Here is a 57,671-nt window from a genome sequence, read left to right as displayed (position 1 = left end):
CCTCGCCCAAGGGCTTGGCGCGCAATTCGTCGATGACGCCGGCCGCGTGCGCCAGGCCGCTGGCCTCAATCAACAAGCGGTCGGGGCGTTCGCGGCGCAACAGGGTCGCCACCGTGGCGGTCATCTGCGGACCGGCCACGCAGCACAGGCAGCCGCCGGCGATTTCCGCCACCGCCAGTTCGTCCTGGCTCAGGGCCGCGCCGTCTATGCCGACCTCGCCGAACTCGTTGACGATGATCGCCCACTTCTCATGCGCGGGACGATGCTCGATCAAATGGCGCAACGCCGTGGTCTTGCCCACCCCGAGGAAACCGGTGAACAAGTTGACTATGGTTTTTTTCATGGATTAGGGAATTCGTGGATTCAGGCGCTGCAGGACTGGCAACGCCCCGTCAACACCAGGTTTTGCGGGCACAAGGAAAAGGCCGCCGCCTGCGCGGCCAAGCGCAACGCGCTCAAGGCCGGCGCGGCGTCGATTTCCTGTACCTGGCCGCAGTCGCCGCAGACAAGGATCAGCCCTTCATGCTGGCATTCGAAGTGATCGCAGACGATGAAGCCGTTCAAGGCGTCCACCTTGTGCAGCAGGCCGTGTTCCACCAGGAAATCCAGCGCGCGATACACGGTGGGCGGCGCGGCGGCGCCGCGCTCCTGCTGCAGATCCGCCAGGACCTGATAAGCCTTGACCACCCCGCTGTAACGCAGCACCAGCTCCAGCACCTGACGGCGCAACGCGGTCAGCTTGCTGCCGCGCCGTTCACAATGCCGCTCCGCCGCGGCCAGATAGGCTTGATGGTCCATGCCGGACACCCGCTTGTTTAATCAGAGCACAATGTTACTGTATAACATCTCAAATTCACAAGGTTTAATCATTCATCGGTTTATCGTGCCCGCCAATCATGGTAGCTTTGTGCCCCAGAATGCCCATGATAGGCTTATGGCTTACCACCCATTGCTCATAATAAGGAAATGACATGAAAAAGCTGTTGATGCTCGCCCTTGCCACCACTCTCGCCGGCCAGGCCTTTGCCGCCGATCCGATTGCTCAGCGCAAAGACGTCTTCAAGCAATACAAACCGGTGGTTGGCGGCATGGGCAAGATGGTGAAGGGCGAAACACCCTATAACAAGGATGAGTTCGCCAAGCTGGCCGGTGAGCTGGAAGCTCTGTCCCAAAAACCGTGGCAGCATTTCCCGGCGGGCAGCGGGACCGGCAAGACCGACGCCAAGCCGGAAATCTGGAGCAAGCCCGCCGAATGGCAAAAAGCCATCGACAACCACAAAGCCGCCACCGCCAAACTGAAGCAAGTAGCCGCCGGCGGCGATCTGGGCGCAATCAAGGTACAGTTCGGCGCCACCCAGAAGACCTGTAAGGCCTGTCACGACGCCTTCCGCAAGGACTAAATCCTTCGCGTCGGTCCCCGCAGCCCGCTCGCCAGCGGGCTGTTTGCTTGCCTATCCGCAGTCAGACTCCACCTCGAAGACCCCGGAATGAAAAAACTGCTGACCGTATTGCTGTTGGGCGCCATCGCGGCGCCGCTGGCGCTGGCCGACACGCCGGCCGAAACACGCACCAAATCCTTCAAGAAAGTATTGCTGGCCTTCGAACCCATGGGCGCGGTGGTGCGTGGGCGCGATCCGTACCAGAAAGACGCCTTCATCCGTCAGGCGGACGCCTTGAATCTGATCGCGGCCGAGCCCTTCAATCACTTCCCCGCCAACAGCATCAGCGGCAAAAGCCGAGCCAAGCCGGAAATCTGGAGCCAGCCCGCCAAGTTCCAGGCCGACAAGGACGCCTTCCTCAAAGCCGTGGCCGACCTGAGACAGGCCGCCCGAGGCGGCGACCTCGCCGCCATCAAGAAAAACTACGGCGCGGTGGCGCAAAGCTGCAAGTCCTGTCACGACGCCTTCCGCGGCCCGGAGAAATAAATCGCGCCCACGAAAAAAGGGCGGTGTTGACCGCCCTTTTTCTTGCCTGCCTACGCGACGCGGACAGCGCTCCGCGCCTTGCGCTCACAAACGCGTCAACAGCACATAAATACCGCCGCTGGACACCAGCAAGGCCACCAGCGCGATGATGGCCGGCGCGAACTCCAGACGCGGCACATCGCCGGCGATGGCTTTGTTGCCGGTGATCATCGCCTTCACCAGATTGTTCTTCTTGAACAAGCGGTAAGCGATGATGGCCAGCAAGTGCAGGCCGACCAGCCCCAGGATCACATTGAAGAAGCCCTTGTGGAACGAGGTGGCGGCTTCGGCCGCATCGCCGCTCAGCAGCTTGGCCAACGGGCCGTCGTACAGATAGCTGTCGACATCGGCGGCGAACAGGCCGGTGCTCACCTGAGCCAGCAAGGCCAACAACATCGCCAACACCATCAGGCCGCCCAAAGGGTTGTGGCCCGGCTGCTCGTTCTCGGTCAGCTCGCCGCGCAAATAGCGGACAATGCTGCGCGGCCCCTTGATGAAATTGTCGAAACGCGCGGTCTGGCTCCCTATCACGCCCCAGATCAAACGAAACAGCAGCAGGCTGGCGAGGGCGGAACCGCACCAGATATGGTATTGCAGCCAATCTCCGCCCTGCTCGCCGCTATACCACATGCCGCAGAACAGAATCACCAGCGCCCAGTGAAACAAGCGAGTGGGAACATCCCACACTTTTACCAATTGCGTCATCGCGCCTTCACTCCGTGTATCCAAAATCCGTCCGCCCAAGCATTACCTGAGTTAGTGCATTGCAACATGATATTACCGTGCCGGACTGACAAACCCTAACCCAAATGGGGTTTTACCCGAATTCTACCGACAAAAAGGGGGCAAAAACCACTGGTTTTCGGTTAATATCCTTGATTGGGCTCGCTTGGCGAGTCCGGCTACGCCGCCCGCCAACGGGCGGCCTAACTTTTTGCGGCGGCGCCCTCATCCCGCCATTGCCGCGCATCACCTTGTTGGAGACCCGATAAATGAACCATGCCCCCCTGATTCAGGATCTGCAGGCCCGCGGCCTGATTGCGCAAACCACGGACGCCGTTGCGCTGGAAGAACTTCTGAGCAAGGAGCAGGTGACCCTTTATTGCGGCTTCGACCCTACCGCCGACAGCTTGCACTTGGGCCATCTGGTGCCGGTGCTGATGCTGCGTCGCTTCCAGCAGGCCGGCCATCGCCCGGTAGCGCTGGTGGGCGGCGCAACCGGCATGATAGGCGACCCCAGCTTCAAAGCCGCCGAGCGCAAACTGAACACGCCGGACGTGATCCAGGGCTGGGTGGAGAAGATCCGCGGCCAAGTCGAGCCCTTCCTCAGTTTCGAAGGCGACAACGCCGCCTTGATGGCCAATAACTACGACTGGTTCGGCCAAATGAACACGCTGGATTTCCTGCGCGACATCGGCAAACATTTCTCGGTCAACGCAATGATCAAGAAAGAATCGGTGCAGCAACGCATCAACCGCGAAGACCAGGGCATCTCCTTCACCGAGTTCTCGTACAGCCTGCTGCAAGGCTATGACTTCGCCGAGTTGAACCGCCGCTTCGGCTGCAAGCTGCAGATCGGCGGCTCCGACCAGTGGGGCAATATCACCGCCGGCATCGACCTCACCCGCCGCCTGCAACAACAGCAGGTATTCGGCCTGACTGTGCCGCTGGTGACGAAATCCGACGGCACAAAGTTCGGCAAGACCGAATCCGGCACCATCTGGCTGGACGCCAAAAAGACATCGCCGTACGCCTTCTATCAGTTCTGGCTGGGCACCGCCGACGCCGACGTGTACAAATTCCTGCGCTACTTCACCTTCCTGTCGCTGGAAGAAATCGCCGCGATCGAAGCCGCCGACCAGGCGCGCGACGGCAAGCCGGAAGCGCAACGCATCCTGGGCGAACAGATGACGGCCATGGTGCACGGCGCCGCAGCGCTGGAGGCGGCACAGCGCATCACTCAAAGTCTGTTCAACAATGACCTGAGCAGCCTCACCGCCGACGATTTCGCTCAACTGGCTCAGGACGGCCTGCCCAGCATCCTGCTTGAACGCGACGCCGACAGCCTGATCGACGCGCTGGCCGCCGGCGGCCTAGCCAAATCCAAGAGCGAGGCGCGCACCTTCATCCAGAGCGGCGCGGTCAGCGTCAACGGCGACAAAGCCGACAGCCTGGAGCAGCGCTTCAGCGACGCGGAACGCCTGTTTGGCCGCTACACTCTGCTCAAGCGCGGCAAGAAGAATTACGCGCTGGTGGAATGGCGCTGAGCGCAGCACTCGCATCAAACGAAAGCGGCCATGACGGCCGCTTTTTTATCGTCGGAACCTTATTTTTCCACCTCGAAAGCCTCCCCGGTCGCAAAAAAAGCGCCGCCGGCAATATAGTGCAAGCTGCGCTTGGCGTCGTCGTCGAAGCGCCAATGGCCATCGGCGAACACCTCCGCGTCCGCCTCCGCCGCCACCACTTCTCCGATGAACAGATCATAGCGGGACTGATTTTCCGGTTCGCTGATTACTCTGCACTCCAGATAGGCGATGCAGCCATCCACGCGCGGCGCGCCCACCCGCAGCGAAGGAAGCCGGCTCAGGCCGCTGTGCGCAAACTTGTCCACCCGCCTGCCGTCGGCGCCGCCGGCGCGCAGCACCTCCGCGGCCTGAGCGCGGCAAGGCACGTTGAGCACAAACTCGCCCGAAGCCTCGATCAGCTCCCGAGAGTAAGTTGCCTTGTCGATGACGACCGCCACCTTGGGCGGATCAAAATCCAGCGGCATGGCCCAGGCCGCCGCCATCACATTGCTGCGCTCCCCGGCCGCGCAGGACACCAAGACAGTGGGACCATGGTTCAATAAACGATAGGATTTCGCCAGATCGACTGCGAGCAAACGAGACATGGGCATACTCGAGAAAACATGAAGCGGCTATTCTAGCCGAAGGTGCCGTTAGCCATCCGACGCGGATAAAAAAAGCCCGGCGCTCGCCGGGCGTACAGATTGCTAATTTCAACAAAGGAGAAGTCATCGAGATGACTATCCAGATATAGGACGCTTTATATTGCGTTGCAAGAATCCCGCAAATCCTTACTAAAACAGGAACATCGGCCCGCTGCCTAGCGGATTGCTCTTTCCTTCCAGGCCGATATACACGTTGCGGCCGTAAAAGAAGGGCAAACCCCAGTCAAAGTAGCTGCCAAGAAAACCGCTGGCCGGCATGCCTACCGCCGGCAGCGCGGAATAACCTTGCGACAACAGCGTTCCTGCATTGCCCAGATTGAAGGCCACCGCGCTGCTGTTGCCGCCGCCGCTCAAGCTGGCGTTGAGGTTCAAGATGCCGCCGGGGCAGAACCAGGTACCGCTCCCCACCACGCAGGTGGCGATCGTGGCATCGGGGAAAAACAGCCCATTGGAGCCGCTATCCAGAAAGCTGCTGTAGCTGAGCGATTTATAGCTGGTCGTGATCGCGTCCACGCCATTGCCGTCCAGCGTGGTGGGGAAGGCCTTGGCCGACCCCAAAGCGTTGTTGCTCTGGGTTCCCACGCCGAAATACAGCGTCCCGGTGGCGCTGGGGGCGCCGCTGATCGCCACCGCCGGCAATTGCAGCATCACTCCGTTATTGTCGCTGGCGAAACCAGCCACGGGATGGGATACCTGTAAAGCGGCGGCCGCCTGGGCCGGCTGACAAGTCAAGGCAGTGGGGCAGGCGTAGTAATAGCCGTTATTGCTACTGCTAGCGCAGTTGCTGCCGCAATCCTGCTGCCTCAGGCCGACACCGAGAATACCGTTGGCTCCCAACGCCGACAGGCTGCCCAAATTGTTCCCCACCCCGCTGCAGGCGCCGGGGATGGAACCATAGGCCGGATCGCCGATGATCTGGACAGGCAAGGAAGGGGCCGTCTTACCCCCCATTTTAACGTCGGCGTAGCGGACGCTGCCCCAGGTGAAACCGCTAGCGAATTGCATGCACTCTGCCAATTGCCGGCTATTCGTCGTTACCCCGGGCAGGCTGCCCAATGTCGATCCGCTCATTGCGCTGGCCAACAAACGCAAACCGCTGGAGCCGGTATCCACCAACACCCGGCTAATCGTCTGGCATTGACCGCCACCAGGGGCGCACACCGTCACCGAGACATAAGGGATATTGATCTGATAGACATTGGGCACCGGGCCGCTGTCTATCGTCATCGTCACCGAATTGGCCGTTGACCCGCCATTGTCCGGCGGCGCGATGCCGCCAACCCCGCCGCCGCCACCTCCGCACGCCGTCAACAGCAGCGCACACATCATCCCCAGCCACAAGATAGCCTGTTTCATCTCGCCCCCGCCCCAATTACTTGAGTTGATCGATGTCGAGTCCCACCGGCACCAGCGCGGGGACATAAGCCAGACCAAAGAAAGCGCGAGCGCGCCCGCCGGAGATCACCGTCAGCCCCGCCTTTCGCCCCTCCAAGCGATTAAGCCCCGCCCGATTGGACTGTTGAGAGGAAACATAACTGGAAAAGTAGTCGCCAAGCAGCTGCCTCATGTCCGGCAGCAACGCGCCCTGCCACGTCACCGCGAACACCACGCCGTCCGCCTGCCGAACAAACTCGCGGATGAGGCGGCCGGCCTCGTCCCGGCTCTGCGCCACGGAATAGAGCGCCGACGACCCAGCCTTCAAGGCTAGCGCTTGCGGAGCGGCAGCCGCGCGCCCCGCCGGCAAGGGTTGCCCCAAAGTGGCCAAGGCGGGGCCGGAGAACAGGCTAAGGCCAAGCAACAAGGCTGGCCCCGCCATGAAAGACGTCTGCATGAATACCCCCCATCAAATGGAAACTACAGCCGCCCCCGGATGCTTTGTCCGGGACTTCAGAATATGCGCGGCGTCAACGCCGCCATCAAAATATAGCACCTGAGCATGAAAGAGCAGCCCGATCGAGCTGCGGAGAGGAGTCGCCGAGAATAAAAAAAGGGGGGCGAAAGCCCCCCAGCGTCCTCAAAATTCAACCAGCTGCCCCGCCAGTCAAATCCTGGATTTCTCAATCAATACGCCAGCGAATCGTCATGCCGGGTCGTCACCAGCTTGCCCGCGCCCAAGGACAGCATCAGCAAGGCGACGCGTTCGTGAACGATCACCGTGTGGGTATTGCCGGAAAACTGCATGTAACGGCGCAAGTCCTCACGCACTTTGCGCGAGCCGGTCACGTCGATGATGATGTCGATGCTGCTGCCCTGCTCTGCCAACTCGATGAAATTATCCGTGACGGAAATGCCGCGTTGCTGGGCCAGCAGAATGCCCGGCGAATCCAGGTTCAAGTCCGCCACGCCCACCATTACGACAAACGACGCGTCCAACAACTGCCGCAACAGCGGCGTTCCGGTTTCACCCGCGCCTATCATGCCAACTTTGATCTGTTCCATGCGGCCACCCAAATATGACTATCAAATAAACACCGCACTGTAACAGCTTTCGCCCCGGTCGCTATTTGAGCCAAATCAAGCGGAGCAGCGGGGGGCGCCACAATGCAACAGGCCCGGACATCGCCGGGCCTGTTAGCATGACGCTTCGGATGAACTCAATGCAGATTCTGCTGTGAAAGGAAACGCAAATAACCAATGCCTTCCAGCCAAAAGCCGCCATCGGCCAGCGGCGTCGCCTCCTCTAGATCCGCCACGGTCAACACCAACTCCTGGCCATCCAGATTGGCTTCCAGCACCACATCGTCGTCATCGGAAAACTCTTCGGAAGCCGTGTGGAAATCCGGTTTCACGAACTGATTGTTAACCTGAATATAGTCGGACTCATTCAGCAGACGCAGGATGTTCATGGCGACCTCCTAATGATGCGGTGAGAGACAAGGTCCAACAAGACAGCAAACGCGGCACCGGTTCCAGACGCCACGAGCGCTGCCCGCAACGTCTCAACGCCTACAGCCAGCCGCGTTCGGCAAAGGATTCCGCCCGCGCGCCGGTCACGACGAAGTGATCCAGCAACCTTATATCGACCAACTGCAGCGCAGCTTTTAATGTATTGGTTAGAGAATGATCGGCGGCGGATGGTTCGCATACGCCGGATGGATGGTTATGAGCAATGATCACCCCCGCCGCGTTATTGGCCAGGGCCCGCCGCACCAGTTCGCGCGGATAGACCCTGGTTTCGGTCAGGGTGCCTCGAAACAACTCTTCTACCGCTATCACACGATTCTGCACAGTCAGGAATACGGCGACGAACACCTCCACGTCCTTGTCCGCAATCGCCAGCCTCAGGAAGTCGCGCACCTGTCGAGGATTGCGCAAGGCGTCCGTCAGGCTCATGTCCTCGGCCAAAGCCCGCTGCGCCAACTCCTTGCAAGCCATCAACTGCGCGTACTTGGCGGCGCCCAAACCCCGGCGAGCCCGAAACTCGTCAAAACTGGCGTTGAGCAAGCCGGACAGCGAGCCAAAGTCCAGCATCAACTGTCTGGCCATCTCCACCGCGCTCAGGCCCCGCATGCCGGTACGCAAAAAGATGGCGAGCAATTCCGAGTCCGACAGCGCGGCCGCCCCCTGGGCCAACAGCTTTTCACGGGGACGCTCGGCCTCCGGCCAATGGGCGATAGACATCTGCACGCTCCTCCTCTGGCTATAGCACTGTTTTCGGGGTCAGACCAAACGCGATGAAGCATGGCCTACCATATCATCGAAGCCACATGCCGGCCAGCGCGCTCAGTCCGTGGAAATCCGCTAAAATTGGACATTTACCGCCTGTTGCGACAAGCCCATGACAAGCAAGAAAATTCTGCTAGGCATTACCGGCGGCGTCGCCGCCTACAAGGCGGCGGAGTTGACCCGCCTTCTCGTCAAAGCCGGCCACAGCGTGGAAGTGGTGATGACGGCGTCGGCCACGCGCTTCGTGACCCCGGCCACATTCCAGGCCTTGTCCGGCCACGCGGTGTACACCGACCTCTGGGACGAACGGCCCAGCAACGCAATGGCCCATATCGATCTATCGCGCCGCGCCGATGTTTTCCTGATTGCGCCGGCCACCGCCAACACCTTGTTCAAGCTGGCCCATGGTGCCTGCGACGACCTGCTGTCCACGCTGGCCGCCGCCCGCGCTTGTCCGCTGATCGTGGCGCCGGCGATGAACCGGCAAATGTGGGACAATCCGCCCAATCAGCGCAATATGGCGCAGTTGCGCGCCGACGGCGTCGCTGTCTTCGGACCAGCCAACGGCGCCCAGGCCTGCGGCGAAACCGGCGAAGGTCGCATGCTGGAGCCGGAAGAGATCGCGGAATTGCTGGAAGGGTTTTTCTGCGCCAAGGTGCTGGCCGGGAAGAAGGTTCTGCTCACCGCCGGCCCCAGCTACGAGGCCATAGACACGGTGCGCGGCATCACCAACATCAGCTCTGGCAAGATGGGCTACGCGCTGGCGCGCGCCTGCCGCGACGCCGGCGCCGAAGTCACCCTGATCTCCGGTCCCACCGGCATGGAGGCCCCGCTGGGCATGCGTCGCGTCGATGCGGCCAGCGCCCGGCAAATGCACGATGCGGTGATGGCCGAAGTGGGCCAAAGCGATATTTTCATTTCCGTGGCGGCGGTGGCCGATTACCGGGTCAAGAACCCGTCGGCCCACAAGATCAAGAAAGGCGCCACGCCGCCTACCCTGGAGCTGGAGGAAAACCCGGACATTCTCGCCACCGTCGCTTCCCTGCCCGCCGCCCCGTTCTGCGTTGGCTTCGCGGCGGAAAGCCAGAACCTGCTGGAGTTCGCCGAAGCCAAGCGCCAGCGCAAGAAACTGCCGCTGCTGGTGGCCAACTTGGCGCAGCAAGCCATGGGCGCCGACGACAATCAGGTGGTGCTGCTGGACCGGGACGGCCCTCACTCCCTGCCCAGCATGCCCAAGCCGGACGTGGCCAGAGCCATTGTCGAACACCTGGCCAAGCTGTTGCCGCAAAACCGATAAGCAATCGACACCGCGGCTGCCTCGCGCAGCCGACACGAAAGGACTCTCATGAAAAAACCCGTCATCGACGTCAAGATTTTGGACCCGCGTCTGAAACAAAACCTGCCCAACTACGCGACGCCGGGTTCGGCCGGGCTTGACCTGCGCGCAGCCATCGAGCAGGACATCACCATTGCTCCGGGCGAAACCCAGTTGATCCCCACCGGCATGGCCATCCATATCGCCAACCCCAACCTGGCCGCCATGCTGCTACCGCGCTCCGGTCTTGGCCACAAACACGGCATCGTGTTGGGCAACCTGGTGGTTATGCGCAATTAAAATACCTGTCTCAAATGCCTCAAATAGGCTGAATCAAAGCATAAATTCAATCCTTTCTCGTTTATTAACGCAGCCATGAGAACTGTCTCAGCTGTATCAGTAAACGATTAGCCTCGAGCCTAAACGCAATGCTCGAGAACGCCATCTCGATGACAGACAAGCAGAAATAGTTTATTGTGACCAATATGGTAACCATGCTTGCTGTACGCATCCCCCTCTCCACATTCGAATACTTGCTAAACACCTGGGCAGCCGGTAGCTGACGAATTCTCTGAGCCAGGCGGCATAACCAGGTAGCGCTCAAAAATTGGCCCGCGGTTGATGCGTATCGACATATATCTGCGCAAGCCATTAGATTAGCCGCGTCATTTTTGCAACAAATCACTTTGCAAATAATATATTTCACGCTATACACAGCGGGAAAATTTCAAAAACAGCGCCGCATCACTCCACTTTCTGTTCGCAGTGCTTTAGATTGTGAGACAAATCTTCTGAAAGAGATGTCTCATCATGCGGCCGAACTTACATTTTTTAGAGTCAAAACTATTCGATACGCTTCCCAAGCGGGAGCGTGACGAGTATCTAAAAATACAAAGAAATCTGGGCATACCGGATGGCCATCCTTTTTTTCTCGACGACGACTTCAATTACGATGAACACTTAAACGGATTCTGCCGATATCTAATTGCTCCACGAAGAGATAGCCCGAATACGTGGAAAAGCTACGCCTACACTGCCGCTGAATATCTGGACTTCTCAGATGCTCGCTCTATTCCGTGGCTAAATGCGAGCAGTGAACATTTAAATGATTACTACAGAATAAAAACGCTAGGCACTACCACACTAAAAAAGGTGGAAGATAACACATGGAATCGCATTCAGATTGTTCTGGTACATATGTATGAATATGCGCTAAAACAGAAGCTTATATCCGAGCTGCCTTTTTCATATCGAATTTCGCATTCTCGTCACCACGGAGAGAAAAATAAAGTCAGCGACTTATTGATAAAGTTCACACCCAAGCCAATTAATTTCATAAGCATTAATCAATTCAAACACCATTGGCGTCCCTTTCTTGCTATAAAAGAACACTCTCAGCGTAACATTGCGCTTATTGAATTACTTATCTGCAGCGGATTTCGTATTTCCGAGGCATTAGGCCTAACTATCTACACAATTCCCGACCCTGACTCATCTATATATGTCGGACGGAATGTCGTCCCAGTTACTGTCGTTGGTAAAGGTAAGAAGAAGCGAACAGTACCAATACCGAAGCGTATCGTCCGGTCCATCCAATTTTATATGGAAGAAGACCGAGAGGCTGCTGTTGAAAAAAGTGTGAAGAAGCACGGCTCAAAGATGGTTCCGACGAAGGTGTTTCTATCCGAGAGCGGAAGTCCTCTAACCAAACGTATGGTTGAAGACATCTTCCAAGAAGCATCCAAGGCAACAGGAATCAAATTGACACCACATGGCTGCCGCCACATCTACTCGACCATCATGCTTTCTGCACTCATCGAGATTGTGCAGATGAGGAAGCCAAGTATTGAAGGCTCTGGAGCTGATAAGTACGAAATGCTCATCGGCGACCCTCTTCACACCCTTCAAAAGCTCCTTGGTCACAAATCCATCGAAACAGTTTTCACATACCTAGAGTTCACACCCGAATCACGAGAAATGGTCGAAGAAGCCCTGACAAATTGGACAAAAATGATGACCTAATCTGCTAATACAAATAACCAGTCTACAGCAGACTTACCCGTCAACTGACAGTAGCAACTCAAAACACAATCAAAATAATAGCTCTGACTGAAATTTTGAAAATGGGAAAAGAATCTAAATTTAAGAACCTCCCTTCTATAAATAACAACGTCAAAATCCTAGGGAGTTTGATTTTCAACCACCCAGATTTGCAGGGGCCTGGAGCAAAACTTGACTTGAAAGAGTTCAAAAAAAATCCTGACTTGGCTCGTGATTTAATTGCCTCACTGTATAAACACGTCAATTTAGCCAATATTTCTGAGGCGCGAAGTCTCGGGGCGTACTTTGCGGGAATACGAGATTTTCTTAAATATTGCGAGGAAAACAACTTCCCCTCGGATATGCGGATGAAAGACATTGATGAAAAATTCCTCCGAAGATACAAGTCCTATCTCGTTGATTCGACACTGCATCGAAAATCAGAGAGAAGACGACGTCGATATGGTGACATTGCAAGGCTATTGGAAGCGGGAAAAACCATTGGTTTATGGGGCATAAAAAACACACCCCCGCGAAATTTCAAATGCATTTCGGATGGCGACAAAACTCAACCATACATGGCGTCAGAGTTATTAGACCTCGAAGCGGTCTGCCGTAATTCTATAAATGAAATTTGCTCTCGAATCGAGCGGGGAAAAAACCTCGTCACCCAAGGAAAAAACCCAAGGGAGGTACACTTAGGCCGCAACTATATTAACGGTAGGATTTTAAAAGTAGATGATAAACTACGCCCTTGGAACCAGCTCCCCAATCTACTTTGGTATGTTCAGAACATTCTCGACGGTCAGTATATAAAAAATGATGAATTAAGAAACGGCCATTCCTCGCTTGTAAAATCAGCAAATGGAGGCTTTGGCGGGGAATATCGTATGACCGATATATATGGGCATCTCTATCCGTTAAACCATGACATGCTTCCGTTCCTAAATTTGCTGGGAAAAAGATTGGGAATAAACGAAACGTCGCTTGTCGAGCTGAAAAGAAATTGTCTTAGACCATTAGATGCTGGCTACATCCTAGACTACGAAAAAAGAAGAAGCTCAAAACGTCGATTGCAAAACACATTGTACGACGATGGCCCTTATTCTGCCGTTTCCATCATAAAGACCTTGTTGCGCATAACCGAACCACTGGTACGGTTTGCCGATTATTCACATAAAGATTATTTGTTTTTGTGCTTGACAGTAGGCGCACGTGGAACCCCCGTAAAACCAATAGATGCCTGCTATGCAAAGTATCTAATGAATCACACCGGAGGTTGGGCTGAGCAGCGAGGACTGAAAAATCAGCACGGAGAGACCCTGAAACTCCATAGCCGAGCGCTGCGCGTATCTAAGCTTAGCAACGGTTACCAAAAAACTGGAAGCTACAAAAAAACGATGAGACAGGCAGCTCATGCCTTGGCCAACACAACTATCAATCATTATATAGATAACGATAGCACAAAAACAATCCACGACCTCGCTGTCGCCGATGGAATTAACTCATTAAAATCGATTAGCCTACCAACAGTTATTCCAGAAGATAAAATTTCGGAAGCGACAAAAATCCTTACATCCGATGAAGAAAAAGCGAAAAAAGTGCTTAGCGGAGAACAAGATGTATTTATTGCATCATGCCGAGACTTCTTAAATCGACCAGGTGGAGAGCCTAACACGCCATGCGATGAACCATGGGGCTGCCTTTATTGTAAAAATGCAATTATAACTCGCCATGTACTTCCTCGCCTAATTGCTTTTCGTGATTTTATCGTCAACGAAAAACTCACGCTATCTACAGAGGAATGGCTGGAAAAATTCGGGAACGCACTTGACATTATCACTCGCGAAATACTTCCCAAGTTTCGAGCTGAAGTAACAAAAGAAGCGGAGCGACTTGCAGCAAACATGGACTTTTACATTCCATTATATTTCAAAACACGATAATGAACACATTACTATCATCCATCACCGAAGAGAAAATCGAATGCGGCTCTGCCCTTGGGCCTAGCAAGATTTATCAACCTTACACGCGAGTGTCAAAAGCCTCGATATTTTCCAACTCAAAATGGTTTATGACTGAGTATGTTGAGCTCCCAGGGTTAGGACCAAGGTGTGACTCATGGAATTTTGAATCTCTCCCAGGGTTTCCATCTGGTTTCGCTTTAGCTGGTGCCGAGCTCGCTTACGCGATGTTAAAGGACCCCGTTGATTCAGAAAATAATCTAGCCTGGCTGAGTATTATTCAAATTTTGTACTCGCTCAGGGATTTTTCTGAATTTGCAGCATCAATGGACTGTTATCGCTTTTCAGATGTAAGCCAAGAGCTACTATTGCAATACCTTAATGTGCTTATGTATGGAAACGAAGAACGGGAAGCAAAATCAAACAACCGAATAAAAACACTTATCAGCATGCTTTACAAGGTTTGGGTTTACTCCCCAAGACTTAGTGAGCCGCTCCCCGAGCAACCGTTTGAGCGCAGCAAAGACGAAATGCTATCAGATATACCTAGAAATGGTAATTCTCACGAGAACAAGACGCCTCCTATTCCGGAATATATTTATGCCCCACTAATGGCTGCATGCCTAGGCTATGTCTTGGAACACAGCGCTACGATTTTGACGGCCTGGAAAGACCTCCAAGTCAAATGGAACACGGAAATTCGAAATGAAACTATTGGACCTAGTGGAAAAGGAAAACGCCTTACGAAAGCAGCAGCAATTATTCTAAAAAAATATCCATCACCTTGGCGAAGAAGCGCATGGAAAGGCAGAAGCGATTTGTACGTTGAACTATATCGCCTTCGTATTGCTTGCATTTTAGTTGTTTTAGCTTACTCCGGCGTTCGTGCTTCCGAGTTATTCTCGATTGAAGAAAATTGCTGGGTAGTGGATGAGACCAAAGATGAAAAGAAAATAATCTACTTAAACACCGTATTGCGCAAACATCGCCATAAAGGCTCGAAGGATACGTGGGTAATAATTGAAGAGGTAGTCACAGCAATAAGCATTCTCGAACAAATCACCAAGCACGCCAGAAAGGCTCTTGGGACGAAACGATTACTTCTGAGCAGAGATGACAATCAATTTTTTAACGTTCAAACTATCGAAGATACTGATGGTTTTGTCGAATTAAACTCTTCGACGCTGTTAGAGAGCATTGAGCAGTTTCGACAACATGTGAATGAAAATCTCAACTTCTCACCCATTCCACTTTGGACTGACCAAGATGGTGTTGAAAAACCTTGGAAATTTAATACTCGACAGTTTCGAAGAACGTTAGCGCGCTACATTGCACGGCAACCCTTCGGGGTTATCGCAGGGATGCGCCAGTACAAACACGTTCAAGTAGCGATTTTTGAAGGCTACGCTGGCGTCGACACTGAATGGTTAGACATGGTCGGTGAAGAACGAGGGCTCGCTCAGTTCGACTTCATCGATGAAATTGCGATTTCATTGTCCTCAGGAGCTGTCGCTGGAGAGGCAGGAGTTCAGATTAAGCAAGCCTTCGAGACTGAGTTCAAAGGTCGTGCGGAGGATTTCTCCCCATCGACAATTGCCAAATGGTTAGCTAGCACAAACAAAACTCTTTTTATCGGCAATCTCAACCTTTGCTATTTCGAACCAACGAAAGCTCGCTGCCTTCGAAACTCTGAAATTAAGGATGCCCCAATTCTCAACAGGTGTGAACCTGAAAATTGCAAGAACGCCTGTGTGACCAAAAGGCATCTTCCATTGTGGACGGCCCAGCTCAAGCAAGTTGAGGAGGCAATTCGCCATCCCAAAGCATCAGTAATCGCGAAGCAGCTTCTGTCCAACGAGGCTTCGAAAATTAGAAAGATTGTGGAGGACGTACAAGGTGAAACAGAGTAGTTACGATGCCATTGATGCCGCCATAGAGCGGCACGCAAACGGAACAGCCAAACTAACCGACGGGAAGATTACTCATGTGAACATCGCGAAGGAGGCGAAAGTTGGCCGTGCGACGGTCTATCGATGCTTCGACGAGCACGCCGCCCTTAAAGAAAAGTTTGAAAAGCTGAAGAAGAATGGCCTCAATCAGACCCAGGAGCCCCCACAAACATTGCACGAGGCGTTCCTGGCGGCGAAAAAAGAAATCAAACAACTGAGGGACAACCTGAAAGAGGAAAAGCAGCGCTCGGAACATAAGGAAAAGCTGAGCGCCAACATGATATTCATCCTTAAAAGGGAGATTCAGCGCTTGGAAACTGAGAATAAGAATTTGAGGAAGCTACTGCCAGCACCATCAATCATTCATCTACCGCAACAATTAGGATGAGTCAAGGCGAGTATCAACACCGCAGATTCCTGCCACCACCAAAGTGATTCCAACGACTACCTTGCTCACGTTGAGCAAAATCGGCCACTGCTCAATTTGGGAAGTCTCGTTCCAGGCGATGTTGCAGTAGCGCTCAATTTTGGCCCACATCGCCTTCAACTGCGCTTCGGTCCAACGTACCAACACGCCCTTGCTCGTTGGCTCAGGTCCAAGCCCTAGCTCACCAGGCTTCTTACCCAGCAACCCGACTCTAGCAGCCAAGCTACCTCACTAACCAGCCAAGCCTGGGTAGCTTGCACCAGTCCTGACATACCTTCCTTGGCACTTCCCCATATTTTATTCAACTCACGTGGTAGCTGTAGCCCCCACTCCTGAATGTAGCCCAGGGTAGACACCGGAACAGGGTTGTAGATGGGCGTGGGCACAGGTTGGCTTCGAGATTGAGATTCTGCGCGCATCTCACCCGGGTTAGCGCTGGGCCGCTCGAATCGCTGCCAATGCCTGCTCCAACGCATCGAAGCCGCCCTCCTTCGAACCAAGGAAACGAATATCCAAACCGTCCGGCGTCGAGAGGTTGAACTGACTGTAGGCACAAATGGGCAGTTGGCGGTTGTTCTTGAAGCGCTTGTCGGGGCCACCCTTCTTGTTCACGTACTGCCATGTCTGGTCGATGATGCGGGCATCGCCCGGGACCGACTCGCTCTCGATGTACCGCACGAATTCGCTGACACCGTGGAGGCGTGCATAGTCGATGGCACCTACGGACTTCCCTTGAAAAGCTAGGACACGGTCAGGAAAGAACGCCAACGTGGTCCGCTCTGCGGTCAGAACGGGGACAGGGATGTTCGCGACGACCCCTGGAGCTTGGCCCAAGGTCAGGCTAGCGGCACCAAACTTCAGACCTTGGCTCGCTCCCGCCGAATACTTCGTATCGGCGTAGCGTGACGTGGTGGTGATGGACTTGAGCTTGCGCGCCGCCGCGGCATGGGAGACGGCACCGGACAGCCGCTCGAACAAGTCGCTAGTTGCCTGGTCCGGCTCATAAAAGAGCACGGTCAGCTTGCGCATCTGGTCGCGCCAATACACCCAACCAATCAACCCTACGCCAATGACGAAGGCCGTCGGTCGAATGAAAGACGGCCATGTCTCGCTGGCGGGATAGAGCATGTAGAACAGCAGCAAGACCGCAACCGCGGCCATGGGCCACAGTGGAAGCTTGGCACGCTGCTCGTTCATTGACTGCAGCAGTGCATCGCTGGTGGAGTCACGCAATTCGAGGACGCTCTTCGTCCCATGTTCGACGGTGGCGACAATGTTAGCGTCGGCGACAACTTGCACGTCCTGTGGGCGCCCAGGCATCACAACAGGCTGTGCCCCAGCAGGTTGCCGAGCATTCAAGCTCTTGCGATAGCGGAAACCACCTACTCCCCCGCTGATGTACGCGCCACGCGGCCCGGTACCGATACGAAGGCCCGGGACGCCAACCGACATGCCAATGCCGGAACCGGAGAAGTTGAAGCGCACAGCACCAAACTTCACACTGCGAGAAAAGCTGAGACCCATACGTCCTCCTTGATGACTGTTGCACCCTTCTGTCGAGCTGCTTCAACGATATTGAGTTGATTGAAGTTCTACTTAGCGGCCGCGATGGCTGCTTCCAAAGCGTCAGCTGCCGTGTCGTTCACAGCGTTCTCGGACTGCCGAGCTCTCCACGTACGAGTTTCGACGAGAGACGGGATTCGCTCGATAGCACCAATCGGCTCGATACCCATTGCGGCCAGACGGTCGAGCAAGTCCCGAAGCACCTCGTCCTTGCGAAGCGACCAGGTCGAAGCAAAGCAGCGCCAGAACGTCCAACCAGCCCGCTCAAGGACTCGTTGCCTGCTCATATCCGCAGCCCAGCGGTCGGGACCATGGAATTCGTCTCCATCGCACTCGATGGCAAGTCGACTATCGTCGGCACCCTCCACCACCATATCGATTCGGAATGAACCGGCTTTGACTTGCGGCACAACACGGTAGCCCCGGCTGAATAGCGCTGTGTAGACCTCTTTCTCAAAGCCAGATTCGCAATCGTCGATGAGACTCTTGGTCTCGTTAACGCTTCCATCTAGTGGCTTGGTAAAGTGCTCCAGCATCCCTCGACGCAAATCCACATGAGAGAGGTCTTTCAGCTGGACAGAGCGGACGAGATACATGCGGTCCCGAGCCCTGCTGGCCGCAACGTTAAATCGCTGCTCGAAGGTATTGCCCGACAAGGCCTTGCAATTTGCTGGGTCAACGACCATGGACAGGAACATGATGTCCCGCTCGCTGCCTTGAAACAGGCGAGCATCCCCACACTCGAACTTGCGGTGCAGCAGCTCCATGGCACTCACGCGGGAGCGAACCAACGTATCAATGTACTTCGCCTGGTCCAGGCCCAGCAGTGACACCACACCAAGCGTCCGCCCCACGAACTTCGGGTCAGCGACTAGGGTGGCAATCTCCTCAGCTATGGCCTGGGCCTCAAGACGGTTCTCATCTTTGACACCACGCTTGCCACCTTCGACGTAGATGTCAATCAGCGGTGGGTCGAGGCGTTCGGATGCCTTGGGAATACGCAGAGGCTGGATGAACCCATCGTAGAACCTATTGCTGTAGGCAATGATGGGCGGCACACACCGGAAGTGCTCTCGCAGCATCACCTTCTGTGCTGCGAACACTGTCGAGGCAACATCGTAGAGTGACTTCTCGGGCGTCAGGACGGGGGCGAACGGCTGGTCAGACAGGAAGCGGTCCTTGAGCTCCTGGATGCGAACCGCGGACATGAAGCTTCCATCCGGCGAGACCTGCTTGTCGTCGCCAACGACCAAAATCTTCTTCCCACGCAACACGGCAGGCAGCGCCCACAGGTCTGATTGGCTGGCCTCGTCCACGATGACTAGGTCAAAGCTCCCGAGCTGAGATGGCAGCGTTTCTGAGACCTTGGCATGACTCATGACCCAGCACGGGACAGCACCCTGCGCATTGCTCATCGCCTTCTGAGCATCCCGACGGTGCCTGGTCGCATTGGGGCCGGTACCCATACCGATGCGTCGGACAGCCGTACGGTAGGTCTCCAGTGCTGACAGCACCTTTGGAGAGGCACCCAGCTTTGTGGATAGCCAGGCCGACTTGGAAACGAGGTCCTCATACAGGCGCGCCAAGCCTACTTCCAGGTCCCGCCGGCGCGCAGCCAGCGTTCGAAGCTCCTCGCGGGCTTCAATGGTGTCCAGGTGGTTCTTGACCCGTGCCCAGTTCCAGGCGTCGCGCCAGGTGGTCGGCATCGCCTTGTCATCGCCGGAGGCCTCAACCGGGATGCTTCGAATGCGCGTGGCCAACTTCTGCCCACCTGCGCGTTCAACTTGGTCTGCCAGCTGGTTGACCACAGAGAGGTCGTGCGCCAGGCCTTCAATGCGTCGAACCTCACCAACCAGCTCTGCATACCGTGCCACAGCACGCTCGACCGGCAGCCCCACAGCACCGAGGTCGTTCTCGACAAAGGCCCGCAGCGACTCGGCGGCCGGCCCGGAGGTTCCCGCGAGCTTCTCTTGGAGCGTCGCGAGCGAGGTGGCCGCTTTGGCCAGGTCGGCGCGCGTGAGATGGTGACGCAGGTGCTGCAGCACCTCCGCAAGTTCCGCAGCGGACCCTTTCAGCAGTGCCACGGGCGCTTGCGCGAAAACGCGCTCAGCATGGACTGGCAGTTTGGCATCGAACTGCGTTGCCAGCTTGTGTGCTTTCAGTGCGAGTGTCGTGACCAGCTCGATGTTGCGCAGTCCAAAGACTCCGCCGCGTACCGCTGGTACCGACAGCACATCGGCGAACTCGTTCCAGCGAACACTAAAGGACAGCACTTGCGCGTGAAGCTCGACGTATCGCTGCACATGGCCCCAGTCCTCCGCGCTCGCCGGGCTCAGGCCGGCAACCTTGATAGCAGCAACGTGTTCCTTCGCTGCGCCAGCCCCGAACGCCATCATGCCGAACGGCTTGCCCGTGCTCGCACCCCGCGTAATGGCCTCGCGGGTCTTGACCGAGACCAAGGCTTCCTCAGGTGCCTCAACGGGACGCTTCAGGAACGCGGCGCGCGCTTCGGTAAGGGCTTCGACCTCGCCGACAAGCGCCTCCAAGGCTTCACGCTCGCTTTGGAACGTTGGCAGGCCACACTTCTTACGAAGCTGGTCTGTCCAGACCTCGCCGGTCGCTTCAAGCTCATGGGCGAGCTCTTGAGCCTGCGCCACAAGGGGCAGGAGGCTGCGTGCGCCATCAAGCACATCCGGTGTTGAGGAACGAAGGGCAAGCAAGCGACCCTGAGCTTCGGTTTCTTCGATTTCCCGCATGTCCACCAGCGCCTGGTGCAGCTGACCAACATCGGCGGCCGGTAGCAGCCCTGAGCTCGAGGGGATACGCGCAGAAACGTAGACCAAATCCTGTCCGAGGCGTCGCCTGGCTTCGCGAAGGGCCGCGGCCTGCTCGCCAGTCAGTGCTGGGGCATTTTCTGGAACTAGAGAAATAGTGTCGTCGAACCAGCCATGCTGCTCATGACCGTGGAGCACAAGCTCGGCCATCTTCTGGGCCCGCATCGGGACGCCATCGACTTCAACGTCAGACAGTTGCGACTGGGCGATTTCATCGACACGGCAGTCGATGGCCGCGAGCTCCACGTGCGCCCGCTCGATGGCGCTCTGGAAGGTGCGAATCTGCTCCCGGACGACCTCGGGGTTCAGCTGCGAGACGTTGTGGATGATGGCTTCAATCGACGACTGAAACTGCCGCATCCCTTCTCGGTCGCCTGCCAGCAGAGCAACCGTCAGCGGCTGTACTTCCTTGGGAATCTTCGACTGCAAAACTTCGAGGGCTTGCTCGCCCTTCGAGGTCACGAGGACCTTCCGACCAGTGGCCAAATAGTGGCAGACGATGTTGGCGATGGTGTGGGTCTTGCCGGTGCCAGGAGGCCCTTGCACCGCGACGCCATCGGAGCGCTCAAGCTGTTCAACGATGGTCACCTGCTCCTGGTTGTACGGCAAGGGGAAGTAGAGCTCACGCGGCTCGCCCTTCGCGCCGGCGCCGCCGGTATAGCCAGACAGTCCTCGGAAGGCCACCGGCTCGTAGGTCATTTGTTGGTCCGACGGAGGTGTCACCAAGGCCAATGGGCCGAGCGGAATCTCGCAGTTGTCGGCAAGACGCTGCTTCAGGCGCTCGATGTCTTCGTGCAGATAGTTGTTCGGCCGAGGACGCGAAAGAACCACCCAGCTGTCGCTGACCACAAGTTCGTCGGTCGGCATCGGGAACGCTTCGATGCCGTTCACGAACCGGCCCTTCTCATGCAGGTTCCCGGCGACCAGCTTCAGGAGATGCTCGTAGCTGCCCGGGTCGAACGGAGTTACGGGACGGTCGGCACCTTTGGCAAGGGCCTCACGCGCGGCGCGCTCGACATCCGCGGTGCTCGGAAGCAGGCACGCAGCAAACGCATCAAACTCGAAGCGAGGGTCAACAGACCGGGGGCGCAGTGCGATGGCAAGCGTAGTCTCGTCCAAGGCTAGTTCCATGGCCTGGGTCAGGAGCGGGTACTGGAAGTCCACCCGAGTGTTGCCGGCGCGTTCCGCATAGTTGAGCTTCCAGGCAGCAACGCCAACACCCCAAACCAGCTCATGCGGCTTGGCGGTCTCTTCGGATTCCAGCTGGTGCTTGATGGCGAACAGGTCGCCGTAGAGGGAAATTGTCTTGCGGCGCGGAATCTCGCCCGCCGCCCAGGCCGACCACAAGGGCGCATACTGCACCAAAACTTGTTGGGACGACGACCGCCACCGAGCTTCAACCAAGGACCGCTGCTCCGCGGAATTGGACTGGCTTTCCGCCAAAATACGGCTCTTGAGCGTGTCCTCGTCAATCCGTGGTGCGGCACCTTCCGGGTTGTCGCTGACGACGATGACTCCCTTCCACTGTTCCGCGGGCAGAGCCGGCGGAACATTCGCTTCCAGCCGTGCCACTTGCATCCAAATGTGGTCACCATCCAGCTTAATGTCGAAATCAACGCCCGGGAGTCCTTGGAGGTCAGGCCTCCCCTTCAGAAAGCCCTTATAGCCCTGCAACTTGAAGCCACGAGGGTCGATTTCTTTGTCTTGCTCCAGGACGTAGTCCAGAAGTTTGTTAAGCAAACTGTTTGGGCTCATCGTCCCTCCTGTTCATGATGTTCTGCTACAGCCATTGTCAACAGCTAGCAATTTAGCTTGAAGATGGATGCATGCAGAGGCAATACCGGACTCCTGTGCCTCCCCGCCACGAATAGAGAGGCACTATAGTTTTTCCTGTCCAACAAACCTCCCATAGTTCTACAGCGGGGACAGCTCTTCGGATATAGCCAAGAAGACTACTTTGAACGCCCATATATTTTACGAAATTCTCAATGGAATTGGCCCCATAAAATTATCATTTCATGGGGCCTTGCTTCACAGCTTAAGCGTTTAGCTGCACACTCCTCCATGATACAAGGTCCGATTACTACTTTTCTAAATACCAAATCGTGCTGCCATATGTGGAGTTTGGGAAATTCGGCATCAACTCACCCTGGCTAAAGTGACGGCGTGAATTCTCCATCGCAGGGGTCCACCAGTAGCCACTTTCCGGGCACGGCTTGTCAGCTTCACAGCGTATACCTTCGATAGCGGGTGCCGGCTCGAGCGCTGCCTCCGGCAGTGGCACCGAGTCAAATCGCGCATACCAGCTTACGGTTTCCGCCTTATCAAACCCATTCCGTTGAGGCAGGTAGTAATGCAGGGAGCCCGGTTCCGTGGTACGTATCGACCTCAGCAAGTGATTGACAATCACATAGGACTCAGGAGGGCTATTGTCTGGCGCACCCAAGTCTGGATAACGCCCCGCCTGAATAATAAGTCCGCCGGAATAACGACGTACTATGATGTCTTGCCAAGGTGCCAGTGTAGCTCGAATTGCCTCTTCACCATTGAGCTGCTGTACAAACTCGTTTCCCAGAATCGTGTACCAATCTACACCCTTAATGTGGCTCTTCAGTTCGAATCCACCAGCACTGAATGAGCGGGTATCGATATTTAAGCCAATGAAACGCTGCGCAAGCTCATACTCATTGGGCAAATACTGATGATAGTCATAGGGCAGAATGGGGGACAAACCGCCATAACCATGGACAGGTTGCAAAGTTTCGCATATGAAGGCAACTAATTCTTGGTATTGACCAAGGTCCGCTTCGTCGAACACAGTAGCAGCAGGCAATACAATCTTAAAAAACGATTTATCACCCCAGCTTTCATGAATACTCTGCTGCGTCAAGCAGGAAACTGAGTATTCCGGTGCCAAGTTAGGCATGGCTTCGCTACTTACAAACCACTCAATCCGCTCATGCGGGTCAGTGATTTCCAATATCTTATTTCTGGACTTTTGATAGTCGGATGCCCCCATCTTCTTAGTTTTGGCATCCATATATTTTTGCCCCTTTAGCTTCCCGCCAAAGAGTGAATAAAACCTATCGAAACACTCGATGAGTTTTTTCCTAACCTCAACAGTGCTGCCCTTCTCAAAGAAAAAAGTAGCAATCAAACCAGGCCTGATGACGATGCTATCATCAGACCCCAAATTCCAAGTCAGCTCATCTTGATACTGGCGAAGTCGCAGCAATGGCTGCGGCATCTCTTTTTGTTCCATTGTGCAATCCCTAACTCATGCGGCTGACGCGACTGTGGCGCCACCAAGTATCCCTACGCAGGCCAGAAAGCCCGCAACCAGCTCTGCCGGCAAGGCAAGCACCATGACCACAGCCATCGAGACCACGAGGGCGATACCGACGACCACCTTGCCCACATTGAGCAAAATCTGCCCCCACTCAATCTGACGAATCTCGTCCCAGGCGATGTCGCAGTAGCGCTCGATTTTGGCCCACGCCGCCTTCAGCTGCTCTTCGGTCCAACGCGCTAGGACCTGTCCCTTCTCGTTGACCCAGGTCCAGGCATGACTTGCCTGGTCGCGCACCCAGCGGCCAGACTCTAGCAGCCAAGCCGCCTCGCTGGCCAGCCAAGCCTGGGTATCTTGCGCCAGCCCTGTCATGCCTTTCTTGGCGCTAGCCCACATTTCATTCAAGTCTCGCTGTAGCTGTAGACCCCAATCCTGGATGTAGCCTGGGGTTGAGACCGGAACGGGACTGTAGATGGGCGCGGGTACACGTTGGCTTTGGGATTTAGATTTTGCCTGGGGCTGGGGGCTAAAAACAGGTGCTTTTACCGACTCCGAGGCTTCCTTTTTCTTCCTTTTATCAAGTACATCAAGGACAGTAAAACGGTCATCACCACCAGCAATCCGTTTGTAGGCATCTTCTTGCCCCCGCCCAAATTCGTCACCAGGAAATTTGATTTCAACCACCCGTGCAAGGTTGTCTCCGTGAGCAACGCCATCGTGGTCAGCAGCCGCTCTGCCAGGCCAGCGCGTCTCCTTGTCCTTCACGATAATCAGGTCAGGCCGACGCAAATAGCCTTTTGACAGCCCCTTGGGAAAGGGGTTGATGGTATGCCGGCGATTCGCGCCATCGGCACGCAGACTCGAGCTGAGGAAAGGTACCGGCGGGTTGCGCGTCAGGTCGAAACTCACTTCTGCCTTGTAGAACCACTTGTACTCATGGCTGTACTCATCCAGGCGAATCAGGTTCGACATGGTGATTTGCCGCATATTGAGATTGTAAGTGCGCCCGGTCTTTTTACTCGTTACGCCTACCGACTTGGGCGCCAGAACCGCTACGTCGGCTTTCTCGGTCAGGTAGGGCTTGTTGTCCGGTTGCGGCAGCCGTGCGTATTCGGGGCGCTCCTCCACGATGGTCATCGTGCCGCCTGCGGGTTGGTACTTGGCCATCAGGCATCTTCTCCGTTGTCTTTCAACTGCAGCCCGCGCTCCGCTTGGCCGGTGCCATAGCCATACAGTTGGTGGTTTTCCTCGACCGGCGGCTTGGGCGCCTCCAGTTTGACGGGCTGGGCATTGGGCGTGAAGGCCGTGTTGGTGCGCCCTTCCCCGTCCGTGTAGCCGGGCAGCGTACGGCCATTGGGCAGTTTGAGCCGGTAGGCGTGTCCGACCAGCGGCTCTCCGGTCTTCTCGTCTTGCAGGATATAGCTGCGCTGATAGCCTTTGGGCATCGTCGGCATCCGCATCGATACGCTCGCCGGGCCGCTCAGCGCATGGCTGGCGCCCTTGACGCTGACGGTGCCGGGGCAATGCACCTCGATATTGCCGCCGGCCAACCGGATATAACCGCCATCGCAAGTCAGCAGGATTTCCTCTTGCGCGGCGATGGTGACGCGGTCCTTGCATGAGGTGATGGTCACGTCCTTATCGGCCGTCAGCTCGATGTCGCCCGCCTGCGCCTGCACCTGAACTTTGCCCTTGGCGGCAATCAGTTTCATCGCGGCCTGGTTTGCTACGCCGCTGACGAACAGGCTGATGTGCTTGCCCACATTCGCGAGCCAGCGCCGACCCGTGGTCTGATTCATATCCCGCTGCGCCACCAGGTCCAGATTGGTGCCGGCAGCCAGGGTCTGGCTTTGCTCGGTGACGCTCGCGATGCCAGCAGGCGCAGACAGCACGAGTAATGGCTGCTGGCCATCTTGGTTGCCCGCCACTGTCTTGCCGTCCGGGTCGGTATTGGTCCCCGCCTCCCAGGCTTTCAGGGCGTCGAGTTGATGCTGCAAATGGCCTTCAGGGCGTTTACGACCTTTGGCGTTGTCGGCCGTGATTTCCTCGGGTCCGGTCTCCATCGCCTCCGCCAGCTGGGCTTCCGCGGTTTCCGCCAGCACCTGGCTGAGGGCCAGCGCCGACTGCAGCTGACTGCTGGCATGCTCGCGCGCCAGCTGTTTGCCGCCGGCGCCGTTCTGGGCCTCGGTGGTCAGCAACAGGCCATTGGCGGCGCGGATGGCGCCATGCTGGTCGGTACGCAGCTCAAAGCCCTCGCCGCGCGGTTGCGCTTTGCCATTGCTGCGCGGGTGGGTGAGGAAGCCTTGATTGAGCTGCGTCTTGCCGGGTTCGCTGCTCAGCTTGGCGCGTACTTCGCCAGGCGTATCGTCGAACAATAATTCGTTGTACTGACCGCCGTGGTGTTCCTGCGACTTGATGCCGGACAGGGTCTTGTTGGCGGGAAGCGAGCCGGCGCCGCTGAAGCTCGGCGTCGGATGACTGCCGTTGTACAGCACGCCGGTGATGATAGGACGGTCGATGTCGCCTTCGATGAAGTCGACCAGCACTTCCTGACCGATGCGGGGAATAAACTGGTGGCCAAAACCGGCGCCGGCAGAAGGCATGGCAACACGCAGCCAGCACGAGGAGTGTTCATCCATGCCGGCGCCAAGGGTGGGGTGTTCTTCGCGACGCTGCCAATGCAGCTGCACCTTGATGCGGCCCTGCTCGTCGGTGTAGACCTCTTCGCCCGCCGGCCCCACAACCGTGGCGGTCTGCCTCCCCAGGCTGGTCGGCTTGGCATGCTCAGTGTTCGCGTACAGGGGCGTCAGCGGAATCCCGCGGCGTTGTGCCTGGAAGGTGGTCTGGAATGGAGACGGGCTGGCAGACGCTGGGGCCAGCTTGAGCCGCGGCGCAGCCGTCTGCAGCTGCTGGTTCAAGTCGGCAGGCAGGTTGTTCTGGGCGCGGAATGTTTGCCGGGTGACAACGAATTCGCGCTTTTCGGGCGCATCGGCCACATGCGCGGGATGGTCATCCAGCCGGAACCATTCGCCAGCCAAGAGACCGCGTACGGCACCGCTACCGGAAAATTGCTTGGCTTGCAGGTCCTGAGCCTGCTGTCGCAGCTGGGCATAGCGTCCCAGTTGTTCGCTATCGCTGGCGTAATACAGCCCAGGCGCATCGTAATGCTGCAAGCTGGACTGTAACGCCAAGCCACCTTGCCCTTGCTGTAGAGGGCTCGCCTGCGTGGCATGTTGCGTGGCGACCGGTTGATAGTCGAAGCTGGCCAACGCCGTTTGGCCGGCCACCACCTGCCGTTGTGTTGTCCACCCCGTCAGGCCGTCTTCCTGCTCGGTCGCATCGGCGCGATGGAAGCGCACGCGCGCTACCGCAGCCTGAGGCAGGTTGTGCGCGTCTTCGAACACCACCAGCTGAACCTTGGGACCCTCGTCCTCCCAATGGGCGAAGCGCCATGCCAGGCCTTCCTCGTGCAGCAGGCGTACGATGAAGTCGAAGTCACTTTCTTTGTATTGCAGGCAGTAGCTGCGAGACGGGAGGCTGGCGGCCTCGAAGGTCAAGGTCTGGACACGGGCAAACACCGGATTGGCGGCCTGATGCTCGGCAAAAATCTGCTGCACGATGTCCGGCACGGACAGGTCCTGGAACACGCGAGATGTCCGCCGAAACCGCAGCAAGCTAAACGGGGACTCAACCGTCAGCCCATACTGCGCGAAGCCGCCATCAGCGCCCAACAGCTGAGCCTGGCTCACCACGCCGCAGCGCATCGTCTCCACCCCATCGGCGCCGACGATGCCGATACGTGCCGGCAAGCCAAGCAAGGTTTTGAGTTCGATGCCGACGTCCGGCGACAGGCAGGTCAGCTGATAACGATAGCCCTGCGAAACCCCTTCCTCGCCCTCTAACTGCTGCGGCAACAACTGCTGGCTCGCAATATGCCCCTCTCCCAATTGCAGGGTGAACAGGCGTTGGCTCTGGTCGAACGCGGAAGCGAAACTGGCAAGCAGGGAGCTGAGGTCCATCGACAAATCCTGGAAGCAGAATAAGAAACACCCTCAGCGAGGAGGGTGGCGGTCGTGACATTACGTAATTTAGATGGCGGTAACATTTTAAATTTCCCTCACCGACCCAACAAGGCATACATCAGCGCCCCCTGGCTTGCTGCCCAAAATCCATCCTTTTGGTCAGGTGGAAAATGCAACAGGTTTTCTCTTCTGAGGCACGAAGTCTATCGTCCGCCATCCCCGCCCCAGACCACGCTATCATTCGGTCTGACGGTAGGGACTGTTGAGCGCACGTAAATATACGATGGGACGGGCTGTGGGACGTTTGAAAGCGGTGGTCGATAAGCTGTACCACCCACCGACGGATGGGCGGCGTAAGGTATTCGCCTTATCTCGCCCTGAAGCAGAAAAATTGCCCCGATTGCCGACGGTGGCCATGATTTCCATCAGCGCGCCAGAGCGACCGATTGCCGCAGTGGACGGCTTCGCATACTTGCTGCGCCTGAGCTTCGCGGATGTGGACTTCCTGAACCCCTTGCTCTCCCAAAAGGCCCGGCAAAAAACGCAAGATGCGTTCACGCCTGCTCAAGCCGCCCAAATCCTCGACTTCGTGAATGGCTTGCCAGGCGACGTTCATTCATTAGTTGTGCATTGCGAAGGCGGATTTTCCCGCTCATGCGCGGTTGCCTTGGCACTACATCAACGTTTTGGTTACTTAGCCGAGGTGGAGCGCTTGGCCAAGGGAAATCCGAGCGTACTGCAACTGATGCTGGCGTGTCGCGCGCCCAATGAAGAAAAACGCTGACACAGGTCGTAGCGAAGGGATTCGACCTCGAAACAACAAGCAAAAATGTGCCGCTTATTAGCCAATTTCATGTATAAAAGGAAGAATATTGCCCATTGCTGTGGGCCGCTTTGAGGAGATGGGTATGGTGATGCACAAGGTTCTCAAATCTCAAACGGTCGACGAGATAGAAGCGGAACTAGGTGAACACCTGAAGACGCTGCGGATACATCGCAACCTCGACCAAAAAACGATTGCCGCCCGCGCCGGCATCAGCGTTCGCACACTGCGAAACTTGGAAAGTGGCAGTGGGTCATCGTTACGCACACTGATTCAGGTGGTTCGGGTCTTGGGACGGGAGTCGTGGTTCGAGACGATTGCGCCTGTTCCGAGCATTAATCCGCTGATGCTGACGCGGACAGCCGCGCCCCGTCAGCGGGCCAGCACGCCCAGGAAGCACAAGTGACTATCAGGCCGCTATGCGCCTGCACAAGGGCTAATTCCCCACGGCCTGCAGCCAGGCATCCTTCCCAATTTTGTGGCTAGACTCCTCCTCGGTGGCCTCCCCTGCGCCACAATTAGAATCCTACAACTTTCCGACAAAGCGACGCTGAATAGAACAAATTTCAGACAAAACGACCCAGCTCAATACAGCAATCCGGCAGTAATTAGACATATCAAGCTAAGCTTGGCTTTACCTTGAGTAGCAATGAAAAAATCATTTATCATATTTCTATCTCGCAGCTTTCAACCCAGGTGACCTCCACTTCCCGCTAGGAGCTGTCTGCGTTTGTCACGCATACCACTTAACCTAAAATATGCCTTTGGGAACTGTATAACAAAGATGAGGAATAAGACCGCTTGGGAGAAAGCCGCTGAAGCACAAGGGACGACCGAATCGGAACGTGTCCTGACCCAGCTCGCTCGCAAAGCGTTTCTGAGCCTGTGGAGCTACCCAAACGTCTATAGCGATGAAGGAAGGCCAGGCGGCAAGGGCGACGGCAAAGAGCTGGTAGACCTACTGGTGGTCTTTGGCACTAACGTGCTTCTATTCTCCGACAAGCACTGCGCATTTCAGCCAAACGTAGACATCAAGGTTGCTTGGCCTCGTTGGTATAAGCGGGCCATCGAGAAGTCTGCAAAACAGCTTGCAGGCGCTGAAAAGTTCCTGCGGCAGTTCCCGGACCGCATCTTCGTTGATAAATCATGCCAAACCCCGCTGCCTGTATCTCTCCCAGACCCGGCCGTAGCCCGTTATTTCCTAATTGCGGTCACACGGGGTGGTCACGAGGCCGCCGTTCGATACTTTGGTGGTGGCAGCACGGGCAGCTTGATGTTCAACAACCAGCTTGAGGGCGATTCTCACTACGAACAGCCATTCGAAGTCGGTTTTCCGCTCAAAGGCCGGCGCTTCGTCCACATTCTTGATGAGGTGACGGTTGGCGCTCTTTTGGAGGAGCTGGATACGGTACCAGACCTTGTCGACTACCTTGTTTGTAAGGAACGCTTTTTGGGAGCCAATATCGCATGGATAAGTATTGCCGGCGAAGAGGAATTGTTGGCGAGGTATATGTGCACGATGGAAAGCGGCCGACACTCATTGCCCAGGGTACCGAAAGATAATAATGCAGTCATCATCCCCGAAGGCGACTGGCAATACTACTGCTCGAGCCCCCAGCGAGCGGCCAAGCGCCAGGCTGACCAAGGCAGCTATATGTGGGACGAGCTTATTGAATACCAAGCTTCTTTCGTGCGTGCAGGGACAGCAAGTGGGCTTCCAGAAACGAAATCCAATACCATTGACCACGAACGTGTCCTTCGTGCTCTGGCTTCAGAGCCCAGACTGGTCCGACGAGTGCTAGCTAGCGACTTCCGCTTCGCACTATCTGTTAGCAAGCCTGGTCATAAATTTGTGCGCGTGACTCTGAGTGATGACAACAAGTCTCGCGCGTATGTTTTCCTGACAGTACCAAAGTCACCAAATATTGACTACCAAACTTACCGTGATATGCGTGCGGCTGTACTACTCGCGTACTGCTACGGTATCAAGGTACGCTTTCCGCACATAACAGAAGCGGTAGGTATAGCCTCAGAGCCATTCTCCGAGGAAGCTGCCTCCCAAGACTTCGTGTATGTCGACCTTTCTGAAGGTCTAGGGCCAGAAGAGTCAGATATGTGGAAAGACATCATGGAGGATTTTGATGTATTGCAGGCACCAGCCAAGGATGTGCAGCACCTCAAGCAAAGAGCTCACGAATTCCCAATGCCTTTCAACTTCGGTGAGCCGCAGTCCTACGAGGACAAGTCAAACACTCCGATTAATCGCGCCGAGAGACGAGAAATGAAGCGGGAGGCTAGAAAAATCGAAGAAGATGAGCTGAAGATAATTACGAATTTAAAGCTGAAAAATGTCTCCTAGTTCGGGAAATAATATTTTGATTAGTTCATGATGACTGGTGTCTGGACGATAAGAATCATCCCCTCTCGCAATGGCATCCTTGTAGACTTTTACTTTCCTCCGCCAATTTCCCGTCAGGTCTTCCGCTCTAATTTGCTCTGCTCGGTCGTAAACCAGCAGAGCCCTCCGAAATAACTGCAGAATCGGCTTTTGAGCACTAGCAATCCAGTGCGCCAACTCCACCAACGTAGAGTAATTCCATCCTACTGGCTGGCCACGTTTTGCTGAATATAAAGCATTCAATATTGTACGAGGTAACTGGCCAGGATATTCCGGCAATACAAACTGACTCTGAATGAACTGCCTCCTCAGCTCCCCCCAAGATTTTAGGTCGACAGGACTATTGTCTGCTACGTAGTCTAGCCAAAAGTCTTCGAAAGCCTTCAGGCGAAATTTTTCTGGGGCTGATTCTTGTTTTTGCCATGCTTGCAGAGCCTTATCGTAATCGAAATAGAACGCACGTTGCCCAGCTAGGTCAAGAGTCAAGTCGTGAAAGGCAACAACCTGCCGGGACAAGTTGGTCGACGCAGGCTGCGCCCAGATGCACTCAAGGTGAAACGTAGCCTGCTCAAGTGAAGCTGCTACGGTCTCTCGGTTAACAATAAAAGCATTTTGATTGTTATTAAAAAACACATCGTCTTGCGTCAGACGTCGGTTTTCATCCTCAAACTGGGCGAATATCCAGAACAGCAGCGCCCCTTCCTGCAGATAAAACTGGCGCCGCTCGGCGATAACATTCAGGTACGTCGTTGAAAGCTGAATCTCGAAGATGACCGGAATATCGCCATACCTCGCTTGCACATCTGGGCGCCGCCATTGGCCCAAAGAGCCCTTCCAAGTGTCTTCACTGCGAATCTGGGAGAATCTGGGGTCCACAGAAAGGCATTGCACGACCCAATCCTTCATCCGCCTATGCAAAGCGCTTTCTTTAGCGCCATTGTATTTTCTGGCGTTGATTTCTAGCTGGGACAACTCGCCTCGGGTCCGCGCGGGGCACCGGTCGTCCTCAAGTTCATGCCGGAAAAAGAAGTGTTGTTTGTCTGGGCAGCTCACAAGATACACAGGGATACCGCATAAAGAACAAGAGTAAAGTGGTTCATACTTATTAATCTGCGTGCGCAATGCCATCCGAAGTTTCATTACCTCAGCGTAATCCGAGCTAATAACCTCAGCGACAGGATGGTGCTGGCCGGTCTGTAAATCCAGAACTTCTTGGATAGCTGGATGTTCGACTGCGAGCGTCATGCACCTCTCCTTGTGGTTATGGGTGATAGCTACCTGTCTCGACTGAGGGTACCCAGTCTTCTTTGTGGGTGCCATCAGCCCATCGTCCAGTCTCAGCAACCATAGCCACCAGCCTGGTCATCACAGCTTCCCATGTTTTGACTCGAGGGTTGCACTGGGCCACACCAGGGGAACGCCGACCTTAGACAGGGAATTTTTCGATTTAGATTTCAGACTGAACTTATTCTACTGCACCTTTAAAAAACTCGGCATGCTTCTACTTTTCAGCCAATATGGCGACAAGGGTTAAAAGTATGATTGGCATTGAGATTAAGGCAATCACAATTAATGCTAAAATACTGGTCGCGTTTGCCTTTGGCGTACCGACTTTTGCAGTGAAATTTATCGCCAAATTTCTAACAAATAGAAGGAAATTTGCAACATTATTCGCAAGGAAAATAAATACCAAACTAGCCTGCGCGGAGGCGGTACAATAGAATATTAATGGCTCCGGCATAAAGTATGTTGAGAAAGCTCCCCGTGTAGTGATGTGTACAATGGTTGCAGGTTTAAATAGTGCAAGCGATGATGAAAATGATTCAATTGGTGTGTACGGTATGACTGGCATGGGGTCATTGGGGGCCATGCTCATGTACAGGCTTACCATATCCTCTACTCTAAATCCCAAAACCACAATACTAAAAAGAAAGTACGAGAAAAATAGTACGAATGCAAAAAACAATAGAAACCTTACAGAGCCAAACCCTTTTGACTTTCCAATGCGAATACTTTTTTTTGTTAATTGGATGGAAATTACATCAAGAGCCAAGGAGGCATAAACTCCTTTGTGATAGAATTCAAAAATTGACTGGCGTACATTTATTGGCAGCCTAGCGGACAGAGAATGATATGGGTTTTGGAATATGTATAAATACAGAAACCAAAGGGAGAAAAACAATGCAGAGACAATCAAAGTGTACAAGGGGATGGTGAAAATCTGCCTTTTTGAAAAGTATCGCTCACCAAAAATACGCAGATATGCACTAGCCCACATATCGGAAAGGCTAAAAAATCTTTGAGCGCCTAGCGTATTCGACTTGAGCTGAGCGATGGTTTCTAACCTACTTTTTTTTGTGGTTAGCGCAACGCTTGTAAAAACAATAGCCACGCTACTGAATATGGACAGTGGTATTGCCGCCAAACTCACAAACCCAGAGAGTGACATTGCCATTCCCCTTGAAATTAGCCAATTTTCATTTTAAAATATTACAAATCAATGCTTCCACTAACTATTAGCTAAGCCAGCACGTTTAGTTAATAGTTAGATACCACAACAAATTATCGACGCCGCACACTGAGAATTCGGCTTTTACTTCTTAACTCGATAACTATCGCCTACGAAGCCAAACGATGCGGGTCGATATCTTAAAAATAAACTTTACAACGGGCCATCCAATAAGTGATGCAACAAGGCCAAAGATAGCCATTTCTGCTCCATCCCTACTGTAGTTATTGAATATTTCTCGGCCACCTAATAACAGTACAAGAGGACCAAACAAAAGCCATGTCCCACCAGCAAAAAAAGCCCCAAGGCTTAGTATTGGCTTGGCCTTACTTTGTGGCCCTTTGTATGCGCCGCAACCTGTACATACAGTGGCACCAAAGTTAATGTGTGCCTTACAAAATGGGCAAATTTCTGTTTCCATAGTCCGCCTTGAAATACCGTGCACGCTAATGCCTATTACCACCTAATGCGCAAGCCAATAGGATGACAACGCCGGCTAACTTTAGCGACGATTTAGAAATAATCACTAGAAACCACAAGCCACGCCACAACAAATCCCTTTATGGCCTTGGTGCATTCCCTGAAGAAAAATTCCATATACAATTTGAAATATCGGCAATCACCTTTGCAAAATCAAACAAAAATGTAGAATCAATTTCCGTATAATCTTTTTCATAAACGTAGCGCCACTCAACAAATGCATTACTAATACCTTTCATTTTTTCATTAATATCGTTATATTTTTCAACGAGAAGGCTCCGAATCTCCTCTTGCCTTACATTAGGCAGTTTTTCAAATAGTGATGCAATTTTATGCTCTCTTTTGCATTCGTGCCCTGTTTCTTTAAAAATCAATGCCTTCAACCCAACTTCAACAGAAAATGCTGCACATACAATTGCAGGCACGATTGCCACCTGAAACTTATCATCGATAACTCGATATTCATTTGCTCTATTTGCGGCAACAAGAAAAGACTGTGACAACCTATACGCATGCTCAGAGTTCAACGAATCATCTCTCTTTCTAATAGTGTTTATATGGACTTTGACGTCGCATAACAATTAATATCACTGACAGACAGTAGCCTCCTGTTTTTGGGACATCATCTCCACGTTCCACTTGGCCGTCTCGTAACCGTGGCGGGCCAAAAGGTCGAAACTAGACTCAGTCAACTTGTGGAGAGTGGTGCTGTAGGTTGCGGCACGCTTGGCGTCGGCGACTGGCAGCCAAGCCCGAGACAAAAGCTGGGAAGCAATAATCTCACGCCCTTTGGCGAAACGCTTGATGGAGGATTCCGCTGCTGTTCCAATACCCAGGTATGCGCCCGCCGCCGGGTTCTTCTGTAGGAAGTTGACGAACGCTCGCACGCGCAATGCGCGACTCTGGTCCAGCGCGATGTCAGCGATTCGCTTGAAACGAAAGGGGTTCAACAGATGAGGAATGGTCTGGCGAGCAAGCGGCGCACCGCCATCAGACACGAGCAGGTAGGTAATGTCTGAACGAAGCGTGTCATCGTTCTTTAGCTCTTGCCGACCAATGTCGAACATGGGCTCAATGCCCAAGTTGTCGTACAGTCCCCCGTCATACAGGTGCAAGCAGTCGTAGGGCAGCTGATATGGTTCAGGTTCACCAGCTCCCCACTGTTTGCGCTTCTTCCACTTGAACTTTTTACTCTTCACGGTGAGCGGTCCGATGCCGCCCGGGAACGCCGCTGAGATGGCCATCGCTTTGGCAAGGCTAAAGTCATCGACGTCCGCATATCCGAGTTCATAGTCCCCCATAGTCACACCCTTGAACCGAAAGCGCCTCCCCGTTTCTCCTGTCGTGCAGTTGATTGACCAAACCGGCGAAGCTCCAATAGCACTGAGCGGCTTTTTGACATCCCACAGAGCCTCGATAGCTTGGGCCACCACATTTGCGCGGGATAACAGGAATCGCCAGTTGAGCGGGTTAAGCAGGAGCCGCACTGCGGCGGACCACTGCAGGGATTGCTTTGTCAGCGTTTGGCGAAAACGGGGAAACACATCATTCAGGTAGGCCTGCGAGCTAGGCCAACGGTAATCTGCAAGGCGAAACACCATTCCGACAAAAAGACTGCCGCCTGACACCGATGAAACGTGTACGACGTCCGGCAAAAGACCTTTCTCAGCCAGGTAACGCATAACGCCAGCGTGAAAGGCGGCCGCACGCACGCCCCCGCCAGAGAAAGCTAGTCCAATCGCATTTTTCGATTCGGAGTGAACGTCGTTCATACGGCGGTTCCTTCCCCAAGTGAAATCGAAATATCGGTTTCGCCGACGATGACCATCAGCGCTGGCACTCCATCCGTCGCCAGGGTCTCCGCGAGGTAAGCTAGCAATGCAGCATCCGCGGCACTAGGCGCAGCTGATGAGTGCCTTGGATGGGAGTGCCACTCCCCGAGATAGCTCACAACGTTTGCGGTCAGCGCCGAAACGCGTTCAATCGCCTCTTTCACGCCGTCGGCCCCTCGCGTAAAACCTACCCGGCTTGCGTCACTATCACTGGGCGCCGGTAGAACGTCCACGATTTGGATGGCTTTACGCTTTTGGTCCACATATCCGAGAACCACTCCTCCGGTCTCGTTAGGAAGACCACCCTCCCGTAACGCTCTAAGCTTCGTTTCCAAACCCTCGTCCCAAATGACGTCCCATTCCCCGAGGCGGCTTTGCAGTGACGCCATCACGGGGACAATGTCGACAGCCAAGGCGCCGGATTCCTCGTGCATGGACCATATGCGAATCTGCGCCTCTGGCCGTGCCGAGAGCAATCGGACCTGTCGCGCAAGGGTGGCGCCGTGCAGTTGAACAACTTCCTGAGACAGGATGCCGGACAGGTCTCGACAACCAGCACCGACCCAATAGGAGCCCTGGTGGCCAATCAGGTGCGTAGGCCCCCAATCGCTGTTGAGAATTGCGCGGTAGTATTGCGCCTCTAGCGAACTCAGGCGCACTTTCCTCTCCTCGTCCTCTAGCAGTAGAACGCAGTCCCTACCAGGTGGTGTGAGGAAAGTAGAAACCATACGCGGCGTACTATCGCGGTCAGATAGGTCGCGTGGCACTTCGAGCGTCGTGGTGGCATCGACAAGTAGCGATGCAGTCAAAAGGGCGTCATTTACTTCTGGGTTGTCGAAGTCGTTAACCTTTGCTGCAATTGCTTTCGGCTTAGGTGCCGTTGGCCAATTTAGCTCAGCCATCTTGCGCGTCACATCGACCTTCGCCCATCCAATGTGCAGGTCTTTACCTGCATGACGTACGATGTTGTGCGCATGCAATATATCTTCGTCAATATATGACCAGCTTCCCCAGCCCTCACGACTCCACAACTCCGCCATGCAGCTGCCCAACGCACCGACGCCAGCAAGGACACCCTGGAACTCAGCACCTTCGCTACTGACTCCGGATGCTCGACGGGCATCATTTAATGAGAATGCAATTCTGACGTCTACCGGCTCAAGCCTGAGGTGCCGCCATGCCTCACCGCTCTCAGCAGGCATTGCGGCGATAGCAGCGACTCCGAGGTCGCGGTTTTCATAGACATTGCCATCTTTCCCGTCGAAATACGCACCACAGGCGACTCCTAGCTGCGCAAGAGGCGCATCGTGAATAATGAAACCACTCACATCGATACGTTCAGGCGCGTCGTTCTCACTTCGTGCCACCGGCATCTGAAGCAGCAGGAACGTATGCTTGGCACTCCGGTCTTGAATAGACAGCCCTGTATTCGGGAGCACATTCTTGGCCACATCGATGAGTGGCGACAAAAGCTCAGAGCCATATCGCACCAACTGGTCATGTAACGAGCCCAAAGTGGAGGGATAAGGCTCGATTCGCATTGAAACCATTGTTGGTGCCGTAACGATGAGTGTGTCGAACCCAGTATTGCCTTGAGTATTTGCAGTCCCCTTGGACTGAAACACACCGCGCAATACAGTGCCGTTGCTTCGTGACCCGGCCCACGCCAACCGCAAAACCTCTTCCTGGGTCGCCGCTCGCTCCTTGAAATCTGCAGGCAAGACAATCTGGTACGGCGAGACGAAATGTAGCCGTTCGAGCGGCTGGTCGTTGCGATGCAGAGTTCCGAGCGCGGTCTCCCGGAGCCACCAGAGAATTCGCTGCAGATGTTTGGCCGGCGTCCACGTACGCTCTACAGCGCTCCACGGCTCGAAGTACAAGCACAAAGAGGGCGGCTCTCCGTCCGGAACGCTGTTCTGATGTGGCGTAGCAGGGAAGTTGGCGCGAAGAGCTCGGACCTCGTGTGGCGTCAACAACCCTGGGCCATGCAACAGCAGTAGACGCTCTCGGTTTGTGACGCCCGCCGCATTACGGGAAGGGACTGTCCCGTCACAGCACTCGACAACAATCCCATCAACGATTTGATGGATTTGGCCAGAGGTCCCGTTACTTTCCAGACGCCGCAATTCCACTACGTCGAAGGCGGGATGCTGACTGCACGCTGCGAGCAACCGCCGGCTCTCCTCGTGTTCTAGCCTGCCGGCAGCGAGGTCCGGCAGCATTTCCCCCAGGGTATAGTATTCGGCAACCACTCAACCAGCCCTCGGCGCTGGTTTGGAAATAATGATGTTGGCCGCTGACACCGCAGCTCGCACCAGCGACACGCCATGGTTATCGACCTTGAATTCCAGCGGCTCCGGCTTGGTCGCGTTGGGCTCCTCCATCGTAACGAGGAACCTGGCTCCCCCCGTCTTTTTCCTGTAAGTCTCGTAGCACTTCTTTGCCTGAATATGCGGCGGCTGAGTCTGCTCCCGGCCTTCCTTGGTATCGAGAATGGGGCAGCTTGAACTCACGATATAGGCGCCATCCTTGCCTGACAGCAGGATTTCTTTGACCAGTGGCTTGGGGGTGGTTTCGAACTCACCCTTTTCATCACTGAGCGCCAGGTAGCTGCAGTGGTGCGGGATGTTGTACAGGTCCCAGGCAAGCCGGTCCATGTTCCCGTGGGCCTTGGTTGTCGTGACGATGTCTTCAAGCACCGACCATTCCGAGTCCCCGACCGCCAGGTAGTCGTAGTCGGCTCCGTTCCTGCGGAAGCGAACGTTGAAAATCAGCGAGGCGGCGTTGCGAAGGTCATCACCATCATCAACGTGCTTGATGAACGGCGAGTGGCAGAAGAACTCAACCCCGTCGGTTTCGATGTCGAAATCAGGGGCGAGTTGTCCCGCATCGGTAATAAGGTGCCGTCTCGACTCAAGTGTCAGACCGTTTTCTTCCAGCCAGTCCTTCAGCTTTTCCGGCTTGGAAAACACGCGGATGCCTTTGCCTTCTTTCAGGCGATGGCGGGCCTCCTGACGCCAGATTACGAATTCTGACGATTGCTGGCCGTTTGTACCCGTCTCCAGAACCATGGCAGCCGGAACCCAGAGGGTATCTATTTTGATACGTCCGTTGCCCTGGTACTTCGCTGCGTGCCGCAACTCGAAGAATTCGGTGCTGTTCTCGATGTGGTCCGTGTCTGCGTGGGTAAACGCCACCACGTCGAAGGAGTCACGCCCAGCATCCTTGAGCTCCTGGTCAAGGCGAGCCTTCAGGTTAATTTCGGGACCTTCCCCCGCCTCGGTCTTCTTGCGGTGGCGGTAATCCATCAGGATGCGCTTGCCATTCTCAAGGATGATTTGGCTGGTATCACCGTTACCAACCGGATAAAAGATGATGCGATGTGCCATTTTTCTCTCAGTTTGGTGTCGAAGATGGAGGCTCTGACCGCAAGCACCAGCCACGACTCCCACATTGTCGTTGCTATGCACTCAACCGTCGTGTGGACTTTGGCTCCCCACCAAGTTTCTCAATAACCAGGATGTAACCCCCGACAGGGAACACCCCAAGATGCATCCGTGGCCACACATCGACCACATAGCGCATACTTATTATACGCATAATTTTTATACTGGCGTATTTTTTATACGAATGCTAGCATCAAGACCATGATTGAGACACCACAAGACACCACCCACCTGGACTCGGGGCCAAAGCCAAGCCCGAGATGGGGGCAAGACCGCCGGCTCGCATTCATCGACTTCAGACTTCGATGGGAGGGCCGCATCAACCGGAGCAATTTGACAGACTTCTTTGGGATATCGGTACCCCAAGCATCGCTCGACATCGCCCGATACATCGAACTTGCTCCACAGAACCTCATCTACGACCGCAGTTCACGCGTCTACCAAACGACAGCAGATTTCCACCCCCTGTACACCACGACCCAACCACAGCAATATCTAAACGAGCTGCTAGCATCAGCCACTGGCATCTTGGAGCCGGATACCAGCTTCATCGGCTGGAGACCACCGGTCGATAGTGTTCCCCATCCTGGGCGCGGCGTTGTAGCAGAGATTCTTTTTGCCCTTCTGAAGGCCATCCGAGAGGCATCTGGCCTCAAGGTTGTCTACCAGTCGATGTCGAGGACCGAACCCAGCACTCGAACCATCTCGCCACATGCGTTTGCTCACGATGGATTTAGATGGCATGTTCGCGCTTTTTGTCATTCACGCAATGAGTTTCGCGACTTCGTTCTGGGTCGAATATTAGAGATACAAGAAACGGAGCCAGCAGGAAGCCCTGCTAGCGAAGATAAAGAATGGAACGCAATACTCCCCCTCATCCTCACTCCCAATCCGGAGCTATCGCCTAGCAAGCGGCGAGTCATTGAGCTCGATTATGGGATGAATGAAGGAATAACTGAATTAAAATGCCGTCAAGCCTTGCTCTTCTACACACTGAAAAGACTTGGATTAGACCAATCAGGGGGCGTACTGCCAGAAGCCCAACACGTTGTTCTAAAAAATGAAGCAGATTTGGCACCATACCTGAACCAACGTTAGTTGTCTGCCGAGAAAAACAGTATCGCAATATAAACCTTCGGGAAAGTCTACTTTTTAAATACAGGCATATATAGCAAACTCCACACTTGGCAGATTACAACCGGGCTGGAGTTTATGATAGCGGCACGCAATTGTAATTTTACTGCTTAATCATCACAATCACGTGCCGTTACTCATCTCCTGAGTCTACTCAAGCAATACTTCTTGACAAAGCCTGAGTCGCCCCTCCCTTTCCACGCACCTCAAAATCTCAATTGATTGCTGAGCCCATTCTCGATAGCACAAGTAAGACACCACATCACCCCGTGAAGTGACTTATAGAACACTCCCCGCATATTAAAATGCTCAATTCCGGTGGCATGTTCAATGATATTCGATGCAATCAACCCAAGCATCGATTTTAATTTCAGAATGGCCGACATCAGACATATTGCGGTGCTAAATATTTTAATAATACAAAAATAAAGTACCCACACTATTCATCTGAATCGACTTGGTTGATGTTATCAGCCTGTGATAACGATTGTTCTTGCTCAATCAATGCTTGAACCCAACTCTTTTTGCATTGAGATAACTGACCCCAGGCAAGAATGACCATCGCAAGGTCATCGTCCTCACAGTAGAAGTATGGTGGGGGTACATCCAACACTTCGGCCAACCGTACAGCCGTGTCAAACGGAGGTGCATGAGTACCCGTTTCGTATCGACTGATGCGGGCGCTGGCCGTACCCTCATCGAGCCCAACCATAACGCCAAGCTTGTCTTGAGGGATGTCTCGCCGCAGGCGAGCCTCTCGCAATCGCCTACCAAATATAGATGCTGGGGGTTTTGTGCGCATCCTACGATGCTCGTAGGATGCTCTTGCAACGTCTCTACGTAAAACGTAGACTGGCCACCACCCTGGCGAGCACTAGCTCATCAACTTGCTTCCGCACTCTCCCGGCCTAGTGCTGGCCAGTGCTGCTCTGCTTGTATTTGTGCTTGCCTGTTTGTGTTTACTTTTATCTAATTTTCTGGCGGACTATGACAATGACTCGAAAACCCATTGGCTTTTTCACTGCTCTAGGAGTGATGGCGCTCTTAGCTGCTTGCTCGGAGAAGGTGCCCAACGACAAGTTAACTTACGAAACCGTACTGTCATACGCCAAAAACGATGAACTTGAGGGACTTGTTGTCGACGATTTTAAGAAAGAAAATGGATGGCAAGACACTTCATCAGAAAATAAGTATAACGTCAGATACAATTACAATTTAAAACTAACCAAGCCCCTCCCAGAAGTTGTCCTAGCATTTGCCAATGGAATTGTGAATACCGTTCAGCAACGTCATAAAAATCCGGGATTTATGGGTATTGATGCCCTGCAAACAGAAGTTAATATTTCGACGCAAGCCGACAGTTGGCTCGCTCCGCAAAAAGAAACATTCCCACTAAGGAGAGATGCTTTTTTAATTAAATGCAAGCCTTGCACTGACTTTCTTTCAAGAGGCAGCAAAGATGAAATAAACCTTCACTGGAATGCTTTTATTGCTGCCTGGGCTGAGCTAGAGAAGATGGGATTCAAAGACAACGCCACAATGGGTGATAAGGTTTCCCGACAGGCATGGTCAGGATTTATGAAAACTGAAAATGGTTGGCGACCCATCGTTTCTCAGTAAATGGTGTTGAGATGCACGGCTTTGTTGCATAACTAAATTTTGTTACAATGTGCAGCAAGATAGGCAGAGAAGATTGCTGACGCAGATGCGAAATTTTCCACCAAACATCCGCCTCATCTTGGCATGATTTTAGTTATGCAACAAAGCCATCTGAAATTGAAAATCAAGATGAAAAAAACAAACCCTTTTGAAGCTTTTCTATTCAATGGAGACTGGCATACTGAGATTATGCGTGCGATTTCACTTTCTGAAGCAGAGGTAAAATCTTCCAATATAAAAGCCATTATCACAGAGCTGAAACAAGCACTAGAAGAAATAGACGAATGTCTTCACACTGTTACAGTCGCAGCTCCCCTCCCTATTGGTTTCGAGCCTAACTACCTACTAAAATTACTAGCTGCCGAAGTGGATTCAGAAGCCGTGGTAGCATTACTCCATCCTAGCCAAATTGCACTGACTATAACTCACAGAGGCAGTCATAGCTATGTTGAGCAGCTAGCTAAGAAATGGCTTAGAGATGGAATTGCAGGAACAATGTATACCATTGCACACCAAAATGGAGACGGGCTATCGAAAGGACTTCCCTCTTTAACCTTGTAAAAATTGGCTTTCGAGTTTGGAATACCATCCAGCGGCTAACACACCAGCAAGTCGAGAAACGCTTATTGCCTGAGCTCGAGATGCAATTGAACAAAAAAACATAGGCCCTCTAAGAAATATCGACCGAAAAATGACAAAAGATTTTTCCACTCTGGTCAAAATGACAAAGTTCAATCAAATCTTTTTCGTCATCACACAAAGCTGGGTCCTGATGCGAAATTATCGCAATAAATGCTCAGCCGAAGGCCGGATATGACAATTACAATAGGCGTCCTTCTTCCCAACTCTCTATGAAATGAGCCCCAGGTGCCGGATTTTTCCACACCGTGCTATCAAAAAAACACCTCCAACTTCTCTGGGACATCAACACTCTTAACCGTTTTACCAACTATCTTGTTAAAATTCGGCATTCAATTTGGTACTGGCATGCCCAGCTACCCGCCACGCCGAAAAATTACCCAAGGACCAAAAATGTTCCGAAGAATTGAAGCCCGCATCGTCAGCCCCTTACTGGGCAACAAAATTGACCTTCCTTCCTATGCAACCGAAGGTTCGGCCGCCATGGACCTGCGCGCTTGCCTTGAGGAACCGGTAACGCTCCCCCCCAATGGCCGTATCCTGGTGAAAACTGGAATTGCTATCAATATGATGGACCCCAGCCTTGTTGCTATTGTCGCCTCACGCTCTGGACTTTCCCTGAAGCACGGAATAAGGGTATCTCAAGGGATTGGGGTCATTGATGCGGACTACCATGGCGAGATTGGCGTAATCCTATCCAATGATGGTACAGAAGCTTATACAATCGAGCCGGGCGAACGAATCGCACAGTTGATGTTCCAGCCAGTAGTACAAGTGGGCCTCAGCTTCGTCGAGAAATTTTCGACAGAGACGGAACGCGGAACCGGCGGCTTCGGCAGCACCGGTAAGTCCTGACCCAAAGGGAGGTCAGCCCCTGTAAAGGCACCGATTGAGACACTAAGCCAACCAGTCTCGACTTACACGCAGGAATGGCAAGGGTTTCAGCCGATTGAGACACTCCAGGGTGCGCATAGCTATCGGGCTGATCGATTCCGACTACCAAGGACAATTGTTCGTGTCGGTGTGGAACCGCGGCCATGAACCGTTCCGGCTGACGCCTCTGGAACGCATTGCGCAGATGATCATCGTGCCCATCGTTCAGGTGGGTTTCAATATCGTCGACGACTTCGAAAGCTCGGAGCGCGGCGACGGCGGCTTCGGCAGCACCGGACGCAACTGAGGCCGGCCGCCTCGCGATTGCCTATACTCACACAGAACGGGAGCGATCCCGCGCGGCCGCGGCGGCCGCACACGCGGCTCCCGTCGGCTCCTGGAGCTTGCCGGGTAGGCCACGCCGTCCCCAACCCTCGCAAAGAAGGATGCGCCGGCATGAAGCAAAGCCCTCACGAGGACGACAGCAAGCGGATTCTCGACAATCTTGTCGAACTCACCTCCCAACGCGAACAGGACCTGCTGGAAAGCAGCCTGGCCTCCACGCTGGTCGAGGTGATGCGCGTGGACAAGGTGGAGTTGTTCGCCTGTCGTTGGGTCAACGGCGTACCCTACACCCGCCGGAGACTGAGCGCCGCCTCCGCCGACGGCAAGACTCAGATTACGGAAACCTCCAGCGACAGCTGGCTGCCGCCGCCGATCTTCCTCTACGACCTGCTCAACGCGCTGGACAGGGACGACGGCATTTTCCGCATTCCCCACGGTCTATGCCTGCCCTTGCGCTGCATGGGCAGCATCGTCTCCCTGCTGGTCATTCACGTGACCTCCGAACAGAAAGTCAACAAGGCCATGCTGAAGGCCATGGCCAGGATTCACGAGAACTTCCTGCGCCTGCTGTTCGAGGCGGACCGGGACATGCTCACCGCGCTGAACAATCGCCGCAAATTCGATTTGCGCCTGTTCAACCTGATGGCGGCTCAGTTGCAATCTCCAAGCGAAAATCACTCCTGCACCCTGGCGCTGCTGGACGTGGATCATTTCAAAAGGGTCAACGACCAGTTCGGCCACATGGTGGGCGACGAGGTGCTGCTCTTGCTAGCGCAGCTGATGCAGCAGTCGTTTCGCGAAGACGACAGCCTGTTCCGCTACGGCGGCGAGGAGTTCGCCATCATCTTCCAAGGATTGCCTCCGGCCGAAGCGGCGGTGGCGCTGGAACGCTTCCGTCAGCGCGTCGAACAATACGCCTTCCCCCAAGTGGGGCGCCTGACCGTCAGCCTCGGCTTCACCCGCATCCTGCCGCAGCTGTTGCCGGGGCAACTGGTGGAGCAGGCGGACCGGGCCTTGTATTACGCCAAAACCCATGGCCGCAATCTGGTGTGCAGTTACGAAGAACTGGTGGCAGGCGGCCAGCTCGACAGCGCGCAGCGTTTCGGCGAAATCGACTTGTTCTAAACCAAGCCGCCCCGCTTCCAATCCCTATCTTCCAGGCGTAAAAAAAACCGGCTCCAAGGAGCCGGTTTTCAATTGACGCGATCCGCAGGCCGCTTACGACAGCAGATGGTTGCTCAGCTCGCGCATGCCGGCCGACAACATGGCCAAATCCAGCACGCTGAACGACTGCAGTTCCGCGAACATCTGCGCGCAAACCTCCACCTGCTGGTGGCGCTTCTCCATCCACTGTTGCGCAAAGGTCTCCACGCCGGCGGCGTCCTGCAGCGCCTGCCCCACCAGATTGCGATGCACGCGGTACAGATCGTCGCGCAGCGCGGAGCGCGCCAGCGACTGCCAGCGGTTGTCGCGCGGCAGGCTGGTGATCGCATCGCGCAGCCAATCCAACTGCATCGCGTGGCCCAACTGGTAGTAGTTCTTGGCCAAAAGCTCCAGCGGCAGTTTGCTGCCTTCGCTGATTTCGATGATATCCATCAGCGGCACGGCGAACTCCAGTCGCGCCAATACTTGCGCCAGCGGCTGCGGCATGCCCGGCTGGCTTAGACGCTCTTCCAGCGCCGCCACCGCCGGGTAGCCGCCGGAAGCGATCAACTGGGGCAGCTGCGCCAACAGGGCCTGCACCTTGGCGGCGTACTGTTCGATCACCGCGTTCACCGAGGCGAACGGACGCTTATTACGCAGCACCCAGCGCGTCACGCGCTCCACCAGCGTGCGCACCAGCACCATCATCTCCACCTGACGATCCGCCGGCACCTTGTTGTCCAAAGCTTCGATCTCGCTCCACAGGCGCTCGGCGTCGAACACGCGGCTGGCAATCCACCAGGCGCGGGCGATGTCGCCGGCGGAGAACGGAGACTCTTCCTGCATGCGGAACACAAAAGTGGTGCCCATGCGGTTGATGATCTGGTTGGCCAACTGGTTGGCGATGATCTCGCGCTTCAGCTGATGCTGCTGCATCTGCGCGCCAAAACGCTGCTGCAGCGGTTTCGGGAAGTAATGGGTCAGAATGGACAGGAAGTCCGCGTCGTCCGGTACATCGGTGGCCAAGATCGCCTGATCCAGTGAAATCTTGCTGTAGGACAACAGCACCGCGATTTCCGGCACCGTCAGACCCTGACGGGCCAAACGTCGCTCATTGATCTGGGTTTCAGACGGCAGGTACTCGATCTCGCGGTTCAGCTCGCCGGTTTTTTCCATGTGCGCGATCATGCGCGCATGGGTGGTCAGCATCGCGGCAGCCTCCTGGCGCTTGATCGCCAGAATCTGGGTCTGCTGGATATTGTTGCGCAACACCAGCTGCGCCACCTCGTCGGTCATTTCCGCCAGCAGCTGATTGCGCTGCTTCAAGGTCATATCCCCGGCCTGCATTACGCCGCCCAGCAGAATCTTGATGTTGACCTCGTGGTCGGAGCAATCCACGCCGGCGGAGTTATCGATGGCATCGGTGGCAATGCGCCCGCCGTTCAACGCGAACTCGACGCGTCCCAGCTGAGTGCACGTCAGGTTGCCGCCTTCGGCCACCACCCGGGCTTGCAAATCGCGCCCGTCCACGCGCACCGGATCATTGGCGCGATCGCGCGCGTCGGCGTGGCTTTGACTGGACGCCTTGACGTAGGTGCCGATGCCGCCGTTGTACAGCAGGTCGATCTTGGCCTTGAGGATCTCGTGGATCAGCTCGTTCGGAGCCATGCTGTCCTTGTCCGTTTCCAGCCAGGCCTTCACTTCCGGCGACAAGGGGATGGACTTGGCGGAGCGCTCGAAGATGCCCCCGCCCTTGGAGATCAGCTCACGGTTGTAATCGGTCCAGCTGGAACGCGGCAATTTGAACAAGCGCGCGCGCTCGGCGTAGCTCTTGGCCGCATCGGGCGTCGGGTCCAGGAAGATATGCAGGTGGTTGAACGCCGCTTTCAGGCAGATGTGCTCGGACAACAGCATGCCGTTGCCAAACACGTCGCCGGCCATGTCGCCGATGCCAATCACGCTGAAGTCCTGCTCCTGGGTGTTGATGCCCAGGTGGCGGAAATGGCGCTTGACCGATTCCCAGGCGCCGCGAGCGGTAATGCCCATGCCCTTGTGGTCGTAGCCAGCAGAACCGCCGGAAGCGAAGGCGTCGCCCAGCCAGAAGCCATAATCGGCGGAAATGCCGTTGGCGATGTCGGAGAATGTGGCGGTGCCCTTGTCGGCCGCCACGACCAGGTACGGATCGTCCGGATCCAGACGGCGCACATCCGCCGGAGGCACGATCTGGCCATTCACCAGATTGTCGGTGACGTCCAGCAGCGCGGAAATGAAGATCTTGTAGCAGGCGACGCCTTCGGCCAGGAAGGCTTCGCGGTCGCTAGGCGCCGGCAACTGCTTGCCGACGAAGCCGCCCTTGGAGCCCATTGGCACGATCACGGAGTTCTTCACCATCTGCGCCTTCACCAGGCCCAGCACCTCGGTGCGGAAGTCTTCCATGCGATCAGACCAGCGCAAACCGCCACGCGCCACTTTGGAGCCGCGCAAATGCACGCCCTCCACGCGTGGGCTGTACACCCAGATTTCGAACATCGGGCGCGGTTGCGGCAGGAAGGGAATCAGATTGGACTCAAGCTTGAACGAGATGTAGGACTTGAACTCGCCGTCAGCGCCCTTCTGCCAGAAGTTGGTCCGGCGGGTGGCCAGGATCACGGACAGGAAACCGTTCAGGATGCGGTCTTCATCCAGGTTGGCCACGCCGTCCAGTTGCTCGCGCAGCTTGGCCAGCAAGGCGTCGGCGCGCGCGTCGTCGGCATGCGTCGGATCCAGACGCACGGCGAACAACTCGACCAGCAGACGGGTGATAGCCGGATAATTAGCCACGCACTGCTCAATGTAAGCCTGGCTGAAGGTCAAACCGCCCTGACGCAGGTACTTGGCCAAGGCCCGCACCAGCGAAATTTCACGCCAGTCCAACCCGGCCACCAGCGCCAAACGGTTGAAGCCGTCGTTCTCGCAACGCTTGGCGAATACCTGGGTCAACAGCTCCTGGAAGTCCAACTGCACTTCTTCGCTTGCAATCTGCTCTTCCGCAGACCCCACATCCAGGCCGAAATCGCTGATCCACACCTGACGGCCGTCGGCGCGCTGCACGCAGTACGGATGCTCGTCGCGGACCTTAACGCCCATATTCTCCAAAATCGGCAGACTGGCCGACAGGCCCAGCGCCTCGCCTTCACGGAACAGCTTCAGATTGAACGCCGAGGCGCCGCGATGGAATGGCCGGTACAGCTTCATCGCCAACGGGGAATCGGCGTTGACCGATTCGATATGCTGGATGTCCAGCACTGCGTTGCGCACAGCGAACTCTTCGCGATAAGCCACCGGGAACGCACCCTTGTAGCGGTTGAACAAGGCGTTGCCCAGCTCCTCGCCGTGGGTCTCCACCAGCAGTTGATGCAGTTCCTCCACCCAGCCGCGCACCAAACGGGCGATTTCAGCCTCGATGTCGGCCTCGTGGAATTCCGGCAACTTGGCGGCGTTGGTACGGATGATGTAATGCACGCGAGCCAGCGAGCCGTCGCTGATCTGTACGCTGAACTCGGCGCTGGCGCCGTTGAAAGCGTTCATCAACACTTTTTCGATCTTCAGGCGCACTTCGGTGTTGAAGCTGTCGCGCGGCACGTACACCAGGCAACTGACATAGCGATGGTAGCGATCCTTGCGCACGAACAGACGCACGCGCGGACGCTCCTGCAGGCTGACGATGCCCTCGGAGATCGGCCCCAGCACTTCGGCTGGAATTTCGAACAGCTCGTCGCGCGGATAAGCCTCCAGCACAAAGTTCAAGGTCTTGGACTTATAGCTGTCGTCCACGTAGTCGCAATTGCGGATCACTGTCGCCACTTTCTGGCGCAGGATGGGCACATCCTTGGGCGAGTCCTGATAGGCGCTGGCAGTGTACAGACCCAGGAAACGGCGTTCGCCGATCACTTCGCCCTTGTCGTTGAAACGCTTGATGCCGACAAAGTCGATATAAGCCGGGCGGTGGATGATGGAGCGGGTCTGAGACTTGTTCAGAATGATCAACTGCGGCAGGTGAGCCAGCTCGCGCAGCTCCTGAGGCAGCTGTTCAAAGCTGGCGGAATATTCTTTGTCGCCCTGGTCTTTCAAAATGCCCAGGCCGGACGTTTTCACGATCTTCAGGCTGTCTTTACCGTTGCGGCGCACCAGATCGTAATCGCAGTAACCCATGAACAGGAAGTTGCGCTTGGACATCCAGGCCAGGAAGTCCACCGCTTCCTTGGCTTCCGCCGCGCGCTTGCCTTTGACCAGGGACAGGTCTTTGCTGATATCGGCCAACACTTCGCGCATCGTCGGTTCGTCACTTACCACCAGGCGGATATCCGAAAGCACGCGATTCAGCTCGGACTCCAGCTGCTTGAGGATGGCCGTGTCGGTCACGCGATCAATCTGCACGTGGATGAAGGATTCCAGCGGCAGGCTGCGGTCCTCGGTGCGTTTAACCTCTTGGATCACACCGTTCTTGTCTCTCCCCACCGACAGAACCGGGTGCACCAGCAAGTGCAGGTTCAGGCTATGGCGCGACAGCAGCATGGTGATGGAGTCGATCAGGAACGGCATATCGTCGTTGACCACTTCAATCACGGTATGGGTGCTTTGCCAACCGTCGCGCTCGAAATCGGGGTTGTAAATGCGCGCCTTGTTCTGACCGCTCAAACGCTTGGCGCCAAACGCGTAATGCGCCGACGCGGCGCCGAACAAGTCCAGCGATGAGAACTGCCTAAGGTCGGCGTGCTCGGCTTCTTCGAAGTAGATCGGGAAGAAAGGCTCGAGCTGGTGTTTCTCCTTTTCAGAAAGCTTGGTCTCTGCTACGGCCTGAATATCGGCGATCAGGCTCGCGAGTTCGGTCTTATTGGTAAGCGACATGTTGCTTCTCTTGTTGTGTGCACGGAGTGTGTCGAGGCATTGTAGATACCCCCATCATGCCGGGATTTCCTTAATGCGACGTGGACGTACATTTTCATGGAAAAGCTTGCTCGCCCCCGCCTGATGCCGCAAGAATAAATCGTGGCGGACGCCACTTTTAGCCTTATAGCAATGCGACGGCGGCTTACAAATTCCTCTCCCAGGCTCACATTGTACACAAGTCCAAAAAATAAATATAACTCATTGATTTTTTTGGAATTTCCCATCAAACAAGAATATCGGTTAAAATACGAACACTTGCTCACACCGATTGCCAGACAATGGCCCCATCTTGCGTACGGCGGATAACCGTTGCAAGCTGCGGCCAACTACTGGCAAAAGTAGAAATAACTACAATGGTTCCGGCTTGGGCGAGACACCGTGAGCAGCCTCGTTCCAAGCGCCGGGTTTACAAGCTTGGGTTTGCGTCCGACCAAACGACGCGAACACCCGATAGAGAAGTAGAAATCCACGCCATGAAAAAAGTCCTGATCGCCTCCGCAGCGGCAGCTCTGCTGTCCGGTTTTTCCGTCCAAGCAGAGACTCTGCGTTTTGGGGTTGACCTCAACTACCCGCCGTTCTCCAAACAAGGCGCCGATGGCAAGCCGCAAGGTTTCGACATCGATATGGCCAATGCCCTTTGCGCCGCCATGAAAGTCAGCTGTCAAATCGTTCCGCAAGACTGGGACGGCCTGATCCCCGCCCTCAACGCCAACAAATTCGACGCCATTCTGTCCTCGATGCAGATCACCGAGGAGCGCAAGAAAGCCGTCGACTTCAGCCGCAAGTACTACAACATCGCCAGCCGCATCGTGGCCAAGTCCGGCACCGCCGTCGATCAAAACAGCTTCAAGGGCAAGAAGATCGGCGTGTTGCGCGCTTCCACCCAAGAGAAGTTCGCCAAGGACTACTGGGGTAAATCCGGCGCCACCATCGTACCGTACGCCAAGTCGCCCGAATCTTTCCTGGACCTGAAGTCCGGCCGCGTTGACGCTGTATTCGTCGACGGCGCCGTCGGCGACCAGGAGTTTCTGAAAACCGCCAACGGCAAGGGCTACGCCTTCGTCGGCCCGAACTACGCCGACGTCAAATACTTCGGTCTGGGCGCGGGCATCGCCGTCAAGAAAGGCAACAAAGCGCTGGCCGATCGCCTGAACAAAGCGATAGACCAGGTACGCAAGGACGGCAGCTACAAGAAAGTCCAAGACAAGTACTTCAGCTTCGACGTCTACGGCGGCTAATCCCCTCAGCTATCGCACCCGTCCCGGCCGAGCGCCCCAAGGCGCTGGGCGGCTTGCTGCCGCCCGCTCCACGCTCAAGCCGGGACTTTTTTGTTCGGCCCCACTTCGGTAGGCCGAGCAAGGACCGGCCTTGCGCGCAAGGCTGATGAATGAGGCAGTAACACCATGTTTTTGCAAGGTTACCTTCCCAGCATATTGCAAGGAGCGGTGCTCACATTGCAGCTGGCCGGCTCAGCACTGCTCGTATCCATCGTGCTGGGCCTGATTGGCGCGTTGTTCAAGTCCGCCCATTCCAAACTACTGGTCTGGCTGGCGGAGCTCTATTCCACCGTGGTCCGGGGCGTACCCGACCTTGTCTGGATGTTTCTGCTGTTCTTCGGCGTCCAGATGATGATCAATGATTTTTGCGGCCGCATGGGCTGGGAAAGCCCCAACATTGATCCCTTCGTCGCCGGCGTGCTGACTCTGGGCTTCATCTTCGGCGCCTATATGACAGAAACCTTCCGCGGCGCAATGATGGCGGTGCCCAAAGGTCAAATGGAGGCCGGCATGGCCTACGGCATGACGCCGCTGCGCGTCTTCTTCCGCATTACCGTGCCGCAAATGGTCCGCTTCGCCCTGCCCAGTTTCTCCAATAACTGGCTGGTGCTGGTCAAATCCACCGCTCTGGTTTCGGTCATCGGTCTCAACGACGTGATGTACCGCGCCGATGCGGCCAAATCCACCACTCAGGAACCCTTCACCGTCTATCTGATCGTGGGCCTTCTGTTCCTGGCGATCACCGGCGTTTCCAACCTATTGCTGGGCAAACTGGAAAAACGCTATTCGCTGGGCGTCAAGGAGAGCGGACTGTGATCGATTTCCAACTGATTCTGGATAAACTGCCCGCCTTTTTCGGCGGCGGCGACGGCCACGCCGTCATGAGCACCCGCGACGGCCTGCTGATGACGCTGGAACTGCTGTTCATCTCCCTAGCCTTGGGCATGGCGATGGCCGTGCCGATGGCGCTGATGCAAGTCTCCAAAAACCGGCTGGCATCCGGCGCTGTCCGCGTCTATGGCTACGTCTTCCGCGGCACGCCGCTCTTGGTGCAGCTATTCATCATCTACTACGGCCTGGCCCAATTCGGCTGGGTCCGCGACAGTTGGGCCTGGAACTACCTGCAGGAGGCCTATTTCTGCGCCATCCTCGCCTTCACTCTGAACACCGCGGCCTACACCACGGAAATCATCGCCGGCCAGATCCGAAACACCCACTGGGGCGAGATCGAAGCCGCCCAAGCCATGGGCATGAGCAAATGGCTGATGATGCGCCGCATCGTGCTGCCCTCGGCGCTGCGCCGCGCGCTGCCCGCCTACAGCAACGAAGTCATCATGATGCTGCAAAGCACCGCGATCGCCGGCTTGGTCACGCTGGCGGACATCACCGGCGTAGCCCGCCGCATCTACGCGGACAGCTACATGGCCTTCGAGCCCTTCCTCACCGCAGGCGCCATTTACCTTGCGCTCACCTTCCTGCTGGTCTGGTTGATGAAGCAGGCGGAAAAACGCTGGCTGGCCTATCTGGCGCCACGCAAGCACTAATGCGGATAGCGATACAGGAACATCATCATGCACACACCCACCGATAAGAATCTGAAGCTGCAAGTCAGCGACCTGCATAAGAGCTACGGCTCTCACGAGGTGCTGAAAGGCGTATCGCTGACCGCTCACGCCGGCGACGTCATCAGCATCATCGGCTCCTCCGGCTCAGGCAAGAGCACCTTTCTGCGTTGCATCAATATGCTGGAGCAACCGAACAGCGGCCGCATCCTCGCCGCCGGCGAAGAGCTCAAGCTGGTCTCAGACCGGAAAACCGGCGCGCTAAAGGCCGCCGACGCCCAGCAATTGGCCCGCATCCGCACCAAGTTGGCCATGGTGTTCCAGCACTTCAACCTATGGGCGCACATGACCGTGCTGGAAAACATCGTCGAAGCGCCTATTCACGTATTGAGGCTCAGCCGTGACGAAGCCTGCGCCCGCGCGCGCAAATATCTGGAGAAGGTGGGCCTGCGCGGCGTCGAAGACAAGTACCCGGCCCATATGTCCGGCGGACAGCAGCAGCGCGTCGCCATCGCCCGCGCGCTGGCGATGGAACCGGAAGTCATGCTGTTCGACGAACCCACCTCGGCGCTGGACCCGGAACTGGTTGGCGAAGTGCTGCGTGTCATGAAGGACCTGGCCGGCGAAGGCCGCACCATGGTGGTTGTCACCCACGAAATGGGCTTCGCCCGCGAAGTATCCAACCACGTCATTTTCCTGCACCAAGGCAAGATAGAAGAGCAAGGCCACCCCAAGGAAGTGTTGGTCCGCCCGCAGAGCGAACGATTGGTACAATTCCTCTCCGGCAGCCTGAAATAAATCGTACAATAGGAAGATGTCGCACACCATGCCGGCCTCATGCCCGGCATGGTGTGTTTTTGTAATCTCCATCCTTCGCCGCGAAAACCAATGGGTCAGCATCCGTCCCACCCCGCCAAGCCACTGCGCTACGGCTTTCTGCTCTTGCCCCATGCCTCGATGGCTGACTACGCCATCGCCTCCGAGGTTCTGCTGCACGCCAATTGGCTGGCGGAGAAAAAGCTCTACGAAACCCTGCTGCTCTCCCTGGATGGACAAGCTGTGCCGCTCTCCAGCGGCACGCGGTTAGCTGTGGACCTGCCCCTGGACGGCGCCCCCAAGCTGGACTGCCTGCTGATCCTGGCGGACGACATCAATCCGGACTTCAGCCTGGACTCCCTGAGCAAAGGGCTTACCGCCTGCGGCCCGGATAAAATCCAACTGGGCGGCATAGGCTGCGGCAGCTACTGGCTGGCCCGCACCGGGCACTTCAATGGCCTGCGTGCCACCACGCACTGGCGCGAGATCAGCCGTTTCACGGAAGAGTTTCCGGACGTCATCACCTCGTCCAATCTGTTTGAGATCGACGGCAAACGCCTCAGTTGCGCGGGCGGGGCGGCCACCTTCGACTTCATGCTGACCCTGGTCGGCAATCAGCACGGCCACGAGTTTGTCGCTCAGCTATCGGAATTATTCAGCATGGAACGCATCCGTCCCGGCAATGAGCGCCAACGCATTCCACTGGCCACTCGCATCGGCGGCAGTCAGCCAAAGCTGACCGAGGCAGTCAGCCTGATGGAGGCGAATATAGAAGAGCCGCTCAGCACAGACGACATCGCTTACTATGTTGGCGTCTCCCGCCGCCAGCTGGAGCGCCTGTTCAAGCAATACCTGAGCACGGTGCCGTCCAAATACTATCTGGAACTGCGATTGAGTCGAGCGCGCCAATTGCTGCAGCAAACCAGCAAATCCATCGTACAGATCGGCCTTGCCTGCGGCTTCTCCAGCGGCCCCCACTTCTCCAGCACCTACCGCAATCATTTCGGCATCACCCCGCGCGAGGAACGCTCGCACCGCACTCAAACCGCGGTCCCTGCCGCCAAAAACTAGGCCACTCAGACGCCCGCCCCGCAGCCGTCCGGCGACGGCACGGAAGAACGCTCCGGCTCGCCCTGTCGCGACAGCGGCAGCTCGATCCGAAAGCAAGCGCCGCTGGCAGGAATGTTCTCCGCCGAGATCAAGCCGCCATACTGCTCCACAATCGTCTGGCAGATCGACAAACCAAGCCCCATACCGTTCGGCTTGGTCGAAAAGAACGGGTGAAACAACACTTCCAACGAGTTCGGCGTGATGCCGCGCCCGGTATCGCGCACCTCAAGAATCGCCTTCTTGCCTTCACGCCGGGTATGCACGATCACATGGCGCTTCATCATCGGCTCGTCGCGCAATGCGTCCATCGCGTTCGATAGCAGGTTCAGTACCACCTGCTCCAACTGTATGCTATCGGCCAACACGGCAACGGGATAACCCGACAACAACTGCACCACCTCAATGCCGCGCTCCTTCAGATCGTACTCGGCCAGGAACATGCAATTGCCAACCACCTGATTCAAGTCGATCAGCCGCGTCTCAATGGCCCTCTTGCTAACCAGGGCGCGCAGGCGCTTGATGATCTCCCCCGCCCTTTCCGCTTGCGCCACTGCCAGCCGCAACGCAGCGTTCACCTGGGCAGGCGCCTCCTCCACCCCCTCCAACAACTGGATGCTGGCCTGACAATAGTTGGCAATCGCCGTCAGCGGCTGGTTCAGCTCATGCGCGATGCCGGACGCCATTTCACCCATCGTATGCAGCCGAGTCACATGGGATAGTTTCTCCAGATGCTCCTTGACCTTGCTCTCGCTGGCCTCCAACGCCGCCACCGTTCGCTGCCGCAAGGGCCCCAGATCGCGTAAAGCGCACACAACGCCGATCAAACCGCCCCCCCGAGAAAACAGTGGCGACACACCTCCTTCAACCGAACGAATCAGCCCTCTAGCCGACGTCAGTTGCATCCTCTCCGCCAAAACCACCGGCAGGGCGGTCCGGAAACACTCCCGGATGGGGTCCTCCGCCAACTCCGCGGCCAATTCGGCCTGTAAATGGAACACCTCGTGACAAACCCGGCCAACCACCTCGTCCGCCGTCATTCCCATCAATTCCAAAGCCATCGGATTAGCCAGTTCGATAGCATGGTCCTGCCGCAGAATGATCACCCCATCATGAATCGCGCTCAACGTAACGGATGCCCGTTCGCTTTGCAGGAAAATCGCCTCGTCCGATTGCTGACGCTCATGTCGTAAAGCCATGCGTTGCAAGTGAACCAAACCAGCGAACACGAAAAAAGCCAACAACAACGACTGCTGCCACAACCACGGCAACAGCGCCAAATCCGTTACCCTGACATCCCTGGCCACACTCAGCACAAAAGGCTGCGCCACGCTTGAAAGCGGGAGTCTAGCCTCCAGGCGACGCAACACCGGCCACCAGTCCCGCTCGGATGAAGTATGCAGACGTTGAAATAGCGGCGCCCTAGACGCAGCGCCCCCTTCCTGATACAAGGTCAAGTCCAATCCGGGCAACAAGCTCTCCAAGGCCTGTGCCTGCAACAGGCGATCGCAAAATACAACCAAGCCCACCACGCCCACCACCTTGCCCGGCGCCTTATCTTTATCCTCAAATAAGGGCTGAAACAGGAAATAAGCCCGCCCCCCCCCCTCATGCAACTCGAAAGCCCCGCTGGCCACCCGTTGCCCGGTCTCCAAGGCCCTGCTCAATGCCGGTCGGAAATAGGCATCGCCCCAAATATCGTAGCCAAACATTGGTCCGGCCTCCGGCCGATCAGGCTCCAGCATAGAAATCACCAATGACTGCGGACGCACAACTGCTGGTCGCCACACACGGCTTCCCGCCACATCAAAATCGCGAATGTAAAAAGTTTCACCGAATTTGCCGCTCATCTGACGCAAAAAGAGCAAGCGTTCAGCCAAAGGCACGCTTTGAAAAAAAATAAAGGAATGCAGCTGCGGATAGTGAGGCAACAATTCGCGCGCAAAAGTAGACAGCTCGGATACCTCAAATGGTCGGCTAGCCGCCATCAGCGCATCGACAGAAGACAATACCGACTCATTCTGATCCAACTTGCGCGCCACCATCGCGTGCGCTCGCTGCGCCACTGACTCAAATTCATCCCTCAAACGCTGCAGCTCGCCCATCCCCCACAGCACCGTCACCAACAACGCGCAGAGGGCCCAGGCCAATACAAATAAATGCACGCCGTCCCGCCTGAAATTTCTCAAAATTCCCGCCTCGATTCCCTATCTTGATGCTGGAATTCTATTCATTACCAATAGGTTTTGCTGAGTAATTAGACGAATCCTCAGTAAAAATAAGTGAAAATACAGAGCGAAAAAGAACAATGGCTTAATAATCAAAGAGAAAGCCAAAGGGATGAAGAACAGGGACAGGAAGAAGAAGAGAAAATCAATCGCACCAGCCAAATGGCTGGCACAAACGCAAAAGCCCAGCTCGTCTGAGCTGGGCTTCGCAATCGGGCGTCTGGCGGTGTCCTACTTTCACATGGCGAATGCCACACTATCATCGGCGCTAAGGCGTTTCACGGTCCTGTTCGGGATGGGAAGGCGTGGGACCACCTCGCTATGGCCACCAGACATAAACTGGTACAAACTAGAAGAAGCCTAGGCTGATCTTTGATCAGCCCACATATATTCGGTATTCAATTGTGTCGCACATCCACACTTCGTCGCTCAGTCTCCCAAGCCACTCAAATGATAGGATCAAGCCTCACGAGCAATTAGTATCGGTT

At 55.5% G+C, this 57,671-nt stretch carries 47 protein-coding genes, 1 rRNA gene and 1 pseudogene (1 of these 49 running past the window's edge); 24 read left to right on the top strand and 25 right to left on the bottom strand.

All coding sequences use genetic code 11. From position 1 onward, the window contains the following. Together BR71_RS03980 and BR71_RS03975 are read right to left on the bottom strand one after the other, a co-directional pair. Positions 1–343 carry the beginning of a CobW family GTP-binding protein gene (locus tag BR71_RS03980; RefSeq protein ID WP_043632999.1) on the bottom strand. The gene continues 575 nt to the left of window position 1, outside the view, so only the first 343 of its 918 coding nucleotides appear in the window; the start codon lies at positions 341–343; its stop codon lies beyond the left edge, outside the window. Between the two features lie 20 nt (positions 344–363). After that, positions 364–798 (bottom strand): Fur family transcriptional regulator, encoded by a 435-nt coding sequence (locus tag BR71_RS03975; RefSeq protein ID WP_043632987.1) that lies wholly within the window; start codon positions 796–798, stop codon positions 364–366. 173 nt (positions 799–971) lie between these two features. Between BR71_RS03975 and BR71_RS03970 the strand changes: the two genes are divergently transcribed. Both BR71_RS03970 and BR71_RS03965 read left to right on the top strand, forming a co-directional pair. Further along, positions 972–1,400 carry a c-type cytochrome gene (locus BR71_RS03970; protein WP_043632984.1) on the top strand — a complete coding sequence of 143 codons (429 nt, stop codon included), beginning with the start codon at positions 972–974 and terminating at the stop codon, positions 1,398–1,400. Between the two features lie 87 nt (positions 1,401–1,487). Beyond that, positions 1,488–1,925: a c-type cytochrome gene (locus BR71_RS03965; RefSeq protein WP_043632980.1), complete on the top strand. Its 438-nt coding sequence runs from the start codon at positions 1,488–1,490 to the stop codon at positions 1,923–1,925. An 84-nt stretch (positions 1,926–2,009) separates the two neighbouring features. On the opposite strand, the gene BR71_RS03960 is transcribed toward BR71_RS03965, so the two are convergent. Then, positions 2,010–2,669, bottom strand: a complete 660-nt coding sequence (locus BR71_RS03960) for a cytochrome b/b6 domain-containing protein (RefSeq protein WP_043632977.1) — start codon at positions 2,667–2,669, stop codon at positions 2,010–2,012. Between the two features lie 287 nt (positions 2,670–2,956). Here BR71_RS03960 and tyrS point away from each other — a divergent pair, with 287 nt between their 5' ends. Continuing rightward, a complete protein-coding gene (tyrS, locus tag BR71_RS03955) occupies positions 2,957–4,231 on the top strand; it encodes a tyrosine--tRNA ligase (protein ID WP_043632972.1) in 1,275 nt (424 codons plus the stop codon). Positions 4,232–4,290: 59 nt separating this feature from the next. Here tyrS and BR71_RS03950 read toward each other — a convergent pair whose 3' ends face one another. The 6 genes from BR71_RS03950 to radC all read right to left on the bottom strand — a co-directional run bounded on the left by BR71_RS03950 (position 4,291) and on the right by radC (position 8,535). Next, complete coding sequence (locus BR71_RS03950) at positions 4,291–4,854, bottom strand: flavin reductase family protein (protein WP_043632969.1); 564 nt, start codon at positions 4,852–4,854, stop codon at positions 4,291–4,293. Positions 4,855–5,043: 189 nt separating this feature from the next. Continuing rightward, a complete protein-coding gene (locus tag BR71_RS03945; RefSeq protein ID WP_043632966.1) occupies positions 5,044–6,270 on the bottom strand; it encodes a DUF3443 domain-containing protein in 1,227 nt (408 codons plus the stop codon). 16 nt (positions 6,271–6,286) lie between these two features. Further along, positions 6,287–6,745, bottom strand: a complete 459-nt coding sequence (locus tag BR71_RS03940) for a DUF2844 domain-containing protein (protein ID WP_081862542.1) — start codon at positions 6,743–6,745, stop codon at positions 6,287–6,289. A gap of 230 nt (positions 6,746–6,975) precedes the next feature. After that, positions 6,976–7,353, bottom strand: a complete 378-nt coding sequence (locus tag BR71_RS03935) for an oxidoreductase (protein WP_043632963.1) — start codon at positions 7,351–7,353, stop codon at positions 6,976–6,978. Between the two features lie 155 nt (positions 7,354–7,508). Then, positions 7,509–7,760, bottom strand: a complete 252-nt coding sequence (locus BR71_RS03930) for a hypothetical protein (RefSeq protein WP_043632961.1) — start codon at positions 7,758–7,760, stop codon at positions 7,509–7,511. A gap of 100 nt (positions 7,761–7,860) precedes the next feature. Continuing rightward, on the bottom strand, positions 7,861–8,535 hold the full coding sequence (radC, locus tag BR71_RS03925) for a RadC family protein (RefSeq protein ID WP_043632960.1): 675 nt from the start codon (positions 8,533–8,535) through the stop codon (positions 7,861–7,863). A gap of 157 nt (positions 8,536–8,692) precedes the next feature. Between radC and coaBC the strand changes: the two genes are divergently transcribed. The 6 genes and pseudogenes from coaBC (at position 8,693) to BR71_RS22730 (ending at position 16,236) form a co-directional block, all read left to right on the top strand. Then, on the top strand, positions 8,693–9,877 hold the full coding sequence (coaBC, locus tag BR71_RS03920) for a bifunctional phosphopantothenoylcysteine decarboxylase/phosphopantothenate--cysteine ligase CoaBC (protein ID WP_043632958.1): 1,185 nt from the start codon (positions 8,693–8,695) through the stop codon (positions 9,875–9,877). 48 nt (positions 9,878–9,925) lie between these two features. Beyond that, positions 9,926–10,180 (top strand): annotated as a pseudogene (locus BR71_RS03915) (dCTP deaminase/dUTPase family protein); the annotation flags it as partial. Positions 10,181–10,705: 525 nt separating this feature from the next. Beyond that, entirely contained in the window at positions 10,706–11,917 is a 1,212-nt protein-coding gene (locus BR71_RS23310) for a tyrosine-type recombinase/integrase (protein ID WP_081862540.1), read from the top strand. Positions 11,918–12,018: 101 nt separating this feature from the next. Continuing rightward, positions 12,019–13,881, top strand: coding sequence for a phage integrase SAM-like domain-containing protein (locus BR71_RS24020; protein WP_156038805.1), 1,863 nt, complete (start codon positions 12,019–12,021; stop codon positions 13,879–13,881). Then, positions 13,881–15,809, top strand: coding sequence for a hypothetical protein (locus tag BR71_RS24015; RefSeq protein ID WP_156038804.1), 1,929 nt, complete (start codon positions 13,881–13,883; stop codon positions 15,807–15,809). Before BR71_RS24020 ends, BR71_RS24015 begins: the two co-directional genes overlap by 1 nt. Then, complete coding sequence (locus BR71_RS22730; RefSeq protein ID WP_052370317.1) at positions 15,796–16,236, top strand: hypothetical protein; 441 nt, start codon at positions 15,796–15,798, stop codon at positions 16,234–16,236. Before BR71_RS24015 ends, BR71_RS22730 begins: the two co-directional genes overlap by 14 nt. Here the strand turns inward: BR71_RS22730 and BR71_RS03895 are convergent. The 6 genes from BR71_RS03895 to BR71_RS03870 all read right to left on the bottom strand — a co-directional run bounded on the left by BR71_RS03895 (position 16,228) and on the right by BR71_RS03870 (position 27,980). Beyond that, entirely contained in the window at positions 16,228–16,422 is a 195-nt protein-coding gene (locus tag BR71_RS03895) for a hypothetical protein (protein ID WP_156038803.1), read from the bottom strand. The two genes, BR71_RS22730 and BR71_RS03895, sit on opposite strands and share 9 nt — an antisense overlap. A gap of 282 nt (positions 16,423–16,704) precedes the next feature. Beyond that, positions 16,705–17,799 carry a DUF4236 domain-containing protein gene (locus tag BR71_RS03890; protein ID WP_052370316.1) on the bottom strand — a complete coding sequence of 365 codons (1,095 nt, stop codon included), beginning with the start codon at positions 17,797–17,799 and terminating at the stop codon, positions 16,705–16,707. A 68-nt stretch (positions 17,800–17,867) separates the two neighbouring features. After that, positions 17,868–22,427, bottom strand: a complete 4,560-nt coding sequence (locus BR71_RS03885) for an AAA domain-containing protein (protein ID WP_043632951.1) — start codon at positions 22,425–22,427, stop codon at positions 17,868–17,870. A gap of 328 nt (positions 22,428–22,755) precedes the next feature. Beyond that, positions 22,756–23,934, bottom strand: a complete 1,179-nt coding sequence (locus tag BR71_RS03880; RefSeq protein ID WP_052370315.1) for a type VI immunity family protein — start codon at positions 23,932–23,934, stop codon at positions 22,756–22,758. Between the two features lie 15 nt (positions 23,935–23,949). Continuing rightward, positions 23,950–25,128: a VRR-NUC domain-containing protein gene (locus BR71_RS03875; protein ID WP_052370314.1), complete on the bottom strand. Its 1,179-nt coding sequence runs from the start codon at positions 25,126–25,128 to the stop codon at positions 23,950–23,952. After that, complete coding sequence (locus BR71_RS03870; RefSeq protein ID WP_081862539.1) at positions 25,128–27,980, bottom strand: type VI secretion system Vgr family protein; 2,853 nt, start codon at positions 27,978–27,980, stop codon at positions 25,128–25,130. The genes BR71_RS03875 and BR71_RS03870 overlap by 1 nt, the downstream gene beginning before the upstream one ends. Before the next feature lie 265 nt (positions 27,981–28,245). Between BR71_RS03870 and BR71_RS03865 the strand changes: the two genes are divergently transcribed. The 3 genes from BR71_RS03865 (at position 28,246) to BR71_RS03855 (ending at position 31,165) form a co-directional block, all read left to right on the top strand. Next, positions 28,246–28,767 (top strand): hypothetical protein, encoded by a 522-nt coding sequence (locus tag BR71_RS03865; RefSeq protein WP_208854835.1) that lies wholly within the window; start codon positions 28,246–28,248, stop codon positions 28,765–28,767. 124 nt (positions 28,768–28,891) lie between these two features. Continuing rightward, positions 28,892–29,212, top strand: a complete 321-nt coding sequence (locus BR71_RS03860) for a helix-turn-helix domain-containing protein (RefSeq protein ID WP_208854834.1) — start codon at positions 28,892–28,894, stop codon at positions 29,210–29,212. Between the two features lie 378 nt (positions 29,213–29,590). Then, a complete protein-coding gene (locus BR71_RS03855; RefSeq protein WP_052370313.1) occupies positions 29,591–31,165 on the top strand; it encodes a hypothetical protein in 1,575 nt (524 codons plus the stop codon). Here BR71_RS03855 and BR71_RS03850 read toward each other — a convergent pair. The 6 genes from BR71_RS03850 to BR71_RS03830 form a co-directional block, all read right to left on the bottom strand. Continuing rightward, entirely contained in the window at positions 31,142–32,449 is a 1,308-nt protein-coding gene (locus BR71_RS03850) for a DUF6035 family protein (RefSeq protein ID WP_043632940.1), read from the bottom strand. The two genes, BR71_RS03855 and BR71_RS03850, sit on opposite strands and share 24 nt — an antisense overlap. 256 nt (positions 32,450–32,705) lie before the next feature. After that, positions 32,706–33,653, bottom strand: a complete 948-nt coding sequence (locus BR71_RS03845; RefSeq protein WP_156038801.1) for a hypothetical protein — start codon at positions 33,651–33,653, stop codon at positions 32,706–32,708. Between the two features lie 620 nt (positions 33,654–34,273). Beyond that, positions 34,274–34,720, bottom strand: a complete 447-nt coding sequence (locus tag BR71_RS23305) for a HEPN domain-containing protein (protein WP_162179188.1) — start codon at positions 34,718–34,720, stop codon at positions 34,274–34,276. 60 nt (positions 34,721–34,780) lie between these two features. After that, complete coding sequence (locus tag BR71_RS03840) at positions 34,781–35,965, bottom strand: patatin-like phospholipase family protein (RefSeq protein WP_043632934.1); 1,185 nt, start codon at positions 35,963–35,965, stop codon at positions 34,781–34,783. After that, the gene (locus BR71_RS03835; protein ID WP_043632931.1) at positions 35,962–38,247 is read right to left on the bottom strand and encodes a Mov34/MPN/PAD-1 family protein; all 2,286 of its coding nucleotides are present in this window, start codon (positions 38,245–38,247) and stop codon (positions 35,962–35,964) included. Before BR71_RS03835 ends, BR71_RS03840 begins: the two co-directional genes overlap by 4 nt. 30 nt (positions 38,248–38,277) lie before the next feature. Next, positions 38,278–39,414: a ComEC/Rec2 family competence protein gene (locus BR71_RS03830; protein ID WP_043632928.1), complete on the bottom strand. Its 1,137-nt coding sequence runs from the start codon at positions 39,412–39,414 to the stop codon at positions 38,278–38,280. Between the two features lie 258 nt (positions 39,415–39,672). Between BR71_RS03830 and BR71_RS23300 the strand changes: the two genes are divergently transcribed. Further along, a complete protein-coding gene (locus BR71_RS23300; protein ID WP_081862537.1) occupies positions 39,673–40,569 on the top strand; it encodes a helix-turn-helix transcriptional regulator in 897 nt (298 codons plus the stop codon). 475 nt (positions 40,570–41,044) lie between these two features. Here the strand turns inward: BR71_RS23300 and BR71_RS23295 are convergent, their stop codons facing one another. Further along, positions 41,045–41,407: a helix-turn-helix domain-containing protein gene (locus tag BR71_RS23295; RefSeq protein ID WP_081862536.1), complete on the bottom strand. Its 363-nt coding sequence runs from the start codon at positions 41,405–41,407 to the stop codon at positions 41,045–41,047. Positions 41,408–41,598: 191 nt separating this feature from the next. Between BR71_RS23295 and BR71_RS24010 the strand changes: the two genes are divergently transcribed. From BR71_RS24010 to BR71_RS03815, 5 genes are all read left to right on the top strand, one after another. Then, entirely contained in the window at positions 41,599–42,225 is a 627-nt protein-coding gene (locus BR71_RS24010) for a hypothetical protein (protein ID WP_156038797.1), read from the top strand. Between the two features lie 135 nt (positions 42,226–42,360). Continuing rightward, complete coding sequence (locus BR71_RS24005; protein WP_156038795.1) at positions 42,361–42,825, top strand: hypothetical protein; 465 nt, start codon at positions 42,361–42,363, stop codon at positions 42,823–42,825. Between the two features lie 306 nt (positions 42,826–43,131). Beyond that, positions 43,132–43,758, top strand: a complete 627-nt coding sequence (dut, locus tag BR71_RS03825) for a dUTP diphosphatase (RefSeq protein ID WP_244269583.1) — start codon at positions 43,132–43,134, stop codon at positions 43,756–43,758. A 94-nt stretch (positions 43,759–43,852) separates the two neighbouring features. After that, positions 43,853–44,083 (top strand): dCTP deaminase/dUTPase family protein, encoded by a 231-nt coding sequence (locus BR71_RS03820; protein WP_279625726.1) that lies wholly within the window; start codon positions 43,853–43,855, stop codon positions 44,081–44,083. Positions 44,084–44,232: 149 nt separating this feature from the next. Beyond that, complete coding sequence (locus BR71_RS03815) at positions 44,233–45,246, top strand: GGDEF domain-containing protein (protein ID WP_052370312.1); 1,014 nt, start codon at positions 44,233–44,235, stop codon at positions 45,244–45,246. Positions 45,247–45,339: 93 nt separating this feature from the next. On the opposite strand, the gene BR71_RS03810 is transcribed toward BR71_RS03815, so the two are convergent. Beyond that, positions 45,340–50,151: an NAD-glutamate dehydrogenase gene (locus BR71_RS03810; protein WP_043632920.1), complete on the bottom strand. Its 4,812-nt coding sequence runs from the start codon at positions 50,149–50,151 to the stop codon at positions 45,340–45,342. Between the two features lie 515 nt (positions 50,152–50,666). Between BR71_RS03810 and BR71_RS03805 the strand changes: the two genes are divergently transcribed. The 5 genes from BR71_RS03805 (at position 50,667) to BR71_RS03785 (ending at position 54,919) form a co-directional block, all read left to right on the top strand. Further along, positions 50,667–51,431: an ABC transporter substrate-binding protein gene (locus BR71_RS03805; RefSeq protein ID WP_019101151.1), complete on the top strand. Its 765-nt coding sequence runs from the start codon at positions 50,667–50,669 to the stop codon at positions 51,429–51,431. 165 nt (positions 51,432–51,596) lie between these two features. Then, complete coding sequence (locus tag BR71_RS03800) at positions 51,597–52,286, top strand: ABC transporter permease (RefSeq protein WP_019101150.1); 690 nt, start codon at positions 51,597–51,599, stop codon at positions 52,284–52,286. Next, positions 52,283–53,014, top strand: a complete 732-nt coding sequence (locus BR71_RS03795; protein WP_043594264.1) for an ABC transporter permease — start codon at positions 52,283–52,285, stop codon at positions 53,012–53,014. Before BR71_RS03800 ends, BR71_RS03795 begins: the two co-directional genes overlap by 4 nt. A gap of 27 nt (positions 53,015–53,041) precedes the next feature. Beyond that, positions 53,042–53,830 carry an ABC transporter ATP-binding protein gene (locus BR71_RS03790; RefSeq protein ID WP_043632917.1) on the top strand — a complete coding sequence of 263 codons (789 nt, stop codon included), beginning with the start codon at positions 53,042–53,044 and terminating at the stop codon, positions 53,828–53,830. Between the two features lie 90 nt (positions 53,831–53,920). Continuing rightward, positions 53,921–54,919, top strand: coding sequence for a GlxA family transcriptional regulator (locus tag BR71_RS03785; RefSeq protein ID WP_043632914.1), 999 nt, complete (start codon positions 53,921–53,923; stop codon positions 54,917–54,919). A gap of 5 nt (positions 54,920–54,924) precedes the next feature. Here BR71_RS03785 and BR71_RS03780 read toward each other — a convergent pair whose 3' ends face one another. Then, a complete protein-coding gene (locus tag BR71_RS03780) occupies positions 54,925–57,120 on the bottom strand; it encodes an ATP-binding protein (protein WP_156038793.1) in 2,196 nt (731 codons plus the stop codon). Positions 57,121–57,237: 117 nt separating this feature from the next. Between BR71_RS03780 and BR71_RS24000 the strand changes: the two genes are divergently transcribed. Then, a complete protein-coding gene (locus BR71_RS24000) occupies positions 57,238–57,381 on the top strand; it encodes a hypothetical protein (RefSeq protein ID WP_156038791.1) in 144 nt (47 codons plus the stop codon). A 20-nt stretch (positions 57,382–57,401) separates the two neighbouring features. On the opposite strand, the gene rrf is transcribed toward BR71_RS24000, so the two are convergent. Next, a 5S ribosomal RNA gene (rrf, locus tag BR71_RS03770) occupies positions 57,402–57,516 on the bottom strand. Positions 57,517–57,671: the final 155 nt, after the last annotated feature.

The organism is Chromobacterium haemolyticum DSM 19808 (genome assembly GCF_000711885.1).
Taxonomy (GTDB): domain Bacteria; phylum Pseudomonadota; class Gammaproteobacteria; order Burkholderiales; family Chromobacteriaceae; genus Chromobacterium; species Chromobacterium haemolyticum.
The sequence above is the reverse complement of the archived record's forward strand: the minus strand, read 5'-3'. Positions and strand labels throughout refer to the sequence as shown.

What these genes read in the sequence shown, in the direction of transcription:
- BR71_RS03830 (WP_043632928.1), bottom strand. Translation starts at nt 39,414, where the DNA reads ATGGCACATCGCATCATCTTTTATCCGGTTGGTAACGGTGATACCAGC.
- BR71_RS03890 (WP_052370316.1), bottom strand. Translation starts at nt 17,799, where the DNA reads ATGGGTCTCAGCTTTTCTCGCAGTGTGAAGTTTGGTGCTGTGCGCTTC.
- BR71_RS03870 (WP_081862539.1), bottom strand. Translation starts at nt 27,980, where the DNA reads ATGGACCTCAGCTCCCTGCTTGCCAGTTTCGCTTCCGCGTTCGACCAG.
- tyrS (WP_043632972.1), top strand. Translation starts at nt 2,957, where the DNA reads ATGAACCATGCCCCCCTGATTCAGGATCTGCAGGCCCGCGGCCTGATT.
- BR71_RS03835 (WP_043632931.1), bottom strand. Translation starts at nt 38,247, where the DNA reads ATGCTGCCGGACCTCGCTGCCGGCAGGCTAGAACACGAGGAGAGCCGG.
- BR71_RS03805 (WP_019101151.1), top strand. Translation starts at nt 50,667, where the DNA reads ATGAAAAAAGTCCTGATCGCCTCCGCAGCGGCAGCTCTGCTGTCCGGT.
- BR71_RS03790 (WP_043632917.1), top strand. Translation starts at nt 53,042, where the DNA reads ATGCACACACCCACCGATAAGAATCTGAAGCTGCAAGTCAGCGACCTG.
- BR71_RS03800 (WP_019101150.1), top strand. Translation starts at nt 51,597, where the DNA reads ATGTTTTTGCAAGGTTACCTTCCCAGCATATTGCAAGGAGCGGTGCTC.
- BR71_RS03950 (WP_043632969.1), bottom strand. Translation starts at nt 4,854, where the DNA reads ATGTCTCGTTTGCTCGCAGTCGATCTGGCGAAATCCTATCGTTTATTG.
- BR71_RS03815 (WP_052370312.1), top strand. Translation starts at nt 44,233, where the DNA reads ATGAAGCAAAGCCCTCACGAGGACGACAGCAAGCGGATTCTCGACAAT.
- BR71_RS03930 (WP_043632961.1), bottom strand. Translation starts at nt 7,760, where the DNA reads ATGAACATCCTGCGTCTGCTGAATGAGTCCGACTATATTCAGGTTAAC.
- radC (WP_043632960.1), bottom strand. Translation starts at nt 8,535, where the DNA reads ATGTCTATCGCCCATTGGCCGGAGGCCGAGCGTCCCCGTGAAAAGCTG.
- BR71_RS03860 (WP_208854834.1), top strand. Translation starts at nt 28,892, where the DNA reads ATGGTGATGCACAAGGTTCTCAAATCTCAAACGGTCGACGAGATAGAA.
- BR71_RS03810 (WP_043632920.1), bottom strand. Translation starts at nt 50,151, where the DNA reads ATGTCGCTTACCAATAAGACCGAACTCGCGAGCCTGATCGCCGATATT.
- BR71_RS03975 (WP_043632987.1), bottom strand. Translation starts at nt 798, where the DNA reads ATGGACCATCAAGCCTATCTGGCCGCGGCGGAGCGGCATTGTGAACGG.
- BR71_RS03880 (WP_052370315.1), bottom strand. Translation starts at nt 23,934, where the DNA reads ATGGAACAAAAAGAGATGCCGCAGCCATTGCTGCGACTTCGCCAGTAT.
- BR71_RS03885 (WP_043632951.1), bottom strand. Translation starts at nt 22,427, where the DNA reads ATGAGCCCAAACAGTTTGCTTAACAAACTTCTGGACTACGTCCTGGAG.
- BR71_RS03875 (WP_052370314.1), bottom strand. Translation starts at nt 25,128, where the DNA reads ATGGCCAAGTACCAACCCGCAGGCGGCACGATGACCATCGTGGAGGAG.
- BR71_RS23310 (WP_081862540.1), top strand. Translation starts at nt 10,706, where the DNA reads ATGCGGCCGAACTTACATTTTTTAGAGTCAAAACTATTCGATACGCTT.
- BR71_RS24020 (WP_156038805.1), top strand. Translation starts at nt 12,019, where the DNA reads ATGGGAAAAGAATCTAAATTTAAGAACCTCCCTTCTATAAATAACAAC.
- BR71_RS03960 (WP_043632977.1), bottom strand. Translation starts at nt 2,669, where the DNA reads ATGACGCAATTGGTAAAAGTGTGGGATGTTCCCACTCGCTTGTTTCAC.
- BR71_RS24015 (WP_156038804.1), top strand. Translation starts at nt 13,881, where the DNA reads ATGAACACATTACTATCATCCATCACCGAAGAGAAAATCGAATGCGGC.
- BR71_RS23300 (WP_081862537.1), top strand. Translation starts at nt 39,673, where the DNA reads ATGATTGAGACACCACAAGACACCACCCACCTGGACTCGGGGCCAAAG.
- BR71_RS03965 (WP_043632980.1), top strand. Translation starts at nt 1,488, where the DNA reads ATGAAAAAACTGCTGACCGTATTGCTGTTGGGCGCCATCGCGGCGCCG.
- BR71_RS03840 (WP_043632934.1), bottom strand. Translation starts at nt 35,965, where the DNA reads ATGAACGACGTTCACTCCGAATCGAAAAATGCGATTGGACTAGCTTTC.
- BR71_RS03940 (WP_081862542.1), bottom strand. Translation starts at nt 6,745, where the DNA reads ATGCAGACGTCTTTCATGGCGGGGCCAGCCTTGTTGCTTGGCCTTAGC.
- BR71_RS03935 (WP_043632963.1), bottom strand. Translation starts at nt 7,353, where the DNA reads ATGGAACAGATCAAAGTTGGCATGATAGGCGCGGGTGAAACCGGAACG.
- BR71_RS24010 (WP_156038797.1), top strand. Translation starts at nt 41,599, where the DNA reads ATGACTCGAAAACCCATTGGCTTTTTCACTGCTCTAGGAGTGATGGCG.
- BR71_RS03850 (WP_043632940.1), bottom strand. Translation starts at nt 32,449, where the DNA reads ATGACGCTCGCAGTCGAACATCCAGCTATCCAAGAAGTTCTGGATTTA.
- BR71_RS03785 (WP_043632914.1), top strand. Translation starts at nt 53,921, where the DNA reads ATGGGTCAGCATCCGTCCCACCCCGCCAAGCCACTGCGCTACGGCTTT.
- BR71_RS23295 (WP_081862536.1), bottom strand. Translation starts at nt 41,407, where the DNA reads ATGCGCACAAAACCCCCAGCATCTATATTTGGTAGGCGATTGCGAGAG.
- BR71_RS03855 (WP_052370313.1), top strand. Translation starts at nt 29,591, where the DNA reads ATGAGGAATAAGACCGCTTGGGAGAAAGCCGCTGAAGCACAAGGGACG.
- BR71_RS03945 (WP_043632966.1), bottom strand. Translation starts at nt 6,270, where the DNA reads ATGAAACAGGCTATCTTGTGGCTGGGGATGATGTGTGCGCTGCTGTTG.
- BR71_RS24005 (WP_156038795.1), top strand. Translation starts at nt 42,361, where the DNA reads ATGCAACAAAGCCATCTGAAATTGAAAATCAAGATGAAAAAAACAAAC.
- coaBC (WP_043632958.1), top strand. Translation starts at nt 8,693, where the DNA reads ATGACAAGCAAGAAAATTCTGCTAGGCATTACCGGCGGCGTCGCCGCC.
- BR71_RS03845 (WP_156038801.1), bottom strand. Translation starts at nt 33,653, where the DNA reads ATGTCACTCTCTGGGTTTGTGAGTTTGGCGGCAATACCACTGTCCATA.
- BR71_RS03970 (WP_043632984.1), top strand. Translation starts at nt 972, where the DNA reads ATGAAAAAGCTGTTGATGCTCGCCCTTGCCACCACTCTCGCCGGCCAG.